This window comes from Rhodococcus sp. BE178, from assembly GCF_050433545.1.
Lineage (GTDB): Bacteria > Actinomycetota > Actinomycetes > Mycobacteriales > Mycobacteriaceae > Prescottella.
In genome coordinates this window covers 1-57,372 of record NZ_JBNPXA010000016.1, presented here as the reverse complement: position 1 = coordinate 57,372, position 57,372 = coordinate 1, and the positions used below count along the sequence as shown (strand labels likewise).

The 57,372-nt window shown below is 68.1% G+C and carries 53 protein-coding genes (1 of these 53 only partly in view); 34 read left to right on the top strand and 19 right to left on the bottom strand.

Annotated elements, in window-relative coordinates:
- Positions 1–286, bottom strand: the 5' portion of a protein-coding gene (locus J2X34_RS23355) for a 2'-5' RNA ligase family protein (protein WP_114722831.1). It extends 242 nt beyond the left edge of the window; 286 of the gene's 528 nt are visible here — the first part of the coding sequence; it begins with the start codon at positions 284–286; its stop codon lies beyond the left edge, outside the window.
- 19 nt (positions 287–305) lie between these two features.
- Here J2X34_RS23355 and J2X34_RS23350 point away from each other — a divergent pair, with 19 nt between their 5' ends.
- From J2X34_RS23350 to J2X34_RS23335, 4 genes are all read left to right on the top strand, one after another.
- A complete protein-coding gene (locus J2X34_RS23350) occupies positions 306–1,403 on the top strand; it encodes an isocitrate/isopropylmalate dehydrogenase family protein (protein ID WP_114722832.1) in 1,098 nt (365 codons plus the stop codon).
- A 165-nt stretch (positions 1,404–1,568) separates the two neighbouring features.
- A complete protein-coding gene (locus J2X34_RS23345) occupies positions 1,569–2,408 on the top strand; it encodes an ABC transporter substrate-binding protein (RefSeq protein ID WP_254623000.1) in 840 nt (279 codons plus the stop codon).
- A 20-nt stretch (positions 2,409–2,428) separates the two neighbouring features.
- A complete protein-coding gene (locus tag J2X34_RS23340) occupies positions 2,429–3,415 on the top strand; it encodes an amino acid ABC transporter permease (RefSeq protein WP_429519907.1) in 987 nt (328 codons plus the stop codon).
- 17 nt (positions 3,416–3,432) lie between these two features.
- Entirely contained in the window at positions 3,433–4,185 is a 753-nt protein-coding gene (locus J2X34_RS23335; RefSeq protein ID WP_174914748.1) for an amino acid ABC transporter ATP-binding protein, read from the top strand.
- 9 nt (positions 4,186–4,194) lie between these two features.
- Here the strand turns inward: J2X34_RS23335 and J2X34_RS23330 are convergent, their stop codons facing one another.
- The gene (locus J2X34_RS23330) at positions 4,195–5,043 is read right to left on the bottom strand and encodes a class I SAM-dependent methyltransferase (protein WP_429519906.1); all 849 of its coding nucleotides are present in this window, start codon (positions 5,041–5,043) and stop codon (positions 4,195–4,197) included.
- A 289-nt stretch (positions 5,044–5,332) separates the two neighbouring features.
- On the opposite strand from J2X34_RS23330, the gene rpsA reads away from it, so the two are divergent.
- Complete coding sequence (gene rpsA, locus J2X34_RS23325; protein ID WP_013416161.1) at positions 5,333–6,805, top strand: 30S ribosomal protein S1; 1,473 nt, start codon at positions 5,333–5,335, stop codon at positions 6,803–6,805.
- Positions 6,806–6,996: 191 nt separating this feature from the next.
- Here rpsA and J2X34_RS23320 read toward each other — a convergent pair whose 3' ends face one another.
- A complete protein-coding gene (locus J2X34_RS23320; protein ID WP_114722835.1) occupies positions 6,997–7,209 on the bottom strand; it encodes a hypothetical protein in 213 nt (70 codons plus the stop codon).
- A 129-nt stretch (positions 7,210–7,338) separates the two neighbouring features.
- On the opposite strand from J2X34_RS23320, the gene coaE reads away from it, so the two are divergent.
- Entirely contained in the window at positions 7,339–8,562 is a 1,224-nt protein-coding gene (gene coaE / locus J2X34_RS23315) for a dephospho-CoA kinase (RefSeq protein WP_429519937.1), read from the top strand.
- 13 nt (positions 8,563–8,575) lie between these two features.
- Here the strand turns inward: coaE and J2X34_RS23310 are convergent, their stop codons facing one another.
- A complete protein-coding gene (locus J2X34_RS23310; protein WP_258557995.1) occupies positions 8,576–9,082 on the bottom strand; it encodes a DUF402 domain-containing protein in 507 nt (168 codons plus the stop codon).
- A 191-nt stretch (positions 9,083–9,273) separates the two neighbouring features.
- Here J2X34_RS23310 and uvrB point away from each other — a divergent pair, with 191 nt between their 5' ends.
- From uvrB to J2X34_RS23295, 3 genes are all read left to right on the top strand, one after another.
- Positions 9,274–11,430: an excinuclease ABC subunit UvrB gene (uvrB, locus tag J2X34_RS23305; RefSeq protein WP_114722838.1), complete on the top strand. Its 2,157-nt coding sequence runs from the start codon at positions 9,274–9,276 to the stop codon at positions 11,428–11,430.
- 21 nt (positions 11,431–11,451) lie between these two features.
- A complete protein-coding gene (locus J2X34_RS23300) occupies positions 11,452–12,324 on the top strand; it encodes an SCO6745 family protein (protein ID WP_429519905.1) in 873 nt (290 codons plus the stop codon).
- A 200-nt stretch (positions 12,325–12,524) separates the two neighbouring features.
- On the top strand, positions 12,525–12,977 hold the full coding sequence (locus J2X34_RS23295) for a universal stress protein (RefSeq protein ID WP_114722840.1): 453 nt from the start codon (positions 12,525–12,527) through the stop codon (positions 12,975–12,977).
- Positions 12,978–12,987: 10 nt separating this feature from the next.
- On the opposite strand, the gene J2X34_RS23290 is transcribed toward J2X34_RS23295, so the two are convergent.
- Positions 12,988–13,416 (bottom strand): DUF732 domain-containing protein, encoded by a 429-nt coding sequence (locus J2X34_RS23290; RefSeq protein ID WP_147283541.1) that lies wholly within the window; start codon positions 13,414–13,416, stop codon positions 12,988–12,990.
- A 119-nt stretch (positions 13,417–13,535) separates the two neighbouring features.
- Positions 13,536–15,761 carry a HelD family protein gene (locus tag J2X34_RS23285; RefSeq protein WP_429519936.1) on the bottom strand — a complete coding sequence of 742 codons (2,226 nt, stop codon included), beginning with the start codon at positions 15,759–15,761 and terminating at the stop codon, positions 13,536–13,538.
- Positions 15,762–15,993: 232 nt separating this feature from the next.
- Here J2X34_RS23285 and J2X34_RS23280 point away from each other — a divergent pair, with 232 nt between their 5' ends.
- Both J2X34_RS23280 and J2X34_RS23275 read left to right on the top strand, forming a co-directional pair.
- Entirely contained in the window at positions 15,994–17,445 is a 1,452-nt protein-coding gene (locus tag J2X34_RS23280; RefSeq protein WP_429519904.1) for an NAD-dependent succinate-semialdehyde dehydrogenase, read from the top strand.
- Positions 17,442–17,600: a hypothetical protein gene (locus tag J2X34_RS23275; protein WP_181818837.1), complete on the top strand. Its 159-nt coding sequence runs from the start codon at positions 17,442–17,444 to the stop codon at positions 17,598–17,600. Before J2X34_RS23280 ends, J2X34_RS23275 begins: the two co-directional genes overlap by 4 nt.
- Positions 17,601–17,625: 25 nt before the next feature.
- Here the strand turns inward: J2X34_RS23275 and J2X34_RS23270 are convergent, their stop codons facing one another.
- The 3 genes from J2X34_RS23270 to otsB form a co-directional block, all read right to left on the bottom strand.
- Entirely contained in the window at positions 17,626–17,904 is a 279-nt protein-coding gene (locus J2X34_RS23270) for a DUF7218 family protein (protein WP_114722844.1), read from the bottom strand.
- Positions 17,905–17,952: 48 nt separating this feature from the next.
- Entirely contained in the window at positions 17,953–18,792 is an 840-nt protein-coding gene (locus J2X34_RS23265; protein ID WP_429519903.1) for a DoxX family protein, read from the bottom strand.
- A 133-nt stretch (positions 18,793–18,925) separates the two neighbouring features.
- Complete coding sequence (gene otsB / locus J2X34_RS23260; protein WP_429519902.1) at positions 18,926–22,621, bottom strand: trehalose-phosphatase; 3,696 nt, start codon at positions 22,619–22,621, stop codon at positions 18,926–18,928.
- Between the two features lie 258 nt (positions 22,622–22,879).
- Between otsB and J2X34_RS23255 the strand changes: the two genes are divergently transcribed.
- Entirely contained in the window at positions 22,880–23,752 is an 873-nt protein-coding gene (locus J2X34_RS23255) for an alpha/beta fold hydrolase (protein ID WP_114722847.1), read from the top strand.
- Between the two features lie 26 nt (positions 23,753–23,778).
- Here J2X34_RS23255 and J2X34_RS23250 read toward each other — a convergent pair whose 3' ends face one another.
- Entirely contained in the window at positions 23,779–24,471 is a 693-nt protein-coding gene (locus tag J2X34_RS23250; protein WP_114722848.1) for an MBL fold metallo-hydrolase, read from the bottom strand.
- Between the two features lie 157 nt (positions 24,472–24,628).
- Here J2X34_RS23250 and uvrA point away from each other — a divergent pair, with 157 nt between their 5' ends.
- Positions 24,629–27,586: an excinuclease ABC subunit UvrA gene (gene uvrA, locus J2X34_RS23245; protein WP_114722885.1), complete on the top strand. Its 2,958-nt coding sequence runs from the start codon at positions 24,629–24,631 to the stop codon at positions 27,584–27,586.
- Positions 27,587–27,690: 104 nt separating this feature from the next.
- On the opposite strand, the gene J2X34_RS23240 is transcribed toward uvrA, so the two are convergent.
- The 4 genes from J2X34_RS23240 to J2X34_RS23225 form a co-directional block, all read right to left on the bottom strand.
- Positions 27,691–27,831, bottom strand: a complete 141-nt coding sequence (locus J2X34_RS23240) for a hypothetical protein (RefSeq protein WP_181818838.1) — start codon at positions 27,829–27,831, stop codon at positions 27,691–27,693.
- A gap of 129 nt (positions 27,832–27,960) precedes the next feature.
- Positions 27,961–28,089 (bottom strand): hypothetical protein, encoded by a 129-nt coding sequence (locus tag J2X34_RS23235; RefSeq protein WP_258557993.1) that lies wholly within the window; start codon positions 28,087–28,089, stop codon positions 27,961–27,963.
- A 238-nt stretch (positions 28,090–28,327) separates the two neighbouring features.
- A complete protein-coding gene (locus J2X34_RS23230) occupies positions 28,328–28,750 on the bottom strand; it encodes a DUF1801 domain-containing protein (RefSeq protein WP_429519901.1) in 423 nt (140 codons plus the stop codon).
- Positions 28,751–28,818: 68 nt separating this feature from the next.
- On the bottom strand, positions 28,819–29,196 hold the full coding sequence (locus tag J2X34_RS23225) for a DUF1844 domain-containing protein (protein WP_114722886.1): 378 nt from the start codon (positions 29,194–29,196) through the stop codon (positions 28,819–28,821).
- 365 nt (positions 29,197–29,561) lie between these two features.
- On the opposite strand from J2X34_RS23225, the gene infC reads away from it, so the two are divergent.
- The 8 genes from infC to J2X34_RS23185 all read left to right on the top strand — a co-directional run bounded on the left by infC (position 29,562) and on the right by J2X34_RS23185 (position 36,885).
- On the top strand, positions 29,562–30,212 hold the full coding sequence (infC, locus tag J2X34_RS23220; RefSeq protein WP_174914743.1) for a translation initiation factor IF-3: 651 nt from the start codon (positions 29,562–29,564) through the stop codon (positions 30,210–30,212).
- Positions 30,213–30,266: 54 nt separating this feature from the next.
- Complete coding sequence (gene rpmI, locus J2X34_RS23215; protein WP_114722851.1) at positions 30,267–30,461, top strand: 50S ribosomal protein L35; 195 nt, start codon at positions 30,267–30,269, stop codon at positions 30,459–30,461.
- Positions 30,462–30,523: 62 nt separating this feature from the next.
- Entirely contained in the window at positions 30,524–30,913 is a 390-nt protein-coding gene (gene rplT, locus J2X34_RS23210) for a 50S ribosomal protein L20 (protein ID WP_174910529.1), read from the top strand.
- Positions 30,914–30,936: 23 nt separating this feature from the next.
- Positions 30,937–31,737: a TrmH family RNA methyltransferase gene (locus J2X34_RS23205; RefSeq protein WP_429519900.1), complete on the top strand. Its 801-nt coding sequence runs from the start codon at positions 30,937–30,939 to the stop codon at positions 31,735–31,737.
- 104 nt (positions 31,738–31,841) lie between these two features.
- Positions 31,842–32,912: a phenylalanine--tRNA ligase subunit alpha gene (gene pheS, locus J2X34_RS23200; RefSeq protein WP_114722854.1), complete on the top strand. Its 1,071-nt coding sequence runs from the start codon at positions 31,842–31,844 to the stop codon at positions 32,910–32,912.
- 98 nt (positions 32,913–33,010) lie between these two features.
- Positions 33,011–35,500 (top strand): phenylalanine--tRNA ligase subunit beta, encoded by a 2,490-nt coding sequence (gene pheT, locus J2X34_RS23195; RefSeq protein WP_429519899.1) that lies wholly within the window; start codon positions 33,011–33,013, stop codon positions 35,498–35,500.
- A gap of 67 nt (positions 35,501–35,567) precedes the next feature.
- On the top strand, positions 35,568–36,005 hold the full coding sequence (locus tag J2X34_RS23190) for a PspA/IM30 family protein (protein ID WP_114722856.1): 438 nt from the start codon (positions 35,568–35,570) through the stop codon (positions 36,003–36,005).
- Between the two features lie 214 nt (positions 36,006–36,219).
- Positions 36,220–36,885 carry a DUF6891 domain-containing protein gene (locus J2X34_RS23185; RefSeq protein WP_114722857.1) on the top strand — a complete coding sequence of 222 codons (666 nt, stop codon included), beginning with the start codon at positions 36,220–36,222 and terminating at the stop codon, positions 36,883–36,885.
- Between the two features lie 126 nt (positions 36,886–37,011).
- Here the strand turns inward: J2X34_RS23185 and J2X34_RS23180 are convergent, their stop codons facing one another.
- Together J2X34_RS23180 and J2X34_RS23175 are read right to left on the bottom strand one after the other, a co-directional pair.
- Entirely contained in the window at positions 37,012–37,269 is a 258-nt protein-coding gene (locus J2X34_RS23180) for a hypothetical protein (protein ID WP_114722858.1), read from the bottom strand.
- 110 nt (positions 37,270–37,379) lie between these two features.
- Positions 37,380–39,050 carry an acyl-CoA dehydrogenase family protein gene (locus J2X34_RS23175; RefSeq protein WP_114722859.1) on the bottom strand — a complete coding sequence of 557 codons (1,671 nt, stop codon included), beginning with the start codon at positions 39,048–39,050 and terminating at the stop codon, positions 37,380–37,382.
- A 136-nt stretch (positions 39,051–39,186) separates the two neighbouring features.
- Between J2X34_RS23175 and J2X34_RS23170 the strand changes: the two genes are divergently transcribed.
- The 11 genes from J2X34_RS23170 (at position 39,187) to J2X34_RS23120 (ending at position 52,804) form a co-directional block, all read left to right on the top strand.
- Positions 39,187–40,737, top strand: coding sequence for a class I adenylate-forming enzyme family protein (locus tag J2X34_RS23170; RefSeq protein WP_429519898.1), 1,551 nt, complete (start codon positions 39,187–39,189; stop codon positions 40,735–40,737).
- A 57-nt stretch (positions 40,738–40,794) separates the two neighbouring features.
- The gene (gene argC, locus J2X34_RS23165; protein WP_429519897.1) at positions 40,795–41,877 is read left to right on the top strand and encodes an N-acetyl-gamma-glutamyl-phosphate reductase; all 1,083 of its coding nucleotides are present in this window, start codon (positions 40,795–40,797) and stop codon (positions 41,875–41,877) included.
- Positions 41,874–43,112: a bifunctional glutamate N-acetyltransferase/amino-acid acetyltransferase ArgJ gene (argJ, locus tag J2X34_RS23160; RefSeq protein WP_429519896.1), complete on the top strand. Its 1,239-nt coding sequence runs from the start codon at positions 41,874–41,876 to the stop codon at positions 43,110–43,112. The genes argC and argJ overlap by 4 nt, the downstream gene beginning before the upstream one ends.
- Positions 43,109–44,056: an acetylglutamate kinase gene (gene argB / locus J2X34_RS23155; RefSeq protein ID WP_429519895.1), complete on the top strand. Its 948-nt coding sequence runs from the start codon at positions 43,109–43,111 to the stop codon at positions 44,054–44,056. Before argJ ends, argB begins: the two co-directional genes overlap by 4 nt.
- Positions 44,053–45,270, top strand: coding sequence for an acetylornithine transaminase (locus J2X34_RS23150; protein ID WP_114722864.1), 1,218 nt, complete (start codon positions 44,053–44,055; stop codon positions 45,268–45,270). The genes argB and J2X34_RS23150 overlap by 4 nt, the downstream gene beginning before the upstream one ends.
- A 3-nt stretch (positions 45,271–45,273) precedes the next feature.
- On the top strand, positions 45,274–46,215 hold the full coding sequence (gene argF, locus J2X34_RS23145; RefSeq protein ID WP_114722865.1) for an ornithine carbamoyltransferase: 942 nt from the start codon (positions 45,274–45,276) through the stop codon (positions 46,213–46,215).
- Entirely contained in the window at positions 46,212–46,730 is a 519-nt protein-coding gene (locus J2X34_RS23140) for an arginine repressor (protein WP_114722866.1), read from the top strand. Before argF ends, J2X34_RS23140 begins: the two co-directional genes overlap by 4 nt.
- A 48-nt stretch (positions 46,731–46,778) precedes the next feature.
- On the top strand, positions 46,779–47,978 hold the full coding sequence (locus J2X34_RS23135) for an argininosuccinate synthase (RefSeq protein ID WP_114722867.1): 1,200 nt from the start codon (positions 46,779–46,781) through the stop codon (positions 47,976–47,978).
- A gap of 3 nt (positions 47,979–47,981) precedes the next feature.
- Positions 47,982–49,427 carry an argininosuccinate lyase gene (argH, locus tag J2X34_RS23130; protein WP_429519894.1) on the top strand — a complete coding sequence of 482 codons (1,446 nt, stop codon included), beginning with the start codon at positions 47,982–47,984 and terminating at the stop codon, positions 49,425–49,427.
- 107 nt (positions 49,428–49,534) lie between these two features.
- Complete coding sequence (locus tag J2X34_RS23125) at positions 49,535–52,522, top strand: acyl-CoA synthetase (RefSeq protein WP_429519935.1); 2,988 nt, start codon at positions 49,535–49,537, stop codon at positions 52,520–52,522.
- 63 nt (positions 52,523–52,585) lie between these two features.
- On the top strand, positions 52,586–52,804 hold the full coding sequence (locus J2X34_RS23120; RefSeq protein WP_114722870.1) for a Trm112 family protein: 219 nt from the start codon (positions 52,586–52,588) through the stop codon (positions 52,802–52,804).
- On the opposite strand, the gene J2X34_RS23115 is transcribed toward J2X34_RS23120, so the two are convergent.
- The 3 genes from J2X34_RS23115 to J2X34_RS23105 are packed head-to-tail and all read right to left on the bottom strand — an operon-like array spanning position 52,801 to position 54,916.
- The gene (locus tag J2X34_RS23115) at positions 52,801–53,412 is read right to left on the bottom strand and encodes a TetR family transcriptional regulator (protein ID WP_429519893.1); all 612 of its coding nucleotides are present in this window, start codon (positions 53,410–53,412) and stop codon (positions 52,801–52,803) included. The two genes, J2X34_RS23120 and J2X34_RS23115, sit on opposite strands and share 4 nt — an antisense overlap.
- Positions 53,412–54,173, bottom strand: a complete 762-nt coding sequence (locus tag J2X34_RS23110; RefSeq protein ID WP_114722872.1) for an ABC transporter permease — start codon at positions 54,171–54,173, stop codon at positions 53,412–53,414. The genes J2X34_RS23115 and J2X34_RS23110 overlap by 1 nt, the downstream gene beginning before the upstream one ends.
- Positions 54,170–54,916, bottom strand: a complete 747-nt coding sequence (locus J2X34_RS23105) for an ABC transporter ATP-binding protein (protein WP_429519892.1) — start codon at positions 54,914–54,916, stop codon at positions 54,170–54,172. The genes J2X34_RS23110 and J2X34_RS23105 overlap by 4 nt, the downstream gene beginning before the upstream one ends.
- 115 nt (positions 54,917–55,031) lie before the next feature.
- Between J2X34_RS23105 and J2X34_RS23100 the strand changes: the two genes are divergently transcribed.
- Positions 55,032–55,676: a DNA-3-methyladenine glycosylase gene (locus tag J2X34_RS23100; RefSeq protein WP_429519891.1), complete on the top strand. Its 645-nt coding sequence runs from the start codon at positions 55,032–55,034 to the stop codon at positions 55,674–55,676.
- Positions 55,669–56,946, top strand: a complete 1,278-nt coding sequence (gene tyrS, locus J2X34_RS23095; protein ID WP_114722887.1) for a tyrosine--tRNA ligase — start codon at positions 55,669–55,671, stop codon at positions 56,944–56,946. The genes J2X34_RS23100 and tyrS overlap by 8 nt, the downstream gene beginning before the upstream one ends.
- Positions 56,947–57,372 lie beyond the last annotated feature (426 nt).

Genomic DNA, 57,372 nt, shown 5'->3' with positions numbered 1-57,372 from the left:
GCTCGGTGGTGGGCACCACCAGTCGGGCGAGGGTGAGCCGGCGCCCACCGAACACCACGACACCGCCCAGGCGCAGGGACAGCGGGGCCGACGGCAGCTCGCGAACCAGTGCGACCTCGACGTCGGGGGGAACATGGTGCGCGACGCCGAGCGTGACGTGCGGCCGATTGGATTCGGCGGTGATGCGGTCCTGGCTCGGCAGACGTGCCGACGACAGTCGACGCCATTCGGCTCGTACGGTCGCGTCGATATCCCGGTCGAGAAGCAACTCCACGGACTGGACCATCGTGAGTAATGATTGCCTGATGGGGAGCGCGAGTACAGGAGATTTGCCGAAACCGCGGATCGGTCTGTTGCAGGGCGACGGAATCGGACGCGAAATCGTGCCGGCCACCCGGGACGTCGTCGACGCTGCAGTGGCTGCGGTGGGGCTTGCCGAGGTGGAGTGGGTGCCGCTCCCGATCGGCCACGACGCGATCGCCACCCACGGGTCGCCGACACCCGAGAGCACCCTCGTCGCGCTCGCCGACCTCGATTCGTGGATCCTCGGCCCGCACGACAGCGCGTCGTATCCCGATCCGTTCCAGATGCAGTTGACCCCCGGCGGGATGATCCGCAAACGGTTCGACCTCTACGCGAACATCCGACCGTCGCGCGCACTGCCAGGTGTGCGAGCGGTGTCGCCACACATGGATCTCGTCATCGTCCGGGAGAACACCGAAGGCTTCTACGCCGACCGGAACATGTTCGCCGGCAGCGGCGAGTTCATGCCCACCCCGGACGTCGCGATGGCGGTCGCGGTGGTCACCCGGCAGGCGTGCGAACGGATCGCGCACGCCGCCTTCGATCTCGCGCGCCGCCGACGCAAGCGAGTCACGGTGGTACACAAGGCCAACGTGCTCTCGACCACCACCGGCCTGTTCCGGGACGTCTGCCGGGAGGTGGGCGAGCACTATCCGGACGTCCGGGTAGACGACGAGCACGTCGACGCGATGGCCGCGTATCTGGTGCGCTGCGGCGAGGAGTACGACGTCATCGTCACCGAGAACATGTTCGGGGACATCCTGTCGGACCTGGCCGCGGAGTTGGCGGGATCGCTCGGTACAGCGGCGTCGATCAACGCGTCCGGATCGAAGGCCATGGCGCAGGCCGCACACGGAGCCGCCCCGGACATCGCCGGCCGCAACCGTGCGAACCCGACCGCCTTGTTCCTGTCCGCGGCGATGCTCCTCGACTGGCTGGCATCCACCGGACACGACAAGGGCTTGTCCGCCGCGTCGGCGAGGATCCGCAACGCCGTCGAACGCACCGTGGAAGCGGGCGTGGCCACGGCGGATATGGGTGGGCTGGCGTCGACGAGTGAGTTCACGGAATCGGTGATCGCTCGGGTGATTCGGCGATGACCATGATCAACTTCCGCCCGGGGGTATCGAGCCAGTAGGGTTTCGGGGTCCAACGGCCGGAGATGGGAGGAATGACCGATGTTCGGACCAGTGGCTGCTGCCACCCGCGGTCGGCGAACTCGGTCGATCCGGTGGGTGATCGGTGCGCTGCTCGCGGTGGTCGCGATGACCGCCACGGGGTGCGTGACCAACAACGAGGGTCTGGTGCCCGTGGTGTCCGGGGTCGACATACAACGCGTGGAATCGATCGCAGACCAGTTGCCGTCGCCGATCGCGGCGTCCGGGCGCCTCGTCGTCGGCGTCAATGTGCCGTATGCACCCAACGAATTCAAGGACGAGGACGGACGCATCGTGGGTTTCGACGTCGACCTCATGAACGCCGTCGGCCAGGTGCTCGGGCTCACGGTCGACTACAAGCAGGCGGACTTCGACAAGATCATCCCAGCCGTGCAGGCCGGAACGTTCAACATCGGGATGTCGTCGTTCACGGACACACTGGAGCGCGAGCAGTCCGTCGACTTCGTCACCTACTACAGCGCGGGCGTCCAGTGGGCTCAGCGCCCCGGTGACGACATCGACCCGAACAATGCCTGCGGCCTGCGTGTCGGTGTGCAGACCACCACGATCGAGGACATCGAGGAGGTGCCGGCCAAGAGCGAGGCGTGTGTCGCCGCCGGCAAGCCCCCCCTCGAGAAGGTCAAGTACGACAGCCAGGACGACGTCGCCAACGCGCTGATCCTGGGCCGAGTCGACGCGCTGTCGGCCGACTCGCCGGTGACGGCGTACGCGATCAAGCGAAGCGACGGCCGGATCGTGCCGGCCGGCGAACTGTTCGATTCCGCTCCGTACGGCTGGGTGGTCGCGAAAGGCTCGCCCCTCGGCCCGGTCCTGCAGCAGGCGATGCAGTACCTCATCGACGGCGGTCAGTACGCGAAGATCGCGGACGCGTGGGGCGTCGGGGCCGGTCTGATCGAGACGTCGGTCGTCAACGGGGCCACCAGCTGATGGCGGAGAGACGAGGAGCGATGTCGGGCAACGAGAATCACATGTCGGCGAGGGGCGTGGGAGCCGAACCGGAACCGATCAAGTCTGTCGCGTTGCGCCACCCAGGCCGGTGGATCGCTGCGGTGGTCGTGCTGGGATTGTTCGGGTTGTTCGTATACGGCGCCGCCACCAACGCTGCCTTCGAATGGGATGTGTACGGCCAGTATCTGTTCGACAAGCGAATCAGCGCAGCCGCGTGGAAGACGATCCAGCTCACCGTGCTGGCGATGGCAATCGCGATTGGGCTCGGCGTGATCCTCGCGGTGATGCGGCTCTCGCCGAATCCCGTGCTGCGCACTGCAGCGTGGGTGTACCTGTGGATCTTCCGCGGCACCCCCGTCTACGTCCAACTGGTGTTCTGGGGACTCTTTCCGTCGATCTACAAGACGATCGATCTCGGCATTCCGTTCGTGCATCAGTTCGCCCACATCGACCTGCAGAACCTCAGCGCGGCGTTCCTCTTCGCAGTGATCGGCCTGGCACTCAACGAGGCCGCATATATGGCCGAGATCGTCCGCGCCGGAATCAGTTCGGTGAGTGAGGGTCAGACGGAAGCCTCGGTTGCACTGGGTATGACGTGGTCGCAGACGATGCGCCGCACGGTCCTCCCGCAGGCGATGCGGGTCATCATCCCGCCCACGGGCAACGAGTTGATCAGCATGCTCAAGACCACCTCGCTGGTCACGGCAATTCCCTACAGCCTCGAACTGTACGGACGGAGCCGGGACATCTCGGGCGCGAACTTCCACCCGATTCCGCTGCTCCTGGTGGCCGCGACGTGGTACCTCGCGATCACCAGCATTCTGATGATCGGCCAGTTCTATCTCGAGCGGTACTACTCGAAGGGTGCGTCCCGCACGCTCACCGCGCGGCAGTTGCAGGCTCTCGCCGACGCGCAGGGGCGCCCGGTGACGGTCACGCCGGACGCGGACACGCTGCCGGACACCCCGGGAGGCGAGCGTAAATGACATCGACGACCACCCCGATGGTGCAGGCCGACCGTGTCTGCAAGAACTTCGGCGCCCTGCAGGTGCTGCGCGGTGTCTCCCTCGAGATCGAACGCGGACAGGTCCTGTGTCTGATCGGCCCGTCCGGTTCCGGCAAGTCCACGTTCCTGCGCTGCATCAACCACCTCGAACGGGTCAACGCCGGCCGGCTGTACGTCGACGGCGAGCTGGTCGGGTACTCCGAACGCGGCGACAAACTGTACGAACTGAGCGCCCGTGCGGCCTCCCGCCAGCGCCGTGACATCGGGATGGTGTTCCAGCACTTCAACCTGTTTCCGCACCGCACCGCCCTCGAGAACATCATCGAGGCGCCCATGCAGGTGAAGAGGGTGCCTCGGGCCAAGGCGATCCAACGCGCTCGCGACCTGCTCGACCAGGTGGGGCTCGCGGAGAAGGCGGACGCGTACCCGGCGCAGCTGTCGGGCGGGCAGCAGCAGCGCGTCGCCATCGCGCGGGCGCTCGCGATGGACCCCAAGCTCATGCTGTTCGACGAGCCCACGTCGGCCCTCGATCCCGAACTCGTAGGTGAGGTGCTCGGGGTCATGAAGCAGCTCGCGAACGACGGCATGACGATGGTCGTCGTCACCCACGAGATGGGGTTCGCCCGCGAGGTCGCCGACCAGTTGGTGTTCATGGACGGCGGGGTGGTGGTCGAGGCGGGCGATCCGAGGCGGCTGCTGGCGAACCCGCAACAGGAACGGACCAAGGCGTTCCTGTCCAAGCTGCTGTGAGCGGGGCCCTCAGTTCGGTTTGCGGGTGACGAAGATCGCCGTGCCGGGGAACAGTTGGCCGCGCAGGGGGCTCCACTGGCCCCACTCCCGGTCGAGCCACTCGGGCCACTCGGGTTCGACGATGTCGCGTACCTCGAGTCCGGCGGCCACGGCCTCGCGGACCCGGTCGCCGATCGTGCGGTGATGCTCGACGTACGTGGGCACGCCCTCGTCGTCGACCTCCACATACGGTGTGCGATCGAAGTAGGGAAGCGCGGCGGTGAGCCCGCGCGGACCCGGATCGTCGGGGAAGATCCAGCGGATCGGGTGGTTCACCGCGAACACCCACAGACCGCCCGGACGCAACACCCGCGCCACCTCGGACATCACCCGCGCCGAGTCCGCGACGAACGGCACCGCACCGAACGCAGAGCACGCGATGTCGAAAGTGGCGTCACGGAACGGCAGGGACTCGGCGCCCGCCTGGATCAGCGGAACGGACGGGCCACCCTGTTCCATCGCGGCGACGCCGCGCGCGAGCATGCCCATCGAGATGTCGAGCCCGACGACGTCCGCGCCCTGGCCGGCCAGCCAACGCGAGCACGGCGCCGAGCCGCAGCCGACCTCGAGGATCCGCTTGCCGGCCACGTCGCCGAGCAGGTGCACATCGCCTTCGTGCAGGCCCTCCGGACACCACATGAACTCACCGGCAGCGGAGTCGACACCGAGGAACTCGCCGTGGGTGCGGTGGTAGTCGTCGGCGTCGGCGTCCCACCACGCGCGGCTCGCGCGTTCACTGTCCTCGGTGCCGATCCGGGTGCGGCTCACTCCGCTGGTACCGAGAGTGGAAATTGCGGCGGCATGGCGATCGTCGGACATGGGTATCAAGGGTAGAGACCGGCTCTCCGCGCCGAACCGCCAGGTGAATCGGCCGGGTGATGTGAGAGTTTGCCCAGCTAGCTCGAGGTCGCGTACCCTGTTGCTCGCGAGTGTCTTCGGCGCACGCCCGGCCGGTTGCAGGATTGACGGGACGGGTTGGCGCAGGAGCCTCGTGGGGGACTGGAAGTCGGGTCGATTTCGGCGCTCGCCGGAATCTACGGCATGCCGGTCCACCTGTCTGACAGAACACCATCAACCGACTATCAACCCGTCCGGAGCAACTCAACACATGCCCTCCAACACCGTGACCTCGCCGCAGGTAGCCGTCAACGACATCGGCTCCGCCGAGGACTTCCTCGCCGCCATCGACGCAACGATCAAGTACTTCAACGATGGCGACATCGTCGAAGGCACCATCGTCAAGGTCGACCGCGACGAGGTCCTGCTCGACATCGGTTACAAGACCGAAGGTGTCATCCCTTCCCGCGAGCTCTCCATCAAGCACGACGTCGACCCCAATGAGGTCGTCTCCGTGGGCGATGAGGTCGAAGCCCTGGTCCTCACCAAGGAGGACAAGGAAGGTCGACTGATCCTGTCGAAGAAGCGCGCTCAGTACGAGCGTGCCTGGGGCACCATCGAGGAGCTCAAGGAGAAGGACGAGGCCGTCAAGGGCACCGTCATCGAGGTCGTCAAGGGTGGCCTCATCCTCGACATCGGTCTCCGTGGCTTCCTGCCCGCGTCGCTCGTCGAGATGCGTCGTGTCCGCGATCTGCAGCCGTACGTCGGCAAGGAGATCGAGGCCAAGATCATCGAGCTCGACAAGAACCGCAACAACGTGGTCCTGTCGCGTCGCGCATGGCTCGAGCAGACCCAGTCCGAGGTCCGCAGCGAGTTCCTGCACCAGCTCCAGAAGGGCCAGGTCCGCAAGGGCGTCGTGTCCTCCATCGTCAACTTCGGTGCCTTCGTGGACCTGGGTGGCGTCGACGGCCTGGTTCACGTCTCCGAGCTGTCCTGGAAGCACATCGACCACCCGTCCGAGGTTGTCGAGGTCGGCAACGAGGTCACCGTCGAGGTTCTCGACGTCGACCTGGACCGCGAGCGCGTCTCCCTGTCGCTGAAGGCGACCCAGGAAGATCCGTGGCGTCAGTTCGCCCGCACCCACGCCATCGGCCAGATCGTGCCCGGCAAGGTCACCAAGCTGGTTCCGTTCGGCGCGTTCGTTCGCGTCGAGGAGGGCATCGAGGGCCTGGTGCACATCTCCGAGCTCGCCGAGCGCCACGTGGAGGTTCCGGACCAGGTTGTCGGCGTCGGCGACGATGCGCTCGTCAAGGTCATCGACATCGACCTGGAGCGTCGCCGCATCTCGCTGTCGCTGAAGCAGGCGAACGAGGATTACAACGCCGAGTTCGATCCGTCCAAGTACGGCATGGCCGACTCGTACGACGAGCAGGGCAACTACATCTTCCCCGAGGGCTTCGATCCCGAGACCAACGAATGGCTCGAGGGCTTCGACAAGCAGCGTGAGGAGTGGGAGTCCCGCTACGCCGAGGCTGAGCGTCGCCACAAGATGCACACCGCTCAGATGGAGAAGATGGCTGCCGACGAGGCTGCCGAGGCTGCTGCCGGCGCTTCCGGCACCAACTACTCCTCCGAGTCGGGCTCCGACGAGGGTGCTGCTGCGTCCACCGAGTCCGCTGGTGGCTCGCTGGCCAGCGATGCACAGCTCGCCGCGCTGCGCGAGAAGCTGTCGGGCAACGCCTGATGACAGCGGCCTGATCACTCAGGCTTGATCTACCGAAAGACCCCGGCCCCACAGGGCCGGGGTCTTTCGTGTATGCGGTGTTCCCGCGCTGGGTGCGTCCGGGCATACGACTGTGGCCCGATCCGAGTCGGATCGGGCCACAGTCTGTGTCGTACGCAGTGTGTCGTACGCGGTGTGTCGTACGCGGGCGGTCAGTTCGCCGCGGCAGGCACCCATCGGGTCGGCATGGTCGCCGTGCGCTTCCGGATCGAGGCGAAGCTGTGGCGGGCGGGCGTGAGCACACTGGTGAACCAGTTGCGGCGGTGTTCCGCGAGTGCAGTGGCCACCTCGGGGATGAGGATGGCGTGGACGCCGTTGTCCATGCCGAGACGGTGCCGACCGGGACGGGTGGGATTGCTGCGCATGAGCTTCTCCTACTCGGATCTCGAATCGGCTGGTCGGACGGCTGATTGAAGGCTATCCGACCAGGTCGTGGAACCACGACATTTGGCCGCTTGATGATCTTCGGCGTGTTTAGTGCGACACTGGTCGGCGTGTTGAGAGTGGGCCTCACCGGAGGCATCGGAGCCGGTAAATCGACCGTGTCGAAGGTCCTCGCGGAGTTGGGTGCGGTGATCGTCGACGCGGACCTGATCGCGCGGGAGGTCGTCGAACCGGGAACCCCGGGGCTCGCGGCCCTCGTCGACGCCTTCGGTGACGGCGTCCTGCATCCCGACGGCTCGCTGAACCGCCCGGCGTTGGCTGAGCGGGCGTTCGGCAGTGACGAGTCGCGACTGCTCTTGAACTCGATCCTGCATCCTCGTATCGGTACCCGCACCGCGGAACTCGTCGACGGCGCGCCCGCCGACGGCATCGTCGTGCAGGACATCCCGCTGCTCGTCGAGGGGCGGATGGGACCGGCGTTCAACCTGGTCGTCATCGTGTACGTCGACGAGGAGGAGCGGGTGCGGCGCCTCGTCGAGCTGCGAGGGATGCCCGAGGTCGACGCGCGGGCGCGGATCGCGGCGCAGGCGTCGGACGATCAGCGTCGTGCGGCCGCCGATGTCTGGCTCGACAACAGTGGCGCACCGGAACTGATCGAGGGACAGGCCCGTGCCCTGTACGCGGACAGGCTGGTGCCGTTCGAGGCGAACGTGCGCACGCGGACGGTGGTGGCGGTGCCGCCGATCGTGCGGCCGGCCGATCCGGAGTGGGCGGCGCAGGGCGAGCGCCTGGTCGCGCGACTGCGAGCGGTGTGCGGCGATCGTGCGGTGCGCATCGACCATGCGGGCTCCACCGCGGTCCCGGGTCTGGATGCGCGCGATCTGATCGACGTGCAGATCACCGTTCCCGATCTCGCCACCGCGGATGCGCTGGCCGAACCACTCGCTGCGGCCGGTTTTCCGCCCATCGTCGATGCGAACCGCGACGAGCCGAAGCCGGCGTACGGCGTCGGTGGCGAGGCCGACCCGGCGCTGTGGGACAAGCGCACCCACGGCGGCGCCGATCCCGGCAGGCCCGTGGAGATCAGCCTGCGCGTCGACGGCTGGCCGGGCCAGCGCTTCGCGCTCCTGCTGCGCGACTGGCTGCGCGCCGACGCCGCTGCTCGGGCCGAATTCCTCGAGGCCAAGAGGGTTGCGGTCCGCTGGGCCGCCGCCGACGCGCACACGGGCGAGGCCACCGTGACCTATGCCGCGGCGCTCGCGCCGTGGTTCGATCTCGGCTACCAGCGGGCCTGCGAGTGGGCCGAGCGCACCGGGTGGTCGCCCGCCGGCTGAACGCGGCCGCGTTTCACCGCCAGCTGACCGGCATCCCTTTCGATGCGAGCCACGCATCCGTGTCGTGCCCGTGGGCCGCGATCCCGTCGACCGCGCGCATGGCCTTCTGGACGGCGCGGTCGGCGGTGCCGGTCGAGATCAGCCCGTGCGCGGTGGCCGAGATCAATTCGTCGACGTCGAGGAGTTCGGTTTCCCGGCCGGTGCGGACGACGAGGTCCAGGTAGTGGTCCTCCGACTTCCACACGTCCGGGCCGGACGTGAAATCACCGATGTCGATGTAGCGGTCCTGATCACGCTGGTGATACGGGTGGAAATGGAAGATCGACGCTCTGATCCCCAGATCCGGAATCAGCCATGACTCCAGGTAGTGGAAGGTGGGGTGATCCGCCGTCCGCGCCATGTAGAGCCCCCAGGGCTCGAGTCGGTAGTGCTCGACGGGGCGGACGTATCCCTTGGGGTCGGTGTTGGTGCGCTCGGCGATGTTGAAGTGCTCGATCTTCGGGCGGTGTGCGGGAACCATGTCGAGCGCCGGTACGAACACGGGACCTGACGGTGCGGCGGGGGCGGCCGAGGTGGCTCGGGCCGTGCTCTGTTCGACGTTCTCCATACAGCAAGAAATTACAGGCAATCGGGTCGTCCGGCAGCGGCGATCGGTGGGGGAGCGCCGAGGCGTTATCAGAACTTGTCGGAAGCGGCGCATACCCTGGACGCATGGCGTTTGCATCCGAGCACCCCGTCGTCGCGCATTCCGAGTTTCGGCCGGTCAGCGAGATAGAACGATCCGACGCGCGGTTCGAGGTAGTCAGCGAGTACGAGCCGGCCGGTGACCAGCCGGAGGCCATCGCGGAACTCGAGCGCAGACTGCGCGCGGGGGAGAAGGATGTGGTGCTGCTCGGCGCCACAGGCACCGGCAAGTCGGCCACCACGGCGTGGTTGATCGAGAAGCTGCAGCGCCCCACCCTGCTGATGGCGCCCAACAAGACGCTAGCGGCGCAGCTCGCCAACGAACTGCGGGAAATGCTGCCCAACAACGCGGTCGAGTACTTCGTCTCGTACTACGACTACTACCAGCCCGAGGCGTACATCGCGCAGACGGACACCTACATCGAGAAGGACTCGTCCATCAACGACGACGTCGAACGACTGCGCCACTCCGCCACGTCCAGCCTGCTGTCCCGGCGCGACGTCGTGGTGGTGGCGTCGGTGTCGTGCATCTACGGCCTCGGCACCCCGCAGTCGTACCTCGATCGGTCGATCGAGCTCGAGGTCGGCGTCGAGGTCGACCGCGACGCCCTGCTGCGCCTGTTGGTCGATGTCCAGTACAACCGCAACGACATGGCGTTCACCCGCGGATCCTTCCGGGTGCGGGGCGATACCGTCGAGATCATCCCGTCCTACGAGGAACTGGCGGTGCGGATCGAGTTCTTCGGCGACGAGGTGGAGGCGCTCTACTACCTGCACCCACTCACCGGTGACGTCGTGCGGCAGGTCGACACCGTGCGCATCTTCCCGGCAACGCACTACGTGGCCGGTCCGGAGCGGATGGAGCATGCCGTCCAGAGCATCGAGGCCGAGCTCGAGGAGCGGCTCGCGGACCTGGAGAACCGCGGCAAGCTGCTCGAGGCGCAGCGGCTCCGGATGCGGACCCAGTACGACCTGGAGATGATCAAGCAGGTCGGATTCTGCTCCGGCATCGAGAACTACTCGCGGCACATCGACAACCGGCCCGCGGGCTCCGCGCCCGCGACACTGATCGACTACTTCCCGGAGGACTTCCTCCTCGTCATCGACGAGTCGCATGTGACGGTCCCGCAGATCGGCGCGATGTACGAGGGCGACATGTCCCGCAAGCGCAACCTGGTCGAGTTCGGCTTCCGCCTCCCGTCCGCCGTCGACAACCGGCCCCTCACCTGGGAGGAGTTTGCGGATCGGATCGGCCAGACGGTGTACTTGTCGGCCACCCCCGGACCGTACGAGCTGGGTCGAGCGGGCGGCGAATTCGTCGAACAGGTGATCCGGCCCACCGGCCTTGTTGATCCCGAGGTGGTCGTGAAGCCGACGAAGGGACAGATCGACGACCTCGTCCACGAGATCCGGGAACGCACCGAGCGGGACGAACGGGTGCTGGTCACGACGCTGACCAAGAAGATGGCCGAGGACCTGACCGACTATCTGCTCGAGCTCGGCATCCGGGTGCGGTACCTGCACTCGGACATCGACACGTTGCGGCGGGTCGAGTTGCTGCGGCAACTGCGGCTCGGAGAGTACGACGTCCTGGTCGGCATCAACCTCCTACGTGAGGGTCTCGATCTGCCCGAGGTCTCGCTCGTCGCAATCCTCGACGCCGACAAGGAAGGATTCCTGCGCAGCACCACGAGCCTCATCCAGACCATCGGCCGTGCCGCGCGCAACGTGTCCGGCCAGGTGCACATGTACGCGGACAAGATCACCGATTCGATGCAGCGGGCCATCGAGGAGACCGAACGCCGCCGCGAGAAGCAGGTCGCCTACAACCTCGAGAAGGGCGTCGACCCGCAGCCGCTCCGCAAGAAGATCGCGGACATCCTCGACCAGGTCTACGAGGAGGCCGAGGACACCGAGGTCGAGATCGGTGGTTCGGGCCGCAACGTCAGCCGTGGCCGACGCGCTCAGGGTGAGGCGGGCCGCGCGGTCAGCGCCGGGGTGTACGAGGGCCGAGACGTGAAGTCGATGCCGCGGGCCGAGCTGGCCGACCTGGTCAAGGAATTGACGGACCAGATGATGAATGCTGCGCGGGACCTGCAGTTCGAACTCGCGGGACGTCTGCGCGACGAGATTGCCGACCTCAAGAAGGAACTGCGGGGGATGGACGCGGCCGGCCTGAAATAACGCCCGCTAACGTTCTCGGTCATGGACGCACATGCCGCCGGACGCACCGCCCGCTCACTCGAACTGCTGCACTCGCTCGCCTACTTCGCCCCCGAGGTGGAGCAGGAACTCGTCGGAGTCGGGCTCGAATCCGGCCGAATGACCTACTTCGCGGGCCGCGCGGCACCGATGGGGGCGGTGGGTGCCGGAGTCGTGGCCGCGACCTTCTACAATTTCAACCCCGAACTCATCGGTGACGCCGTCCCCCGGGCCTGGACCCTCGCCGCCCCGGAGGAGATCACCGACGCGCGGTACCGCGGCGTCGATGCCGCCTACCGGAGGATCTTCGGAGAAGCGGTCACCGCATCCCCGGAGATGTCGGAGGCGGCCCAGCTGGCGGCCATTGCGGCGCAGGGGATCCCGGGCGTCGACGGGCGGCCCCTGTACGCGGGCTACGCGGCCCTCGAATGGCCGGACACGCCCCACCTTGTCCTGTGGCACGCACTGACGTTGCTACGCGAGTACCGCGGCGACGGCCACGTGGCGGCACTGCAGACCGCCGGACTCGGGGGCCTCGACGCGCTGATCACGCACACCGCCACCGGCATCGGATTCCAGAAGAAGTTCGCCCAGAACCGGCGCGGATGGTCGCAAGGCCAGTGGGACGCCGCCGCGTCGAGCCTGCGCGATCGCGAACTGCTCGACGAGCGTGGCGGATTGACGGAGGACGGGCGAGAACTACGTGAGGTGGTCGAGGACCTCACCGACGAACTGGCCTCGGCGCCGTGGACCCACCTGGGCGAGGACGGCGCGGCACGACTGGCCGAGCTCGCGGCGCCGTGGCGACGAACCGTCCGAGAGTCCGGGCTCTTCCCGGACACCCTGTTCGGTCCGCGCTACGGCGAGCCGCGCTGACCGGATGGCGCGTGCTCGACGGCGCCCGTGGTGAAATGAGTTCCAGGGGTGGATCGTCCACCGGGGGATGAAGCATGTTGTGCCGCAATTCCACCTGGTTCTGCGTCGATACGGCTAGTGTCAGCGCAGCGAACGGTGATCTCGGTCGAACAGGGCACTGCAGCCACCGTCCTCGATCAACTGCACACATGGAGGAATGAATGACCGCCTACCGGACCGTCGTCGTCGGAACCGATGGATCGGATTCGTCGTTTCGTGCTGTCGACAAGGCTGCGGCTCTCGCGGGCGCTGCCGATGCGGAGTTGGTGATCGCGTGCGCGTACTACCCGGCTGATCCGAAGGACACGGAGGCGGCGCAGGACACGTTGCGTGAGGACGCCTACCAGGTGACTGGATCGGCGCCCACCTACGAGATTCTGCGAACCGCGCGCGAGCGGGCCGTCGCGGCCGGCGCGAAGAAGATCGTCGAACGCGCGGTCGTCGGTGCGCCGGTCGATTCGTTGCTCGCGCTCGTCGACGAGGTCGAGGCAGACCTTCTCGTGGTCGGCAACCGCGGACTCAACACCATCACCGGTCGCCTGCTCGGATCGGTGCCGTCCGACGCCGCACGCAAGTCGACGTCGGACGTCCTGATCGTGCACACCGTGCGCTGATCAGCCGCGTTCAGCAGAAGTCGGTGCGAGCGGCGCTCAGCAGCAGTTGCGCGGCGCTCTCGCCGGTCAGCGCACCGCCGGAGAGGCTGGCGGCATAGTCGCTCACCGGGCGGAGCTGTTCGAGGACCACCGCGTCGGGTGTGCCGGCGGCCAGCTGCCGGCACACCCCCTCGCCGACGGCGAACAGCGTCGGATCCGGGACCACCGGCGGAAACCCGCCGGCGAGGACCGCTCGCGCATAGCGGGCCGTGCGGGCGTCGGAAGCGGTCGTCGCGGGTTCCGACGCCGGTGTAGTCGTGACCGTTTCCGTTGCCGCCGCTGCGCTGTCGGAGGCCGCCGGCGCCCCACACGCGGTGACCGAGGATACGATCCCGACGGCTCCGATCACACCTGCCGTCACCGAGCGCAGACCGCGTCGGAGCGAGGTCGGAGTGGACACGATTCTTCCCGTCTACTGGGCCGTCTGATGGGATCCGCCGTTGCATCGACGGCGCCGAGCGGCTCGGCGCCCTAGGCACCGTACCGCTTCGGTTCCGTCGGGGAGAGCCGGTTCGACGATCAGCTTCCGGAGATGACGATCGACGCGTCGAGGGGGCCCAGGACGGCCGGCAGAGGCCGTGCGTGCACGATGCCGAGTCGTTGCGTCGCACGCGTCAGTGCGACGTAGAGGTCGTTCAGTCCGCGCGGCGATTCGTCCAGCAGATCCTCGGGCTCGACGATGAGGACCGCGTCGAACTCGAGCCCCTTCGCGTCCTTGACCGTGAGGACGCTGACCGAATCCGACCGCAGGTCGGCGAGCTCCTCGACCAAGCGGTGTCCGGCGAGGACCGCCGTCAGTCCGGGTCCGGTCTCCTCGGCGACACGGCGTCGCACCGCATCGACGAGATCGGATTCGTCAACCTGTTCGGCCCACGGGGCGAACCCCGATTCGCGCACCGACCGCGGCACGGTCTGGCTCGGGTCGATCTCCTCGAGTACCCGGTGGGCCAGTTCCATGATCTCGGCGGGCGTGCGGTAGTTGACGGTGAGTTCGGTCAGTTTCCAGCGCTGCGCCACATAGGGGCCCAGGACGTCCTGCCACGACGAGCTGCCCGCCGGATCGCCGGTCTGTGCGGTGTCTCCGACGAGTGTCAACCACCGATTCGGGATGCGCCGCATGAGCATTCGCCACGCCATCTCCGACAATTCCTGCGCCTCGTCGATGATGACGTGTCCGTACGTCCAGGTCCGGTCGCCGGCGGCGCGCTCGGCCGTGGTCTGGTGATGGCCGCGATCCTGGCGTTCCGCGAGCTGGCTGGCGTCGATGAGGTCGTAGGCCATGAGGATCTCGGGGTCCAGATCATCCTCGAGGTCCTGCGGCGCGGAGCCGGTGAGGATGTCCAGCGCACCCTGTGCATCGGCGATCTGCGCCCGCCAGCGTCGCTGCGCGCGTTCGCGTTCCGCGGCGTCGTCGACACCGAGCAGTTCGGCCAGCTCGTCGAGAAGCGGAGCGTCCGCGTCGCTGAACTCGATGCTCTCGGTGCGGAGGAGGACCGCCCGCTCGTCGTCGGTGAGCTCGGGTGCCGCCGACGCCAACCGCTCGGGGGAGCGGAGCAGGTCCGTCAGCACCTGTTGCGGCGTCAGGTCGGGCCACAGTCCGTCGAGCGCCGACATGATCGACGGGTCCTCACGCATCTCGTCCCGCATGTCGGCGATGTCGTCGCGACTGAGCAGGTTGCCGCCGTCGACGATGTTGGCGCCGAGGGTGGCCGCGAGCTGATCGGCGAGTGCCTCGATGGCCGCGGACACGAAGATCGGACGCGCCAGGTTGTGCGGGCGCCTCGAGGACCGGGCCCGTCCGCGGGCGCGGGTGACGATCTTGCGGTCCAGCGTGATCGGGTAGGTGTCGAAGCGCAATTCGATCGGTGCCGTCGGAACCTCCTGGCGGTCGCGGACCGCCTTCTTCAGCACGTCGATCATCGCGAGCGAGCCCTTGAGCGCGCCCGCGTCGAGAGAATCCTCTCGGGTGGCCCGGACGCCGGGGTACAGGTCGCCGATCGTCGAGAGCAGTACGCCGGTTTCGCCGAGCGACGGCAGCACCTGGCTGATGTAGTCGAGGAACGTGGCGTTGGGACCGATGATGAGGACACCGGCCTTCTCGAGTTGCTGCCGATAGGTGTAGAGCAGGTACGCGGCCCGGTGCAGCGCCACCGCGGTCTTGCCGGTTCCCGGACCACCCTGAACCACGAGCACACTCTTGTGGGTCGACCGGATGATGGCGTCCTGCTCGCTCTGGATGGTCTCGACGATGTCGTGCATCTGGCCGGTCCGCGCGGCGTTGAGCGCGGACAACAGCGCGCTCTCGCCGGCGACACCACCGGCCCCCGCGCCGTCACCGTTCGCCTCGGCGGCGGCGAGGTCGAGGTACTCGTCGTTGATGGAGGTGACGGTCCGGCTGCGGCTGCGGATGTGTCGTCGCCGCGTCACCCCCTCGGGCGCCGCCGGAGTGGCGAGATAGAAGGGACGCGCGAGGGGAGCACGCCAGTCGAGCAGCAGGGTCTCGTAGTCGTCGGCCTCGTCGAGGATGCCGACGCGACCCACATACCGCGGCTCGTCGTCGACGTCGATGCGACCGAAACACAGACCGTTCTCGGCGGCGTCGTAGCGGGCGATGTCCTCGGTGTACATCTGGGTGAACGATTCGCGTTCGCTGCGAGCCTGCGGTGTCCCGCCGGTCTCGAGGAGAACCCGGCCGAGGCGGTTCGACGCGTATTCGCGGAGACCGTCGAGACGCTCGTAGAGCATCGTCACGTACCCCTGCTCGTGTTCGAGTTCGGGGTGCACACGGGCCTCGTCCGACAAGAGGTCTCCTAGGTTCGGGAACGGCAGAAAAGCGCCCAAGCAGTCTAGTGCGCCCGCTCGCCCGCCGCAGAATCCCAGGTGAGATCGGGCCGGTGTCGCGCCCGTCTGTGCTCGATGCTTAGCGGACCGTGTTCGGGGGTACTGCTGTCGTAGCTGTCGAACAGAAGGAGAGGCCATGACCTCGACCAGCACGCAGCACACCGGCACATCCGGGCCCGGTGCAGGGCCGTTCCACACCGTCGACCCGTATACCGGCCGGACGATTGCCGAGTACCCGTATCTGGCCGGTGAACAGGTGGACGCGGTCGTCGACCGGGCGGCCGACGCCTTCGACGGGTGGCGCGCGCTGCCGGTCGAACGACGAGCGCAGGTCCTGACCCGTGCCGCCGAGCTGATGCGCGAACGAAAGGACGAACTGGCCGGACTCGTCACCCGGGAGATGGGCAAACTGATCGAAGAAAGCCGTGCCGAGGTGGACATCGCGGCGGACATCGTCGACTACTACGCGCAGCGTGGTCCGGGCTTCCTCCGGTCGCGCAGCATCGACGTCGCGGACGGCACGGCGGAGGTGGTGAACGAGCCGATCGGGGTGCTCCTCGGAATCGAGCCCTGGAACTTTCCGCTCTACCAGGTCGCGCGGTTCGCGGCCCCCAATCTGCTCCTCGGCAACGTGGTGCTGCTCAAGCACGCCAGTTCGTGCGCGCAGACCGCTCACGAACTCGAGCGGTTGCTCTCCGACGCCGGTGCACCCGAGGGCGTCTACACCAACCTCTACCTGAACGTCTCGGACGTGGAACGTGTGATCGCGCACCCGGCGGTGCAGGGTGCTTCGCTCACTGGCAGCGAGGCTGCCGGGGCGTCGCTGGGGGAGATCGCCGGACGGCACCTCAAGAAGTGTGTCCTCGAACTCGGTGGCAGCGACCCGTTCGTCGTCCTCGACGCCGACGACCTCGGCGGCACCCTGGACGCCGCGGCGGCCGCCCGGATCCTCAACGCCGGTCAGAGCTGTGTCTCGGCGAAGCGGTTCATCGTCCCGGACGCGATCTGCGACGATTTCGTCGCCGGACTGGCCAGGCGTTTCGATGACCTCGTGGTCGGGGATCCGTCGGACCCGGGGACCACGCTGGCGCCGCTGTCGTCGGAGGACGCGGCACAGACACTGCTCGGGCAGATCGACGACGCCCTGGACAAGGGGGCCACCGTCGCGGCGGGTGGCGGCCGCCCCGAGAACCGTGGACCGGACGGACAGGGAGCCTTCGTCGAGGCGACGGTGCTCACAGATGTGACGCGCGGAATGCGTGCCTTCGAGGAGGAGTTGTTCGGTCCGGTCGCAGTGGTCTATCGCGTGGCCGACGAGGACGAGGCCGTCGAACTCGCCAACTCGACCCGATACGGGCTCGGTGGCGCCGTCTTCGGATCGGATCCTGATCGCGCCCGCGCGGTCGCGGACCGGATCGGCAGCGGCATGGTGTGGATCAACCGCCCCACTTCGACCGAACCGGAACTGCCGTTCGGCGGCGTCAAGAGTTCCGGATTCGGGCGGGAGTTGGGCGACCTCGGATTGTTCGAGTTCGCAAATCGGAAGCTGATCCGCACGGCGCCGGCGGAGAACGGCCCGCGCGGGTGACCGGCTCGGATCGGGAGGCCGTCGAACCCGCGGATGTGGCGCGGCTGGGCGAGCTCGCGCCGGGCGGTGAGACGGCGCCGCCGGCGTCGGCGCTCGTTCGTGTCACGTTGGACAAGGACCTGCGCGACGACCTTCTCGCCGCCCATCCGACGTGAGTTCGCTTCCCGCTACTTGCGGGCGTCAGTGGTTGCGGAGCTCGGAGATCAGTTCGGGCTTGTTCATCGACGAGTATCCGGTGATCCCGAGTTCCTTGGCACGCTCCCGCAACTCGTCGACGGTGCGGTCCTCGTAGTTCTCGGCCTTGCCACCCTTGTGGCCCACCGAGGACCTGCCCTCGTTCGCGGCGGCGTTGGAGATCCGCGCTGCCTTCTCCTTGGATTCGCCTTCGTCCCTGAGCTTTTCGTACAGCTCCTGGTCCTTCAGATGCGGGTCCGAATCGTTCGCGCGATTCGTGGGCATAGTCATCACCTCGCTTGACGGTGTGAGTTTCCGCGCCGGTGTGCTGGGTCAGTCCTGGAGTTCGGCGGCCTTCGCCCGCGCGGTGGCAAGTGCCCGCTCGGCCTGCTTCCGTGCCCGCCGGCTCAGAACCTCACCCTGCTCGCTGGCCGTCGCGGCCCACTCGGTGCCGCGCTCGCGGGCAAGCTGGGCGAGCTCGGTGCCGCGCTCCTTGGCCAACTCGGCGAGCACGGGCCCCCGTTCACGGGCGACCTCGGTGAGTTCGGTGCCACGCTCCCTGGCGAGGTGTGCAAGCACCGCGCCGCGCTGACGGGCGGCGTCGAGCAGTTCACCGCTGCGTTCGCCGGCCTGTTCTGCCGCGGTCCGGGCTCGGTCCGACACGACGGCCAGGGCGTGGTCGTCGCCGTTGGTCGAGACGGCGTCAGCGACCTTGGCCTGCGCCTTTCGGGCCGCCCGACGTCCGCGCCACCCGAGCGACGGTTTGCCCTCGGTGTCGACGGCCGCGATCAGGAGCCCACCGAGCATCGTCATGTTCTTGAAGAACTGCATGCGTTGCATCGCGCGCTGCTGCGGATCGTCGACGTTCCAGAAGTCGTGTCCGGCGAGCGTCGTCGGGACCAGTGTTCCGGCGAGGACGAGCGACGACGCCCGTGGCGCCTTGCCGAGCGCCAGCATCGCGCCGGCACCGATCTGGACCGCGGCGTTGATCTTCACGAGGGTTTCGGGGTCGGACGGGACCCGCTGGGTCACCGCGGCCGGCAACGTCTCGACACTCTTCTCCAGAAACGGGCCGGCGGCCTGCGCTTTCGGTGCCGGGCTTCGCAGGGAATCGATTCCACCGGCGATGAACACGGTGGACAGCAACGGGCGGGCAATTCGGCGAACGATCATGGACGGCCTCCCAACCTAGGTTCGACTTCCACCGTAGCCAGACTGCTCCCATCCGGCATGGAAAGTCGGCGGGCCGCCGGGCGGGTTCGGTTGTCGCCGAGCACCTGTTTACCGGGTTCTCCAGCGTGCGGGCTCAACTCAATGTGACAGTGGATCCTGGATGAAGTTCCGCCACCCGGCCGCGGCACTCGATCTCGATCGCAGGCTGGGTGCCGGCCCCAGCGCTGACCTGCACCCGTCGCCCACTGATTTGCACCAGCAGACGGTGCCCGCGGTAGAAGACGGGAAACTCCAGTGTGCCGAGGGATTCGGGCCAGAGCGGGGAGAACACGAGTCGATCACCGCGGGTCTCCAGCCCGGAGAAGCAGCGTTGGACCAGATCGACGCTGCCGGCCATCGCGGCGAGGTGGATACCCTCCGACGTAGTACCACCCTGGATGTCCGCGATATCCGATTTGAGTACTCGGTCGAAGAACTCCATTGCCTGGCTCCGATTCGCTCGAGCCAACACCCACGAGTGGACGACGCTGCTCAGCGTCGAGCCGTGCGTCGTGCGCGTCAGGTAGTAGTCGATGGTCCGGGGGATGTTCTCGCCGGGGAACTCGTATCCGAGTCCTTCGAGCAGCTCGCGTAGCTCGTCGGCGGACAGCAGGTAGAACAGCATGAGGACGTCGGCCTGCTTGGAAGCGCGATAGCAGTTGACGTCGTCGCCCTCCGCCTCGAGGATGCGGTCGAGGCGCTGGATGTCAGGGTAGCGCCGGCGGTAGCGTTCCCAATCCAGTTCGGCCAGCTGGCCGTACCCCTCGAACTGGCTGATGACTCCGTCGTGGAAGGGGACGAACATTCTGCGACTGATCTCCCTCCAACGGGCGATCTCCTGTGTGTGCAGTCCCAGGGCTTGCATCAGATCCGACCGGATCTGCAACGGGAGCAACTCGAGTGCCTCGATAGCTCGCAGAAGTACCCAGACCGACATGACGTTGGTGTACGCGTTGTTGTCCACACCGTCGAAGGGCGCCCCCGGGTAGCCGGAGTGGAACTCGTCGGGGCCGATGACGCCGCGGATCGTGTACCGGCCGCGTGCCCCGTCGTACGACGCGAGCCCGGCGTAGAAGCGGGCGATCTCCATCAGCATCTCGGCGCCGAAAGCGATGAGGAACTCCAGGTCGCCGGTGACTTGGTAGTACTGCCACACGTTGTAGGCAATGGCGATTCCGACGTGGTGCTGGCGTCGGCTCGGGTCTGGGATCCAGCGACCGGAGATCGGGTTGAGGTGTAGCTGCTGACTCTCCTCACGGCCGTCGCTGCCCGACTGCCACGGGAACATGGCGCCTGTTCGGCCTGCCTCGATCGCCGCCCTCCTTGCCTCCCTCAGACGCCGGTGGCGGTAGCGGAGCAGCGACCGGGTCAAAGTCGGTAGGCGCAGGTTGAGCACCGGAAAAACGAAAAGTTCATCCCAGAAGATGTGACCCCGGTACGCCTCTCCATGGAGCCCGCGCGCAGGCACGCCGGCGTCCAGGTCTGCAGTGTTGGGGGAGACTGTCTGCAGCATCTGGAGAAGGTGAAGCCGGACGATCCGCAGAGCGTGACCGTGGCCCTCGAGCTCGATACCCACGCTGTCCCACAGGTGCGCCCAGGCCATGACGTGGCCGTCGAGCACTGCGTCGAATCGGGGGAGACGGTCGAGCCAGCGGATGGCGGCGTCCCCCGGTTCGGACGTCGCATGATCGTGGCCGGTGAAGACCGTCACCATCTTCTCCAGCGTCACCGGCTCACCCGATGCGGTTTCGACGGCGATGTCGTGCCCGATTCGACCGTCGACGTCGAGGCGGCGCGACACGGACTCGACGCGCTCGTGATCGCGCCACACCGTGCTCCTGGCCGCCATCGCCACCGGTATCCGCGATTTATTGGTCTGCACCACCAACAGCACCGTGTCGTCCGAGACGGCGGTGGCGTGCATCGGTGTCAGGTGCTTGCCGTCGAGACGCCGATAGCGCTCGACGAGAGTGTTCTGGACTGCTCCGTCCAGAGCCGATCGGAATTCGATTCGGCCGGACCAGTTCTCGGGCACGATCGTCGTCTCGAGCGCACACGCGTGCGGGAAGTGCATGGCGACGAATCGCCGCTGGACGACGGACGTGACCCGGCCGGCCTCGTCCCGGAATCGGAACCTCCGGGTCAGAACCGCACGGCGCAGATCGAGGTACTGGCGAAACTCGAGCAGGTCGGACGTGTCGATGTCGAACCACTGCCCATCCTCGATCCGGAACGTCACGGGGAGCCAGTTCGGCAGGTTCACCATGCTCTCGTTCTCGATCAGGTTTCCCCCGATGTCGTCCCGCAGACGGTTGAAGACTCCCGCAGCGTAGGTGCCCGGATAGTGCACGACGCCGGCGGCGGTTTCGGGTGCACACCCTCGGGTCGCGAAGTATCCGTTGCCGACGGCGCACATGACCTCGCGCAGCTTCTCGGTGGATGGGTCGTAACCCTCGAAGAACACCGTCCACGGGTCTCCTGGTGGCGGCGTCGTCGATGGATCGCTGCCCAGCAGGTCCGCCAGTCGTTGCAGTAGTTCGCGTACCTCCTCCGGGCTGTCCACCGAGAACTGCGCCGCCGACCGCCGATCCCCGTGCTCGCCGTGGCGGACCACGATCCCGACCCCGGTATCGGCTACGGCGTCGAATGCGTCTTCGTCGGTGAGGTCGTCGCCGACGAACACCGGTAGCAGCTCCGTTGCGCCCTCGATGTGCTCGAGCACCCAGAGGAGGGCCTGCCCCTTGTCCCAGTCGACATCGGGCTGGAGCTCGGTCACCATGCGTCCGTTCGAGATTCGGAGGCGGCTTTCGCTGGCCGCGACCTCGTGTACCGCGGCGACGACCTCTTCTACCCGGTCGGACTCGACGTTTCGGTGGTGCACCGCCACACCGAAACGTTTGTGTTCCACAAGAATTCCGGGAACGGCACCGATGCGTTTCCGCAGAGCTTCGGCGACCCGCTCGAGGTCGGCGACAGCTGCCGAGGCCGCCTCGTTCCGGTAGTACTGTCCATCTGGTCCGGTGAGCTCGAACCCGTGGCTGCCCGCGTACCAGATTCCCGGCACACCGACCCGCGCCTGGATGTCGGACAGGTCGCGGCCGCTGATCACTGCAAGCGGGCAATAGCGTGCCAACCTGGTGAGTTCCGTCGTCATCCCCGCGACCGGGACAGCCGCCGCGGGATCATTCACGATGGGTGCCAGGGTGCCGTCGAAGTCGAGAAACACGGCTGGGCGCCGGGTCCGCAGGATGGCGGACGCCTGGTGCCGTGAGGTCAGAGCATTGGGGATCTCCGACATACGGCGGTCGTGGGTGCGGATGCCGATCTGGTCCGTCTCTGCCACCACCACATTCGCGCCGGCACGGTGCAACTCTGCAGAGCGGCTGTCGGGAGCCACTCCAATCACCAGTGCGAATCCAGCGCTGCGTGCGGCGCTGGCACTCGCCGCGGAGCCGACGATCACCGCGGCGCGGGCGGGAGGGCTGCCGAGTCGGCGGGCTGCCGCGGCCGGCGCGGGCGGCGTGGCCCCGCCGGTGGTCGCGGTGTCGGTCCCGACCGAGACCAGGTCGCCGAGCCCGCCGGAATCCAGGACCTGCGCCCAGCGGGGCCCGGACGAAACCACCGCAGTGCCGACTCCGATGGCTTGTAGCCCTCGGACAAGGGCAACGGTGGATTCGAGCGCTGTGGTCTGGTCCGTGCCGACAGCGGACTCACGCCGTGGCGGTGTGACGCCGTCGAAATCGACGATCACCGCGTCGATACGACGCGGGTCGATCTCGAAGCGCGTCATCGCCGACTGGGCTCTCGTGACGTGTCCATGGCCGTCTGCTCCCCGATCGCCGGCGCCCACTGTCGAGGGCGTCTCGTCGATGAACCAAACCTACGCCGTTCGCATCCGCCCGACGGTGTTCTTGCCGAACTTCGGATCGACCGGCAGCCGGTCCCCGAGCACCCGGGGCCCGACCGGTTTCGTGGCGGCCCTGGTCGTCGCGTCCGATCCGCTTGTAGGTTGGGATGCGTCGGCTGACCCAGCTACGGAAGGGCGACAATGCCGCACTACGAGTTCGAGTCCGTAGTTTTCCACAAGGACGTTCTCGCATACGTCGACCTCGGCGAGGGCCCGCCTGTGATCCTCGTACATGGACTGCTCGGCTCGCACAAGTCGTGGGGTCCGCAGATCGACATGCTCGCCGAGAAGTACCGTGTCGTTGCGCCTGACCTGTTCGGGCATGGCGACTCGGACAAGCCGCGCGGTGACTACTCGCTCAGCTCTCACGCCGCGACAGTGCGTGATCTCATGGAATACCTGAAGATCGCATCGGCGCCACTGGTGGGCCACTCGCTCGGCGGTGGAATCGTCATGCAGATGGCGTACCTCTTTCCCGAGCGGGTAGAGCGATTGTGCCTGGTGAGCAGCGGTGGACTCGGCCCCGAGGTGAGCACGTATCTCAAGGCGGCGACATTGCCGGGCAGTGAGTTGGTACTGCCGATTCTCGCGTCCGGCTGGGTGCGCCGAAACACCGAGTCCGCGCTCCGGCACTTGGGTCGCCTGGGTCTGCCCGTGCAGCCGAGCCCCAGTGCCGTCGAGACATGGCGCTCGCTGGGCACCGTTGCCGACAAGGCCACCCGGGAAGCGTTTCTGGCGTCCGTCCGTGCGGTCGTGGGTCCGCGCGGCCAAACCGTCAGCGCGAAGCAGCACTTTCCGCGGTTCGAAACTCTGCCTGCCATGCTCGTCTGGGGCGGCAAGGACACGATGATTCCAGCGCACCACACGGAGAATGTTCGACAGGAAGTGCCGAACAGCCGGATCGAGATCTTCCCCGACGCCGGTCACTTCCCGCATCTGGACGAGCCCGACCGGTTCTTCCGGGTCCTGGACGAGTTTCTGCGTGCGGGCACGCAAGACGGTACAGAGGGCTGACCGGCGCAGCGCCCACCTGCTCCTGGCTACCAGCCGCGTTCGCGCCACTCGTCGAGATGCGGGCGCTCGGCGCCGAGGGTGGAGTCCTTGCCGTGGCCGGGGTAGAAGACGGTGTCGTCGGGGAAACGGGCGAACAGCTTGGTCTCGACGTCGTCCATCAGCGACGTGAACCGCTCGGCGTCCGGGGTCTTGCCGACGCCGCCCGGGAACAGCGAGTCTCCGGTGAACAGGTGGACGCGGCCGCCGTCGTTCTTCTCGGTCAGGGCGAGCGTGATCCCACCCGGCGTGTGCCCGGCCAGATGGATCACCTCGAGCGTGAGATCGCCCACCGTCACGAGGTCGCCGTCGTTCAGCGCACGCGAGGGGGTGACGGAGAGGATCTCCGAGTCCAGCGGGTGCGCCGCGGTGGGAACACCAGTGCTGCCGGCGACCTCGGCGAGCGCGAACCAGTGGTCGTGGTGCTGGTGGGTCGTGACGATCAGCTCGAGCTGGGGCGCCTGCTGCGCGATGAGCGCGGCGATCCGCTCGGCGTCGTTCGCCGCGTCGATGAGCAGCGACTTTCCGGTCTCGGAACACGTGACGAGGTACGTGTTGTTGTCCATCGGGCCCACCGACATCTTGACGATCGTCGCGCCGGGCACGGTACGACGCTGGGCGCCCGAGGCCGCGGACAGGTCGCCGGTGTAGTCGTCGTCGATGATGATGCGCTGCTGCTCCATGATCGGGAGGCTACCGTCGAATCGGGGCGTTGCGGATCGCCGCCGCCGATCACCGGGAAATCTGCTGGTCGGGGAGTTTGTCGGTGCCCACGCCTACCATGGGCTGCGCCCGGACGAGTGTGTCCGCGCCAAGGTCGAAACCGAGAAGGGACTACGTGTGGCGGATCGCCTGATCGTGCAAGGTGCGCGTGAGCACAATCTGCGAGGGATCAATCTCGATCTGCCCCGGGACAGCCTCATCGTCTTCACGGGTCTGTCGGGCTCCGGCAAGTCCAGCCTCGCGTTCGACACGATCTTCGCCGAGGGGCAGCGACGCTACGTCGAATCGCTGTCCGCGTACGCGCGTCAGTTCCTCGGCCAGATGGACAAGCCCGACGTCGACTTCATCGAGGGCCTGTCGCCCGCGGTGTCGATCGATCAGAAGTCGACCAACCGCAACCCGCGGTCGACCGTCGGCACCATCACGGAGGTGTACGACTACCTGCGCCTGCTGTATGCGCGCGCGGGTTCCGCGCACTGCCCGGTCTGTGGCGAGCAGATTGCGCGGCAGACGCCGCAGCAGATCGTCGACCAAGTCCTCGAGATGGAGGAGGGTACCCGCTTCCAGGTGCTCGCACCGGTGGTCCGTACCCGTAAGGGCGAGTTCGTCGACCTGTTCGAGCAGCTCAACTCGCAGGGCTACTCGCGGGTGCGGGTCGATGGTGTGGTTCATCCCCTGACCGATCCTCCGAAGCTGAAGAAGCAGGAGAAGCACGACATCGAGGTGGTCGTCGACCGCCTGACCGTCAAGGCGAGCTCCAAGCAGCGGCTCACCGACTCAGTCGAGACGGCGCTGCGCCTGGCCGAGGGCATCGTCGTGCTCGACTTCGTCGATCGCGACGAGAATGCGTCCGATCGCGAACGGCGGTTCTCGGAGAAGCTCGCGTGCCCCAACGGCCACCCGCTGGCGATCGACGACCTCGAGCCGCGCTCGTTCTCCTTCAACTCGCCGTACGGCGCTTGCCCGGAGTGCACGGGACTCGGGATCCGCAAGGAGGTCGACCCCGACCTGGTGGTCCCGGATCCCGAGCTCTCGCTCGAGGACGGCGCCATCGCGCCGTGGTCGATGGGGCAGAGTGCCGAGTACTTCGGGCGTCTGCTGTCCGGGCTCGGCGACATCATGGGCTTCGACATGACCACGCCGTGGAACAAACTCCCGGCCAAGGCGCGCAAGGCGATCCTCGAGGGGAGCACCGAGCAGGTCCACGTCAAGTACAAGAACCGCTACGGCCGCACCCGCTCGTACTACGCCGAGTTCGAGGGCGTCATGCCGTTCCTGCACCGTCGGCTCGAACAGACCGAGTCGGAGCAGATGAAGGAGCGCTACGACGGCTACATGCGCGACATCCCGTGTCCCGCGTGCAACGGCGCCCGCCTGCGGCCGGAGATCCTCTCCGTCACGATCGCGTCAGCGACGTACGGCAAGAAGTCGATCGCGCAGGTCTGCGAGCTGTCGATCGCGGACTGCGCCGCCTTCCTGAACAGCCTCACCCTCGGTTCCCGCGAGGAGGCCATCGCCGGTCAGGTCCTCAAGGAGGTCCAGGCGCGGCTCGGATTCCTGCTCGACGTCGGACTCGAGTACCTGTCGCTGGCCCGCGCGGCCGGGACGTTGTCGGGCGGCGAGGCCCAGCGCATCCGGTTGGCGACGCAGATCGGTTCCGGCCTCGTCGGTGTCCTGTACGTGCTCGACGAGCCGTCCATCGGTCTGCACCAGCGCGACAACCGGCGACTCATCGAAACCCTGACGCGTCTCCGCGACCTCGGAAACACGCTCATCGTCGTCGAGCACGACGAGGACACCATCCGCACGTCCGACTGGGTCGTCGACATCGGACCGCTCGCGGGTGAGCACGGCGGCCGGGTGGTGCACAGCGGTACCTACAAGGAACTACTGACCAACCAGGAATCGCTCACCGGTGCGTACCTCTCCGGTCGCAGCACCATCGACGTGCCGGCCGTGCGTCGGGTCGTCGACCGTAAGCGTCAGGTCACCGTGGTCGGCGCTCGCGAGAACAATCTCAAGGGCATCGATGTGAGCTTCCCGCTGGGCGTGCTCACCTCGGTCACCGGCGTCTCTGGTTCGGGGAAGTCGACACTGGTCAACGACATTCTCGCGACCGTGATGGCCAACAAGCTCAACGGTGCCCGTCAGGTGCCCGGCCGGCACACCCGGATCAACGGGCTCGATCAGCTCGACAAGCTGGTGCAGGTCGACCAGTCGCCGATCGGTCGCACGCCGCGGTCCAACGCAGCCACGTACACCGGCGTGTTCGACAAGATCCGGACCCTGTTCGCCGCCACCACCGAGGCGAAGGTGCGTGGCTACCAGCCGGGCCGGTTCTCGTTCAACGTCAAGGGCGGTCGCTGCGAGGCGTGCTCGGGCGACGGCACCCTCAAGATCGAAATGAACTTCCTGCCCGACGTCTACGTTCCGTGCGAGGTGTGTCACGGCGCTCGGTACAACCGCGAGACGCTCGAGGTGCACTACAAGGGCAAGACCATCGCCGAGGTCCTCGACATGCCGATCGAGGAGGCCGCCGAATTCTTCGAACCGGTGACGTCCATCCACCGGTACCTGAAGACGCTCGTCGAGGTCGGCCTCGGGTATGTCCGGCTGGGGCAGCCCGCGCCCACCCTCTCCGGTGGCGAGGCGCAGCGGGTCAAGCTCGCCGCCGAACTGCAGAAGCGGTCGACGGGCCGCACGGTGTACGTGCTGGACGAACCGACCACCGGCCTGCACTTCGAGGACATTCGAAAGCTGCTCAAGGTCGTGGGTGGGCTCGTGGACAAGGGCAACACGGTGATCGTGATCGAGCACAACCTCGACGTGATCAAGACCTCCGACTGGATCGTCGACATGGGACCCGAAGGTGGTTCCGGTGGCGGGACGGTGGTCGCGGAGGGAACTCCGGAAGCTGTTGCGGCAGTACCGGAGAGTTACACCGGTCGGTTCCTGAAGGAAGTTCTGGAAACGCCGTCCGCGGCCGGCAACGGGGCGGCGGCGCCCAAGGCGGCCGCCCGCAAGGCTGGAGCGGCGCCCCGGAAGCGGGTGAAGAAGGCCGCCGCCGTCGGATAGAACGGCGCGACTCCGTCGCCGAGGAACCGTGGCGCGGTCTCGAGACACGAACGGCGGTGGGGACCGAGGTCCCCACCGCCGTCAAGCTGTCAGCCGACGCTCAATCAAGCGGGCTGCTGCTGGCCCGATCCGCCGGCCAGGGAGTCCAGCAGTGCAGCGATGTCGAACTGCCCGCCGCTGAGTGCACCGAGCAGGCCGCCGTATTTGCCCGACCATCTCCGCTGGAAGGAGGGTAAATCGGACATATGTCCAGATTTTGCAGTCGGGCCGGAATGGTCGACGCCGGCGCGGGAGCCTGTGGGGATCGTCCGGCGGCGAAACCGGAAACGGCGGCGGGGTCCGAGCTACCCCGCCGCCGCCGTGGAGTCGGGACCCTACTGGCCGCCGCCCTGCTGCTGTTCCGCGGATCCGCTGAGCAGGCCGCTCAGAAGAGCGGCGATGTCGATGTCTCCGTTGGTGATGGCGTTCATCAGGCCGCCGAGGATGGTGGAGATGGATCCCATGGGTAGTTCCTTCGGTTCTGCCCTCGAGGCTCGAGGGCCCGGTGGGGGAGGTGCGTGATCATGATCATGATCTTGATCACACGAGGTGGACGCTACCAATGTGACGGGCGTTACGGGTGTGATGTCCGCTGACCGATTCTTCGCGTTACACCGAATCGGTTCGGCGGCCCGCTGGAATTGAGCGTTTGACCAGTTCGCGCGGGCCGCACGTATGAAAGCGCCGCCCGGCGACGGGCTTTCAGTTCTCGTCGAGTTCGCGACCTGCAGTCACCGAACGTGCGATCAGGTTGACCAGGGTCGCTTTGTCGACTCGATCGAGGCGGGTCACGTACAGGCAGCCCTTGCCCAGCTTGTGAGGACCCAGGCCTGCCAGAGCGGCGGCCTCGGCGTCGAAGTCGAGGGTCAGGTACAGAGTCAGCGCAGAGGCGCGGGGGGAGAAGCCGATCAGGGGCGTCCGGCCCGACCGGCCGCTCGCATACCGGTAGGACCGCGTGCCGAAGCCCACGATGCTCGTGCCCCACATCGTCGCCGGCGCCCCGGTCGCCGACTCCATCAGAGACCGCAGCTCGAGTGCGTCGGCCCGCCGGGTCGGCTCCGCGACCTTTTCGAGGAACTCTGCGACGCTCGCGTCGGTTGCCTGGGTCTTGTTCGTTGCGGCCATGTGTGCAGGTTAGGGCGCGTGCCGTGTCGGCGACCGGGTGTCGGTGCCGGCCGGGGGCCGGCGGGTGCTCAGTAGACCGGTCCGGTGTACTTCTCGCCCGGGCCCTTGCCGGGCTCGTCGGGGTGCGCCGACGCCTCGCGGAAGGCGCGCTGGAGGGCCTGCAGGCCCTCGCGGATCGGGCCGGCGTGCGGGCCGAGGTACTCGACCGAGGCGGTGACCAGTCCGGCGAGTGCGGTGATCACGCGGCGTGCTTCGTCGAGGTCGAGGTGGGGGCTGTTGTCCGGGTCGGCGTCCGACAGGCCGAGCTTCTCGGCGGCCGAGCTCATCAGCATCACGGCGGCGCGGCTGATCACCTCGATCGCGGGAACCTCGGCGAGTTCGCGAACGTCGTCGAGATCGTCCTCGGCGTGCTGGACGGAATCGGCCGGATCGGGGTTCTGCGTCATGGTGAAGAGGATTCCATCCGCGTGCGGGGGCCGCCGCGACAGGGTGACGCGGGCGGGCGCGATTCGATCGGCGTCTCGATGGGTGCTACGCTGTTCGTCACGACCGCCCTCGGCCTCGGCCAGGGCAGCAAAGTGGAGTCCGACTCCCACCTCTGCGCGGCGCCGTCAGGTGCAGTTCAGTGGTCCGGTCGCCGCACGGATCAGTGCTGATCGTTCAGATCGGTTCCCGAGCGGCTCCTTCGATCTCACGAAGGGACGGCAGGCCCGAAATCTCGGGGCTGGTGTGTGACCGGTCGACATCGGGCCCCGCACGGCGACTCTGTCGCTGACGCGGGGCTTTCTTGTTGGGGTAGAGGGCGCACGGGCTGCGGCGCGGTCACCGGACTGCACCGCTCAACCTAGGAGGCCCCATCAGCACTGAGACCCGCATCAACGATCGCATCCGCGTTCCCGAGGTTCGCCTCATCGGACCCGGCGGTGAACAGGTTGGGATCGTGCGTGTTGAAGATGCGCTCCGCGTCGCCCTCGAGGCAGACCTCGACCTCGTCGAGGTGGCTCCCGATGCCCGTCCGCCGGTCTGCAAGATCATGGACTACGGCAAGTTCAAGTACGAGACGGCGCAGAAGGCGCGCGAATCGCGCAAGAACCAGCAGCAGACCGTCATCAAGGAGCAGAAGCTCCGCCCGAAGATCGACGATCACGATTACGAGACCAAGAAGCGGAACGTCATTCGCTTCCTCGAGGCCGGATCCAAGGTCAAGGTCACGATCATGTTCCGTGGTCGCGAGCAGTCTCGACCCGAGCTCGGGTTCCGTCTGCTGCAGCGTCTCGGCGCCGACGTCGCCGACCTCGGTTTCGTGGAGACCTCCGCGAAGCAGGACGGTCGAAACATGACGATGGTGCTGGCCCCGCACAAGGGTGCGAAGACGCGCGCGAAGGCACAGGAAGGCGCCCAGGCCGTTCCGCCGAAGCCGGCGACCGGTGACGGTGGCGCTGCTCCCGCGCCGAGCAGCTAGCCAGACCACTTCACGCAAGACCGAAGTACAGAGAACACAAGAACTGAGGACTCCATGCCCAAGTCGAAGACCCATAGCGGCACCGCGAAGCGATTCAAGGTGTCCGGTAGCGGAAAGATCCTGCGCCAGAAGGCCGGACGTCGCCACCTGCTCGAGCACAAGAGCTCCCGCGTGACCCGTCGCCTCGATGGCAAGGCCGTCGTCGCCGACAGCGATGCTCCTCGCATCAAGCGCCTGCTCGGCATCTGAGCTCTTCCCCTACTGACCACACGGGGCAGCACCAGCGCCCCGAAGATTGACAGGATTTTGCAGTGGCACGCGTAAAGAGGGCAGTCAACGCCCAGAAGAAGCGTCGTTCGATTCTCGAGGCCTCGAGCGGCTACCGCGGACAGCGTTCGCGCCTGTACCGCAAGGCCAAGGAGCAGCAGCTCCACTCGATGACCTACGCCTACCGTGACCGTCGCGCGCGCAAGGGCGACTTCCGGAAGCTGTGGATCGCACGTATCAACGCTGCGGCTCGCGCCAACGACATCACCTACAACCGCTTCATCCAGGGCCTGAAGGCTGCGGGTGTCGAGGTCGACCGCAAGATCCTCGCCGAGCTCGCCGTCTCCGACGCTGAGGCGTTCGCCGGCCTGGTCGCGGTCGCGAAGGCTGCTCTGCCGGCAGACGTCAACGCTCCGGCCGGAGAAGCGGCCTGAGTCAGCAGTTCCGGGATCGACCCGTGGATCCGTTCACCGAACGGACTCCACGGGTCGTTTCTGCTGTCAAGCTCCTGCGCGGCGCAGAGCGCAGGAAGGCGGGCCGGTTCCTCGCCGAGGGTGAGAACGCGGTCACCGAGGCGCTCGCGTCTGTGCCGGTGCACGAGCTCTTCTTCACCGAGAACGCGGCCGCGCGATACCCCGATCTGATCGAGAAGGCGCGCGTCGCGGGAGTCCGCAGCTCGCTCGTCACCGATCGTGCGATCCGTGCCCTGAGCGACACCGTCACCCCGCCGGGTGTCGTCGCGGTCTGCGACCTGCTGGACGTGCCGCTGGACGCCGCGCTGGGCTCCACGACACGCCTGCTGGCGGTGCCGGTGGCGATCGGTGAACCCGGCAACGCGGGCACCGTCATCCGGGTGGCCGACGCGGTGGGCGCCGACGCGGCGATCCTCGCCGGCGACAGCGTCGACCCGCACAACGGCAAGTGTGTGCGCTCCTCCGCCGGGAGTCTGTTCCACCTGCCGATCGTGCGCGAGCGGAACACCGACGTGGTGCTGGACACGCTGTCGGGCGCCGGCATCCAGATCCTCGCGACCGCCGCCGACGGTGAGGTCGACCTCGACGAGGCCGACGACCTGCTGGCCCGTCCCACGGCCTGGTTGTTCGGCAACGAGGCGCACGGACTCGATCCCGCGGTCGCGGCGCGGGCCGATCACCGTGTGCGGATCCCCATTCGCGGGCGCGCCGAGAGCCTCAACCTCGCGACGGCCGCCTCCATCTGCCTGTACGCCAGCGCGCGCGTCCAGCATCGGGACTCGTGACCGGTCTTCGAACTCGTTCGAATCGTCCTGGGGCAATCGCCTAGGATTCGAGTGTTGTGCTCGCGCGCGCTATATCCATCGATAGACAAGGAGTTGCACCGGTCGTGGCCAAGAATGAGGGCGTAGCCCCGCCGACTGTCGATGCGAACGCGCTCACCGAGGAGGCGCTCGCCGCCGCGGCGCTCGCGGCAGAGGAGGCCTTCGCGGCCGCCGCGGACCTCGATGCGCTCGCCAAGGCGAAGATCGAACACCTCGGTGACAAGGCGCCGATCGCGCTCGCGAAGCGTGGTCTGGGCGCGCTGCCCGGCAACGAGCGGGCGGACGCCGGCAAGCGCGTCAACGTCGCGCGTACCCGGGTCACGACCGCCTTCGATGCGCGCCGTGAGGTGTTGCTCGCCGAGCGCGATGCCGCCGTGCTGGTCGCGGAGGCCATCGACGTCACCCTGCCGTCGGATCGTCGTCCGGCGGGTGCGCGGCACCCGATCACCATCATCTCGGACCAGATCGCCGACGTGTTCGTCGCGATGGGCTGGGAGGTCGCCGAGGGTCCCGAGGTCGAGACCGAGCACTTCAACTTCGACGCGCTGAACTTCCTGCCCGATCATCCGGCGCGCACGATGCAGGACACTTTCCACATCGCTCCGCCGAACTCGCGCCAGGTGCTCCGTACGCACACCTCGCCGGTGCAGGTGCGCACGATGCTCCAGCGCGACGTGCCGATCTACGTCGTCTGCCCGGGCCGCACGTTCCGCACCGACGAACTCGACGCCACCCACACCCCGGTGTTCTCGCAGGTCGAGGGTCTCGCCGTGGACAAGGGCCTGACGATGGCGAACCTGCGCGGCACGCTGGACGCGTTCGCCCGCGCGCTGTTCGGCCCGGAGACTCGGACGCGTATGCGCCCCAACTACTTCCCGTTCACCGAGCCCTCCGCGGAGGTCGACGTGTGGTTCCCGAACAAGAAGGGCGGCGCCGGCTGGGTCGAGTGGGGCGGCTGCGGCATGGTGAACCCGAACGTGCTGCGCGCGTGCGGGATCGACCCTGACGAGTACTCCGGTTTCGCGTTCGGTATGGGTCTCGAGCGGACCCTGCAGTTCCGCAACGGCATCCCGGACATGCGGGACATCGTCGAGGGCGACGTGCGATTCACGCTGCCCTTCGGTGTGCAGGCATGAGGCGTGGGGCCTGCGGAATGCCCAGAGGACATGAGCGGCGTGGAGCATGCGGAATGCCCAGAGAACACAGACTTCACGAGCGAGAGAGCTGAGAAGACGTGCGAGTAGCGCAATCGTGGCTGACCGAGATCCTGCAGCGGGCGACCCCCGAGTGGCAGGTGAGCGCCGAGGAACTGGACGCCGGGTTCGTCCGCGTCGGTCTCGAAGTCGAGGAGGTCGACACCCTCGAGCCGGTATCCGGTCCGCTGGTGGTGGGTCGTGTCCTGGAGATCACCGAACTCACCGAGTTCAAGAAGCCGATCCGCTTCTGCAAGGTCGACGTCGGTGCCGACGCGCCGCAGGAGATCGTCTGCGGTGCACGCAACTTCGCCGAGGGCGACCTGGTCGTCGCGGCCCTGCCCGGCGCCGTGCTGCCCGGTGGCTTCGCGATCGCGTCTCGTAAGACGTACGGCCAGGTGTCCAACGGCATGATGTGCTCGGCGTCCGAGCTGGGCATCGGTAAGGACCACTCGGGGATCCTGGTCCTCGAGCCGGGCACCGCCGAGCCGGGTACCGACGCCAACGAGCTGCTCGGTCTCGACGACACGATCATCGAGCTCAACATCACCCCGGACCGCGGCTACTGCTTCTCGGTCCGCGGTCTGACCCGTGAGCTCGCGTGCGGGTTCAACCTCGAGTTCGCCGACCCGGCCGTCGTCCCTGCGCTGCCCGCCGAGGGCGGCGAGGCGTGGCCGATCGAGCTGCAGCCCGAGTCGAAGGCCACCCGGTTCACGGCGCGCCGGATCACCGGCATCGACCCCAAGGCCGTCAGCCCGTGGTGGCTGCAACGGCGACTGCTGCTGTCGGGCGTGCGTCCGATCTCCCCGGCCGTCGACGTCACCAACTACGTCCTGCTCGAGCTCGGCCAGCCGCTGCACGCGTTCGATGCCACGAAGGTCGACGGCGGTCTCGTCGTCCGCCGTGCCGAAGCGGGGGAGAAGCTGACCACCCTCGACGGTGTGGAGCGCACCCTCGACGCCGAGGACGTCGTCATCGCCGACAACTCCGGCGCGATCTCGCTCGCCGGTGTCATGGGTGGTGCGAGCACCGAGGTCCACGACGGCACCACCGACATCCTGCTGGAGTCGGCGACGTGGGATCCGCTGGCGGTGTTCAAGACCGCGCGCCGTCACAAGCTGACGAGCGAGGCCAGCAAGCGCTACGAGCGGATCGTCGACCCAGAGGTGGCACTGCCGGCACTCGATCGCGCGGCCGCGCTCCTCGTGGAGATCGCGGGAGGCACCATCGAGCCCGTCCTCAGCGATGTCGGCGGCGTGACCCCGGCGGGTCGGATCCGCATGGACATCGATCTGCCGGACCGCGTCGCGGGCGTGACCTACCCGAACGGCACCGCCGCACGTCGTCTGACGCAGATCGGCTGCACCGTCGAGGTCGGCGTCAGCGAGACCGGACACGGCCAGTTGGTCGTGACCCCGCCGTCGTGGCGTCCCGACGTGGCACAGCCCGCCGACCTGGTGGAGGAGGTGCTGCGCCTCGAGGGTCTCGAGCAGATTCCGTCGGTGCTGCCGCAGGCACCCGCGGGCCGGGGACTGACCCCGCAGCAGCGTCGTCGCCGCGCCGTCGGACGCACCCTGGCGGCGTCCGGGTACGTGGAGATCCTGCCGCCGGTGTTCCTGCCGCACGCGGTGTTCGACACATGGGGACTCGACGCCGACGACCCGCGTCGCAACACCTCCAAGGTGCTCAACCCGCTCGAGTCGGATCGCCCCGAACTGGCCACCACGCTGCTGCCCGGCATGCTGGAGGTCTTGGCGCGCAACACCTCTCGCGGCCAGCGCGACCTGGCGCTGTACGGCATCGCGCAGGTCGTCGAGCCGGGTCCGGACACCAAGCCGGTCGAGGCGCTCCCGGTGGACCGTCGTCCCACCGACGAGCAGATCGCCGAACTGCTGAAGTCGCTGCCGGCGCAGCCGCTGCATGTGGCCGTCGTCCTGGCGGGTCAGCGGGAGCCGTCCGGTCCCTGGGGCACAGGTCGCGCCGCCGACGCGTCGGACGCGTTCGCCGCGGTCCGCACGATCGCCGACGCCGCCGGCGTCACGGTGGAACTGCGTGCCGCGCAATACCTGCCGTGGCATCCGGGTCGCTGCGCCGAGGTGCTGTTCGACGGCGCCGTCGTCGGCCATGCCGGTGAGCTGCATCCGGCGGTGCTCGAGCGTGCAGGTCTCCCGGCGCGGACGTGCGCGGTCGAGGTCGATCTTGACGCCCTGCCGATCGCCGAGGTGCTGCCGTCGCCGCGGGTGTCGCCGTTCCCGGCCGTCCTGCAGGACGTCGCGGTGGTCGTCGACAAGTCGGTGCCGGCCGCGGACGTCGAGGCCGCGCTCCGCTCGGGTGGCGGCGAGCTGCTCGAGGACATTCGCCTGTTCGACGTGTTCGAGGGCGAGCAGGTGGGCGAGGGCCGCAAGTCGCTGGCGTTCGCGCTGCGCTTCCGTGGCGCCGATCGCACGCTTACCGAGGACGAGGCCAGCGCGGCACGTGACGCAGCCGTCGCTGCCGCTGCGGATTCGGTGGGAGCCGTGCTCCGCGGCTGATATCGGAGATCGACCGACGAGGGGCTCCTCTCGGTAGCCTGGAAAGTGCTATCGGGAGGAGCCCCTCATGGTCGATATGGACGAGACACTCGCGCACCTGCGTGGCCTCGACGACGTCCAGTTGCTGGCCGTCGTGCTCGCGGCGACGACGGCTCGCCCCGGACTGGCACCGGTGCACGCGGCCGCCGCCGCGCTCTCCGCGGGCGGCGGCTACACGCCCGACATCCCGCCGGACCCGTCCCGGCCCACCGCTCCACCGGAGGTTCCGCCCCCGATGACGATGGGCACCGCCGCGACTCCGTCGCCCGATTACACGGACGGCGGCGTCCCGACGTTCGATCGTGTCCGCGACAGGATCGAGGACCGCTTCGGGACCGCGCTGGGCTCGGAGGACCTCGAGCGGGACAGCCAGGTCGGCCGCGACCTCGACGAGCAGTGGCAGGCGCGGGAGAAGGCCGCCCACGACCGGCTCGACGAGATCCGCCGGTCCATGAAGAACGAGTAGCCGAAGGCCGGGTCGTGGTCGACGGGCGGCCGACGCCGCGAAGCCGATCGTCGACCTCGATGTCGTTGCGCCTGGCGTCAACTGGATCGCGTCGGTGGCGGTCAGCTCAGTCGGCGCGTGTCGCGGCCTGCGTACCGATCTGTCGGTCGACGGAGCTACCATCGTCGCTGCCTGGTGATTCGCCCGGTTCCGCTCGTTGTATGGAGGTGGCGCTGTGAGCGCGTTGTCGAATCCGAACGCGATCCCGCCCTACGCCGTCCTTCCCGACCTGCCCCTCGACGAGGACGGCCGTGCCGAGGTGACCCGGCAGATCTGGGATCAGCTGATCTCCGGCCGAGGTGACGCTGACGATTTCATCGACTTCTACGGCGACGACTACGACCTCACCGAGGAGCAGCTCGGGGCGGCGTTCGCCGCGCTCCGCACCGCCCGGCTGCGCCAGCAGACGGAGATCGGCGCGTACACCTCCCGCACGATCGCCGCGTTCGAGGAGCTCAATGCAAACGGTGTGGTCGCCCGCGCGGACTTCTCCTGCTGCGGCAGCTGCGCGTCCGGCGAGATCTGGGGCGAGCGCGACGACAGCCGCCACTGGACGGGTTACGTGTACTTCCACCAGCAGGACACCGACCGTCTCGTCGAGGCCGGGGAGACCTACATCGGTTACGGCGCGTTTCCGCCCGAGAACTTCGATGAGGCCGCCTACGACACGCTCAGCGAAGACGCGAAGGAAGACCTCTACGCGGCCGAGGTGACGCGCCTGCTCGAAGACGTGGTGTTCCCCGTCCTGCGGCGGCACGGCATCGAGCCGGAATGGAATCGGGACCTGGGCACGCGGGTGCTGCTCGAGAACGCCGACTGGTACGCCCCGATCGAGGCGTAGCGCGATCTACTGGTCGTCCCGAAGGAGCCGGCGGGTCCGGCTTCCCCATCGGCGGCGACCCGGGTGCGAACGTGAATGAGGGTTGCCGGCGTGCTGGACCGCCCGGTTCGGTGCGCCGTGAACGAGCTACTGCGGACGGATGATCGGGACCGGTGAGTCGTGGCTGACCAGTGCGACTGCGACCTTGTGCTCGGCGGCGAGGTCGCGGAACATCTGCGTGGCGCGCTCGGACTGTGACCAGCCGAAGCAGGCGTAGATGATTGCCCTTCCGATGCTGTAGTCGGTGAGACGTCCCTCGAGGCTCGTGTCTGCGCCGAGTTGCTCGTCGTTGGGTGCGCCGGGGCCGTTGAGCGGCGGGAAACCTCGTCGAACCAGGCGCTTCACGACTCGACCGGTGGCTCTCGAGTGCGTTCGACGTCTGGCTCACCGGTGCCGCCGCCCCAGCCGCGGTAATTCCGGGCTGGGGCTGCGGGGCGTGACCGGGGTGGGCGGGGTCAGTGGCGCTCGAGGATCGCCGCGAAATCGGTTCCCGCGGGGAGGGTTCCGTACTCGAGATCGCGATCGGCGCCTAGGCGGGCGGTGATGAAGGCCTCCGCGACGGCGGTGGGGGCCTCACGCAGCAGCAGCGAACCCTGGAGACCGAGAGCCATGGCCGCCGCGACCGGGCGTGCCCGGAACTGGGCGGTGGCGGGGTCGAGGGTCGCGAGTTCGGCGAGCATCGCGCGGACTCGATCGAGGTGCGCATCGAACACCGACGAGGCGCCGCGTGCGAGGTTCAGTTCGGCGTCGAAGGCCTGCACCGACTCCGGTTCGCGGGTCATCGCGCGCAGCACGTCGAGCGCGATGACGTTGCCCGATCCCTCCCACACCGCCATCACCGGCTGCTCCCGGAACCGGCGCGCCAGGGGGAACGCCTCGGTGTAACCGTTACCACCCAAGCACTCGAGGGACTCGTACGCGTGGTGCGGTCCCCGCTTGCAGATCCAGTACTTGCTGACCGCGGTCGCCAGCCGGCGGAATGCCTTCTCCGACTCGGATGCATCGTCGTCGTGGGCGCGGGCCAGGCGCAGCGCGGTCGCCGTCGCGGCCTCGGACTCGAGTGCCAGATCGGCGGCCACCGCCGTCATCGCCGGCTGATCGACGAGCGTCGCACCGAACGCGGACCGGTGCCGGACGTGCCACAGCGCCTCGGCCACCGATTGCCGCATGCCCGCGGTCGACCCGTAGACGCAGTCGAGCCGGGTGCGGGAGACCATCTCGATGATCGTGCGCACGCCGCGGCCGGGTTCGCCGACGAGGTGACCGATCGTGTTGTCGAGTTCGATCTCCGACGATGCGTTCGACTTGTTGCCGAGCTTGTCCTTGAGCCGTTGGATGCGGAACACGTTGCGGGTGCCGTCCTCGAGGACTCGCGGCACCAGGAAGCACGACAGCCCCTCGGGTGCGTTGGCGAGGACGAGGAACGCGTCGGACATCGGTGCGGAACAGAACCACTTGTGTCCGGTGAGCAGGTAGGTGCGATCGGCGAGGGGCTGTGCGGTCGTCGTGTTGGCGCGGACATCGGAGCCGCCCTGCTTCTCGGTCATCGCCATGCCGAACAGCACGCCGGGCTTGTCGCCGGGCGCCGCGAGGGCGCCGTCGTAGCCGCGCGAGTACAGGCGGGGCAGCCAGCGCTGGGCGAGTTCCGGTTCGAGCATCAGCGACGGCACCGCCGAGTGCGTCATCGAGATCGGGCACGCGTGTCCGGGCTCGACCTGCGCGAAGAGCATGAACGTGGCGGCGCGGGCGACGTTCGCCCCGGCGCGCGGCTCCGCCCATGCGGCGGTGTGCGCACCGTGCTCGACGGCCGCCGAGATCACCCGGTGGTACGCGGGGTGGTACTCGACCTCGTCGATGCGGTGGCCCCAGCGGTCGTGCGAGTGCAGACGCGGAATCTCGGTGTTGGCGAGCTCGGCGGCGTGCTGGAACTCGGCGGTGCCGACGAGTGCGCCCACCTCCGACAGGTGCTCCGCGGACCAGCCGGCGTCGTAGCGTGCGATGCCCTCGACGAGTGCCTTGTTGGCGGTGAACTCGTTGACGTCGATCCGCGGTGGTGCCTGGTTGAACACCTCGTGCGTGCGATGTCCACCGGGCGCAGTGTTCGTGGAGTCCTGTGTTGTCGTCATTTCCTAGACCCTTCCGCCAAGCTATGAATCGTGATTCAATTCTTTCTGGTGACTGTAGAACGGATTTGCGTGACGGGCAACGGTCGCGCCGGACGCACGTCCGGTCGCTACCCGTCGAAGAGTTGAGGAGAACCCGGTGCATCTGAACGTGCTGCTCGAGAGTGTCCGCAGAAAGTTCCCCGAGAAGGAAGCGCTCGTCTACGGATCGCGCCGCATCACCTACCGGGAACTCGAATCCGCGTCCCGGCGGGCGGCCGAGGTGTTCCGCCGCGAGGGCGTCCGGCCCGGCGATCGGGTCGCGGTCATGACGTACAACTCGCCGGGCTTCGTGATTGCCGCATTCGGTGTCTGGCGCGCCGGTGGTGTGTTGGTCCCCGTCAACCACAAGCTCACCGCACCCGAGGTCGAGTACACGATCGGCCACAGCGGTGCGCGCGTCGGCGTCGTCTCGGCGGACCTCGTCGACGCGGCCCGCGGTGGAGCGCCGCAGACCCGGTGGTTGCTGACGGAGATGACAACGCACGGTGGTGCCGGCGGGGATGCGGCGGACGACTTCGATGCCGCTGTCGATGCGGCACCGGAATGGGAGGGTGTCGATGGGGGCGAGGGTAGTGAGGACGCCGTCGCGCAGATCCTGTACACCTCCGGTACAACCAGCGCGCCCAAGGGGTGCGTCCACACCCACCGGTCGATTGCCTCGGTGCCGCCGCTGATCGTCGCGACCGTCGGCCTCGAGCGCGACGACCGCTTCCTGCTCGCCATGCCGATCTGGCACGCATCGCCGCTGAACAACTGGATGCTGACGACGCTGTTCCTCGGCGGAACCGTGGTGCTGCTGCGCGAATACCACCCGATCCAGTTCCTCGAGACCGTGCAACGCGAGCGGATCACCGCGTTCTTCGGCGCGCCCATCGCCTACCTCGCCCCGGTGCAGATCGCGAAGGCTCAGGGTCTCGATCTTTCGTCGTACGACCTGAGTTCGGTCCGGCGCTGGCTCTACGGCGGCGCGCCGATCGGTGCCGAGACCGCGCAGCTCCTCGCCCGCGTCTACGGCTCGGAGGACTTCTATCAGGTGTACGGGATGAGCGAGATGGGGCCGGTCGGCACCGCGCTCTACCCGCACGAGCAGATCGAGAAGGCGGGGTCGATCGGCCGTGGCGGGATGCCCGGCGTGGACCTGCGGGTGGTCCGCGCCGACGGCACGGACGCCGGGCCGGGGGAGACCGGTGAGATCTGGCTCAGCGCCGACACCCGGATGCGCGGCTACCTCGACAACGACGCCGCGACCGAGGACGTGTTCGACGGGCGCTGGTACCGCAGCGGCGACGTCGCGCGGATCGACGCCGACGGGTACCTGTTCATCGTCGACCGACTCAAGGACGTCGTCATCACCGGCGGTGAGAACGTCTACTCGCAGGAGGTGGAGGAGGCGATCCGGCCGCACGACGACATCCTCGACGTCGCGGTGATCGGCCGGCCGCACCCGGAGTGGGGCGAGACGGTGGTCGCCGTCGTCGTGCCGGTCGAGGGGAGGACACTGGAACTCGAGGATCTGCGCGCGTACCTGTCGGACAAGCTCGCCCGCTACAAGATGCCGCGGGAGCTGGTGCTCGTCGATACGTTGCCGCGGAACCCGTCGGGCAAACTGACCAAGCACGTGCTGCGCGACGCCGTGTTTCCCCAGTGATTCGTGTGTCGAAAACCCACTATGAATGAGTTTGCATGATGGTGCATAATCATCCGTATGGGTACATCTGGAGACGCTGGAGCTTCGGAGACCGGTAACCGGTCTCCGATCAAGGTCGCGATTGCGGGCGCGAGCGGGTACGCGGGTGGCGAGATCCTGCGCCTGCTGCTCGGTCATCCTGCCTATCGCGACGGTTCGCTCGTGATCGGTGCGCTGACCGCGGGCAGCAACGCGGGCACGACCCTCGGGTCGCACCACCCGCACCTGCTGCCGCTCGCGGATCGCGTCCTGGGGCCGACCGACATCGAGACCCTGTCCGGTCACGATGTCGTCTTCCTCGGCTTGCCGCACGGCAACTCGGCCGAGATCGCGCGGCAGCTCCCCGAGTCGACCGTGATCATCGACTGCGGTGCCGACTTCCGGCTCACCGACGCCGAGGCGTGGGAGAAGTACTACGGCAGCCCGCATGCCGGCACTTGGCCGTACGGGCTGCCCGAGCTGCCGGGCGGCCGGGACAAGCTCGTCGGTGCCACCCGCATCGCGGTGCCCGGCTGCTACCCGACCGCGTCGTCGCTCGCGCTCGCCCCGGCCGTCGCAGCCGGTGTCGTCGAGCCGCGGGTCAACATCGTCGCGGTCAGCGGAACCTCCGGCGCGGGCAAGGCGCCCAAGGCCGACCTCCTCGGCTCCGAGGTCATGGGCTCGGTCCGGGCGTACGGCGTCGGCGGCGCGCACCGGCACACCCCGGAGATCAAGGAGAACCTGTCGGCGGCCGCCGGCGCGGACGTCACCGTCTCCTTCACGCCGGTCCTCGCGCCGATGCCGCGTGGCATCCTCGCTACCTGCACCGCGCCCACCACGTCCTCCGTCGACGAGATCCGTGCCGTCTACGAGAAGGCGTACCGGGACGAGCCGTTCGTCCACGTGCTCCCCGAGGGGCAGCTGCCGCAGACCGGGGCCGTCGTCGGCTCCAACGCCGTGCAGATCGCGGTCACCGTAGACGCGGACGCCGGAGTCCTCGTCGTCATCGCGGCGATCGACAACCTCACCAAGGGCACCGCCGGCGGTGCCGTCCAATCCATGAACCTGGCCCTGGGCCTGCCCGAGACCGATGGTCTCTCGACCGTGGGAGTTGCTCCGTGACAACCGAATCCGACTTCGCCGACGCCATCGAGATCGCCGGGGGCCGGCTGATCCGCACGCAGGGCGTCACCGCGCCGGCGGGCTTCCGCGCAGCCGGCATCAAGGCCGGGATCAAGGTCAGCGGTCGCTCCGACCTCGCACTGGTCTTCAACGAGGGACCCGAGCTGGCTGCCGCGGGCGTATTCACCGCTAACAAGGTCAAGGCCGCGCCCGTGCTGTGGTCGCAGCAGGTCCTCACCACCGGCCGGCTGCGGGCCGTGGTCCTCAACTCCGGCGGCGCCAACGCGTGCACCGGAGCCCCCGGATTCCAGGACGCCCACAAGACCGCCGAGCACGTGGCCGCATCGCTCAGCGACTGGGGCACCGAGACCGGCGCGATCGAGGTCGCAGTGTGCTCCACCGGTCTGATCGGTGACCGGCTGCCGATGGACAAGATCCTCTCGGGCGTCACCGAGATCGTGCACGAACTGGCCGGCGGTATCTCCGGCGGCACCGACGCCGCGCACGCCATCATGACCACCGACACCGTCCCCAAGCAGGCGGCACTGCACCACGCCGACAAGTGGAACGTCGGCGGCATGGCCAAGGGGGCCGGCATGCTCGCGCCGTCGCTCGCGACGATGCTGTCGGTCATCACCACCGACGCCGTCGCGACCGCCGAGCAGCTCGACGAGGCGCTGCGGTTCGCGACGCGGATGTCGTTCGACCGACTCGACGTCGACGGCGCGACCTCCACCAACGACACCGTGCTGCTGCTCTCGTCGGGCGCCAGCTCAGTCGCCCCGTCGCAGGACGAGCTCAACGCCGCCGTGCTCGCGGTGTGCGACAGCCTCGCCGACCAGATGATGGCCGACGCAGAGGGCGTCACCAAGCGGGTGCGGGTCACCGTCAGCGGCGCCGCCTCCGAGCAGGAGGCCCTCGTCGCTGCGCGCACCGTGGCCCGCGACAGCCTCGTCAAGACCGCACTGTTCGGCTCCGACCCCAACTGGGGTCGTGTCCTGGCCGCGGTCGGCATCGCGCCGATCACGCTCGACCCGGACCGGATCTCGGTGTCGTTCAACGGCAATCCCGTGTGCATCGACGGTGTCGGCGCCCCCGGCGCCCGCGAGGTGGACCTGTCCGGCATGGACATCGACCTGAACATCGAACTGGGCGTCGGCGAGCACAGCGTCACCATCCGCACCACCGACCTGTCGCACGCGTACGTCGAAGAGAATTCGGCGTACTCGTCATGAGTACCGACACCGACAGTGGCACCGCCGCCAGCATCGAGAACCTCACGTCGAGCCAGAAGGCGTTCGTCCTGGCCGAGGCGCTGCCGTGGCTGCAGCGCTTCCACGACAAGATCGTCGTGATCAAGTACGGCGGCAACGCCATGATCGACGACGAGCTCAAGAGCGCATTCGCCGCGGACATGGCGTTCCTGCGGACCATCGGGATCCACCCGGTCGTGGTGCACGGCGGCGGCCCTCAGATCAACGCGATGCTCAAGCGGCTCGGCATGGAGGGTGAGTTCCGGGGCGGTTTCCGGGTCACCACCCCCGAGGTCATGGACGTCGTGCGGATGGTGCTGTTCGGTCAGGTCGGCCGCGAGTTGGTCGGCCTGATCAACGCGCACGGCCCATTCGCCGTCGGCATCTCCGGCGAGGACGCGCGGCTGCTGACCGCGACCCGGCGCACCGTGCAGGTCGACGGCGAGGCCACCGACATCGGCCTCGTCGGCGACGTCACCACGGTCAACCCCGACGCGGTGCTCGACCTCATCGCCGCCGGGCGCATCCCCGTGGTCTCCACGATCGCGCCCGACGAGGACGGCGTGGTGCACAACATCAACGCCGACACCGCGGCCGCGGCCATCGCCGAGGCGATCGGCGCCGAGAAGCTGGTCGTCCTCACCGACGTCGAGGGGCTCTACACCGATTGGCCCGACCGCAGCTCGCTCGCCTCCGAGATCGACACGGCCGCACTGCGTCAGCTGCTGCCGAGCCTCGACTCCGGCATGGTCCCCAAGATGGAGGCCTGCCTGCGCGCCGTCGAGGGTGGCGTGCCCACCGCGCACGTCATCGACGGCCGCGTCGAGCACTCGGTTCTGCTCGAACTCTTCACCGGCGAGGGCATCGGCACCATGGTGACCCACGCTCCCGCACCCAACTCTGTTACCCCGGAAGGACGGAAATGACTGCCACAACGGATCTGCAGCAGCGCTGGTCCGGCGCGCTGATGAACACCTACGGCGTGCCGCGGGTGGCGCTGGTCCGCGGTGAGGGCGCGGTCGTGACCGACGCCGACGGGAAGCAGTACCTGGATCTGCTCGCCGGCATCGCCGTCAACATCCTCGGCCACGCGCATCCGGCGATCGTCGAGGCCGTCACGACCCAGCTGTCCACTCTCGGACACGTGTCGAACCTGTACGCCAGCGAGCCGGCCGTCGCGCTGGCCGAGCACCTGCTCGAGCACCTGGGTGCGGGCGAGACCGCCGGCACCGTGACGGGGCGGGTGTTCCTGTGCAACTCGGGAACCGAGGCCAACGAGGCCGCCTTCAAGCTGGCCCGGGCGACCGGACGTCGCAAGATCATCGCCGCCGAGAAGGCGTTCCACGGCCGGACGATGGGTGCCCTCGCGCTCACCGGCCAGCCCGACAAGCGGGCGCCGTTCGAGCCGATGCCCCCCGGCGTCGAGCACGTGCCCTACGGCGACCTCGAGGCGCTCGACCGGGCGGTCGACGAGGACACCGCGGCGGTGTTCCTCGAGCCGATCATGGGTGAGGGCGGCGTCGTGGTCCCGCCGGAGGGCTACCTCGCGGGTGCCCGGAAGATCACCGCCGAGCGCGGCGCACTGCTGATCCTCGACGAGGTGCAGACCGGCATCGGCCGGACCGGCTGGTTCTACGCGCACCAGGCCGCGGGCATCGTGCCCGATGTCATGACGCTCGCCAAGGGTCTCGGCGGTGGCATGCCGATCGGTGCGTGCATCGCGACCGGCGCGGCGGCCGAACTCTTCGGTCCGGGCAAGCACGGCACCACGTTCGGCGGCAACCCGGTGTGCGCGTCGGCCGCGCTCGCCGTGTTGCGGACGATCGCGTCCGAAGACCTGCTGTCGCATGCCGACAACATCGGCAAGGTGCTCTCCACCGGCATCGAGGGACTCGGGCACCCGCTCGTCGATCACGTGCGCGGATCCGGGCTGCTGCTGGGCGTCGTTCTCACCGACGACGTGGCCCCCGCGGTCGAGACCGCGGCCCGCGACGCCGGGTACCTCGTGAACGCGGCGCAGCCGGGCGTGCTCCGGTTGGCACCCCCGTTGATCCTCACCGAGGAGCAAGCGGAAGGATTCGTCGCGGCGCTGCCGGGAATTCTCGATGCGGCTGCGGCGGAACCGGCAGGAGGCAAGTAGTACATGACGATTCGACACTTCTTGAGGGACGACGACCTGACCCCGGCCGAGCAGGCCGAGGTGCTGTCGCTCGCCCGTGAGCTCAAGGCGAATCCGTTCTCGCGACGGCCGCTCGAGGGCCCGCGCGGCGTCGGTGTCATCTTCGACAAGAACTCGACCCGCACCCGTTTCTCGTTCGAGATGGGCATCGCGCAGCTCGGCGGGCACGCGGTCGTCGTCGACGGCAGCAAGACCCAGCTCGGCCGCGACGAGACGCTGCAGGACACCGGACGCGTGCTGTCTCGGTTCGTCGACGCCGTCGTGTGGCGCACGTTCGGCCAGGAGCGGCTCGAGCAGATGGCCGAGGGTGCGACGGTTCCGATCGTCAACGCGCTGTCGGATCAGTTCCATCCGTGCCAGGTACTCGCGGACCTGCAGACCATCGCCGAACGCAAGGGTGAACTGGCGGGTCTGCGGCTCACGTACCTCGGCGACGGCGCCAACAACATGGCGCACTCACTGCTGCTCGGTGGCGTCACCGCAGGCGTGCACGTGACGATCGCCGCGCCGCTCGGGTTCGCACCCGACCCGGCGGTCGTCGAGGCCGCCCGCGTGCGGGCCGAGCAGACCGGCGCAATGGTCACGCTCACCGACGATCCGCAGGCCGCGGTGGCCGGCGCCGACGTGCTGGTGACGGACACCTGGACGTCGATGGGTCAGGAGGAGGACGGTCTCGACCGCATCGGACCGTTCCGGCCGTTCCAGATCAACGCCGACCTGCTCGCGAAGGCGGCACCGGACGCCGTCGTGCTGCACTGCCTGCCCGCACACCGCGGCGAGGAGATCACCGACGAGGTCCTCGACGGGCCGCAGTCGGCTGCGTGGGACGAGGCCGAGAACCGGCTGCATGCGCAGAAGGCACTGCTCGTCTGGCTGCTCGAACACCGGTCCGGGGCCCGGCCGTGACCACCGCCCCGGGGCCCCATCCGGCGCAGCCTGCCGCCGCCGTCGCGCACACGCGCGCCGGCCGGCAGGCGCGGATCACCGCGCTGGTCGCAGAGCGGCACATCCGCAGCCAGGCCGAACTCGCGGCGCTGCTCGGCGCGGAGGGGATCGAGGTCTCCAACGCGACCCTGTCGCGCGATCTCGAGGAACTCGGCGCGGTGAAGCTGCGGGCCGCCGACGGTGGCGCCGGGGTGTACGTCGTGCCGGAGGACGGCTCGCCCGTGCGGGGTGTCTCCGGGGGTACCGACCGGTTGTCCCGACTGCTGGGGGAACTGCTGGTCTCGACCGATGCCAGCGGAAACCTCGCCGTCCTGCGGACCCCGCCGGGGGCCGCGCACTACCTGGCCAGCGCGCTCGACCGGGCCTCGCTGCCCGACGTCGTCGGCACCATCGCGGGCGACGACACGATCCTCGTCGTGGCCCGCGAACCGCTCACCGGGGCGGAGCTTGCCGCGGCGATCGAGCGCCTGGCCTGACCACTAGACTCTGCATGAACAATTCGATTTCTAAGGAGCACACACACCATGGCTGATCGCGTCGTACTCGCCTACTCGGGCGGGCTGGACACCTCCGTGGCCATCAGCTGGATCGGCAAGGAGACCGGCAAGGAGGTCGTTGCCGTCGCCATCGATCTCGGCCAGGGCGGCGAGGACATGGAGGTCGTGCGTCAGCGTGCCCTCGACTGCGGTGCCGTCGAGTCGGTCGTGGTGGATGCGCGCGACGAGTTCGCGGACGAGTACTGCCTGCCGACCATCCAGGCCAACGCTCTCTACATGGACCGCTACCCGCTGGTCTCGGCCATCAGCCGTCCGCTGATCGTCAAGCACATCGTCGAGGCTGCTCGCGCGCACGGCGGCACCGTTGTGTCGCACGGGTGCACCGGCAAGGGCAACGACCAGGTCCGCTTCGAGGTCGGCTTCGGCGCCCTCGCGCCCGACCTCGAGGTCATCGCACCGGTCCGCGACTACGCGTGGACCCGCGAGAAGGCGATCGCCTTCGCCGAGGAGAACAACATCCCGATCAACGTCACCAAGCGTTCGCCGTTCTCGATCGACCAGAACGTGTGGGGCCGCGCGGTGGAGACGGGCTTCCTCGAGGATCTGTGGAACGCGCCGACCAAGGACGTCTACGACTACACGCAGGACCCCACGCTCAACTGGAACAGCCCCGACGAGCTGATCATCAGCTTCGAGGCGGGTAAGCCGGTCGCGATCGACGGCAAGCCGGTCACGGTGCTCGAGGCCATCCAGGAGCTCAACAAGCGCGCGGGTGCGCAGGGCGTCGGCCGCCTCGACGTCGTCGAGGACCGTCTCGTCGGCATCAAGAGCCGCGAGATCTACGAGGCCCCGGGCGCGATGGTGCTCATCACCGCGCACCAGGAGCTCGAGCACCTCACCCTCGAGCGTGAGCTGGGCCGCTACAAGCGTCAGATGGAGCAGCGCTGGAGCGAGCTGGTCTACGACGGCCTGTGGTTCTCGCCGCTCAAGGACGCGCTGGATTCCTTCGTCGCGAAGACCCAGGAGCGGGTCACCGGCGACATCCGCCTGTTCCTGCACGGTGGCGCGATCACCGTCAACGGCCGCCGCAGCCCGGAGTCGCTGTACGACTTCAACCTGGCCACCTACGACGAGGGCGACTCGTTCGACCAGTCGTACGCGAAGGGCTTCGTCAACATCCACGGCCTGTCCTCCAAGGTCGCCGCGAAGCGCGACCTGGGTCTCTAGTCGATGACCGCCCACGACGCCGGAGGCGCTCAGAGCCACGGCACCAACGAGGGCGCCCTGTGGGGCGGCCGGTTCCAGTCGGGACCGGCCGCCGCCATGGCGGCCCTGAGCAAGTCGACACACTTCGACTGGGTCCTGGCCCCGTACGACGTGCGGGCGTCCCAGGCGCACGCGAAGGTGCTGCACAAGGCCGGTCTCCTGAGCGAGGCCGACCTGGCGACCATGCTCGACGGCCTCACCCGGCTCGGCGACGACGTCGCCTCCGGTGCGTTCGGGCCGGCCGAGTCCGACGAGGACGTGCACGGCGCACTCGAGCGGGGCCTGATCGAGCGGGTCGGGCCCGAGGTCGGTGGCCGGCTGCGGGCCGGCCGTTCCCGTAACGACCAGGTGGCCACCCTGTTCCGGATGTGGCTGCGGGACGCGGCCCGGCGGGTCGCCGACGGCGTCCTCGACGTCGTCGACGCACTCGCAACCCAGGCCGCGGCGCACCCCGATGTCGTGATGCCGGGCAAGACGCACCTGCAGGCGGCGCAGCCCGTGCTGCTGGCGCATCATCTGCTCGCGCACACGCATCCGCTGCTGCGCGACGTCGCGCGTCTGCGGGACTTCGACAAGCGGGCCGCGGTGTCGCCGTACGGTTCCGGCGCCCTGGCGGGCTCGTCGCTGGGGCTCGACCCCGACGCGATCGCCGCCGAGCTGAAGTTCGACTCGGCCGCCGAGAACTCGATCGACGCGACGTCGTCGCGTGACTTCGCGGCCGAGGCGGCGTTCGTCTTCGCGATGATCGCGGTGGACCTGTCTCGGATGGCCGAAGAGGTCATCATCTGGAGCACGCCGGAATTCGGCTACATCACGCTCGCGGACGCGTGGTCGACGGGATCGTCGATCATGCCGCAGAAGAAGAACCCGGACGTCTCCGAGCTCACGCGTGGCAAGGCAGGACGCCTGATCGGCAACGTGACCGGTCTGCTGGCCACGCTCAAGGCACAGCCGCTCGCGTACAACCGCGATCTGCAGGAAGACAAGGAGCCGGTCTTCGACTCGGTCGCACAGCTCGAGCTGCTGCTGCCCGCGATCACCGGTCTGGTCTCCACCCTCGAGTTCCACACCGATCGGATGGCGGAGCTGGCTCCAGCAGGGTTCACGCTCGCCACCGACATCGCGGAATGGATGGTCCGCCAGGGCGTTCCGTTCCGGGTTGCGCACGAGGCCGCGGGCGCATGCGTCCGCGTCGCGGAGGCGCGCGGCGTGGGGCTCGACGAGCTCACCGACGACGAGCTTGCGGGTGTCGATCCGGCGCTCACCCCGGCGGTGCGCGAGGTGCTCACGGTCCACGGATCCATCGCGTCGCGTAGCGCGCGCGGCGGGACCGCGGGGGTGCGGGTTGCCGAACAACTGGGCGGCGTGCGTCGTTCGGCGGACGCGTTGCGGGAGTGGACGCGCGCCTAGTCGAGATGAGAGATCGACTCGGTGTAACCCCAGTCCCATATACGCAGTAATGTGGAAGCTCATCGAACATGATGTGATGCAAGTCACGATGGGTTGCTGGGGGAGTGCTGGTGAGTCTGAGCTCCGACTACGTGGTGGGTTCGCTTCGGCGAGCCGTCGCCACGGCACAGAACGGCCTCGAGGTGGTTCGCCTCGGCGGTCTGGAAACCGGTGCCACACCGTCGCCGTTCCAGATCGTCGAGCGCGCCCCGATGTATCGACTGCGCCGATACTTCCCGGACGCCGCTCCGGATCAGGCCGGGCCGCCGATCGTGCTCGTGCCGCCGATGATGATGTCGGCGGACGTGTACGACGTCACCCGTGACCAGGGCGCCGTCGGGATCCTGCACGAGATGGGCATCGATCCGTGGGTCGTCGACTTCGGCTCCCCGGACACCGAGGAGGGCGGCTGGGACCGCACACTCGCGGATCACATTGTCGCGATCAGCGAGATCATCGACCTGGTCCACGAGCACACCGGTCGTGACGTCCACCTGTCGGGCTATTCGCAGGGTGGCATGTTCTGCTACCAGGCCGCGGCCTTCCGGCGGTGCCGGAACATCGCCAGCCTGATCACTTTCGGTGCGCCCGTCGACACGCTGGCCGCGCTGCCGTTCAACATCCCCGAGGGCATCGCGACCAAGGCTGCCGACGTGCTCGCCGACCACGTGTTCAACCGTTTGTCGATCGCCGGGTGGATGGCGCGCACCGGCTTCCAGTTGCTCGATCCGGTGAAGACCGCGAAATCCCGACTCGACTTCCTGCGGCAGTTGCACGACCGCGAAGCGCTGCTGCCGCGCGAGCAGCAGCGCCGCTTCCTGGCGCAGGACGGCTGGGTGGCGTGGTCCGGCCCCGCGGTCGCCGAACTGCTCAAGCAGTTCATCGTCCACAACCGGATGATGACCGGTGGGTTCGTCATCAAGGACACCCCGGTGAGCCTCGCCGAGATCACGTGTCCGGTTCTTGCGTTCGTCGGTGAAGTCGACGACATCGGCCAACCGCTCGCCGTGCGCGGGATCAAGCGGGCAGCGCCCCGGGCCGAGGCGTTCGAATCGACGTTGCGCGCAGGGCACTTCGGCCTCGTCGTCGGCTCCGCCGCGGCAGCCCGGACGTGGCCGACCACCGGACAGTGGGTTCGATGGCGTGAGGGCACCGGGCCGCGCCCGGACACCGTCGACGCGATGATCCACGACGAGCCGTCCGGCACCGACAGCGGTGTGAGCATCGCCAACCGGCTGGCCCATACCGTCGCGTCGATCGCCGAGGTCGGTGTGGGCGTCGGCAAGGGAATCGCGGATCTCGCCACCGACACCGTGCGTGGTACTCGCGAGCTCTCCGTCGAGGCTGCTCGTGCGTTGCCGAGACTTGCTCGGCTCGGTCAGCTGCAGCCGCACTCGCGGATCTCACTGGGGCTGTTGCTCGCCGAGCAGGGACGCAAGGCGGCGAACGGGGAGTTCTTCCTGTTCGACGATCGAGTGCACACCAACGCCGCCGTCAACACGCGCATCGACAACGTGGTCCGTGGTCTCATCCATGCCGGTATCCGGCCGGCCAACCATGTCGGTGTCCTGATGGAGACCCGCCCCAGCGCGCTGGTCGCGATCGCGGCGCTGTCGCGGCTCGGTGCCGTCGCAGCGCTGTTGCCGCCGGGCGGGGATCTCGACGAAGCGGTGCGACTGGGTGGGGTCGATCGCATCCTCGTCGACCCGGACCACCTCGAAGACGCGGTGGCGACCGGCAAGAAGGTCCTCGTGCTCGGCGGCGGCGAATTCCGCGGGCTCGACGTCGAGCTGGGGCCGGACGTGGTGGACCTGGAGCAGGTCGACCCGGATGCGGTGACACTGCCCGGCTGGTATCGCCCGGATCCCGGGCTGGCACGGGAACTGGCGTTCGTGATCTTCAGTGGGTCGCGCGGCAGCCTCGAGGCCAAGTTCATCACGAACTACCGCTGGGCGCTCTCGGCGTTCGGTACGGCGTCCGCGGCCTCGCTCAGTCGCGGCGACACGGTGTACTGCCTTGCGCCGCTGCATCATTCGTCGGGGCTGATGGCCACCCTCGGCGGCGCGGTCGCGGGCGGTTCGCGGATCGCGCTGTCGCGCGGGCTGGATCCGGAGCGCTTCGCGGAGGAGATCCACCGGTACGGGGTCACGGTCGTCAGCTACACGTGGACGATGCTGCGTGAGATTCTCGATGCCAAGCTGCTGCCGCTCGAGCACGGGCATCCCGTGCGCCTGTTCATCGGCTCGGGCATGCCGCCCGGGCTGTGGCGCCGAACCACCGAGCGGTTCGCCCCAGCGCAGGTGCTCGAGTTCTATGCGTCCACCGAGGGTGACGTGGTTCTGGTCAATGTCTCCGGCGCGAAGGTCGGTTCCAAGGGGCGCCCGCTCCCCGGCAGCGCCGAGGTTCGACTGGGCGCGTACGACCCGATCGAGGGGCGTCTGCTCGAGGACGCGCAGGGATTCGTCCGTGAGTGCGAGGACGAGGAAGTAGGCCTGCTTCTCGGTCGGCCGGGCGCACGCGCGGAGGCGGTTCCCGGCGTGATGCGGGGCGTCTTCGCTGCCGGCGACGCCTGGGTGCCCACCGAGAACCTCTTCCGGCGGGACGCGGACGGAGACTACTGGCTGGTCGACCACAAGCGCACCGTGGTCGCCGCAGCGCGCGGACCGGTCTTCACGCAGCCGATCGTCGATGCCCTCGGGGAGATGCCGCAGGTCGAGTTGGCGGTCGCGTATCCAGTGCCCGCGGGGGAGTCCCACGTGGCGGTCGCGGCGATCACCGTCCACGAGGGACGCGTCCCCAGCGCGGCGGAGATCGGTGCCGCACTCGGGCAGTTGCCGATCGAGCAGTGCCCCGACATCGTGCACGTCGTCGACCGCATCCCGCTCGGCGCCTCGTACCGCCCTCGGGCGTCCGAGTTGCAGGCAGCGGGCCTCCCGAAGCCGAGCGTGCGCGCGTGGTACCTCGAGGTGGACACCGGCCGGTACAAGCGCCTCACCAAGGCGACGGCGGCGACGTTCGGGGACCCGTCGGCGAAGCCGGGTGGGGTGCCCGCGTGAGCACTCCCGCGGAGACTTGTAGCCTGGACCGGCCGAGATCCCGGACGGCCCGAGAGGACTGAAGTGGTTATTGATCCCACCCTGCTCAGCATTCTGGCGTGCCCGCAGGACAAGGGGCCGTTGCTGTTGGTCGGTGACGAGTTGCTCTACAACCCGCGCCTGCACCGGGCCTACCCGATCGAGAACGGGATCCCCGTGCTGCTGGTCGACGAGGCACGTGATGTCACCGACGCCGAGCACGACGACTTCGTCGCGCGCGGCGTCGCCTCCCGCACCGACTAGACCGGTTCCAGCGGTCCGGTGAAATAGCGCTGCAGTGTCGGCGCGATCAGCTGGACGGTCTGCTCCGTGGACAGGGTCCGCAGGGCTTCGATCCTCAACAGGTGGCGGGTGACGAACAGACCCGTCATCTGCGAGGCGACGAGTGCGACGCGCAGGTCCCCGGTTCCGGTCGGGGAGTCCACCCTCGCGGCGATGCCCTTCAGCGCGACCTCGAGGAGGAAGCTGCGGACGAGGTTCTCCTCGCCGCCCGTCAGTGCGGACCGCACCGCGGCGACCACCGCGGGCTGGTGCGTGGAGTCCCAGACCCCGATCACTGTCCGCGCGAGCGTCTCGCCCAGTGCGTCCACCGGGGCCGCCTCGAGCGCGCCGAGGATCGTCGCGGGGTCGATGGGTAGCTCGATCGCGTCGACCAGCAGGCGCTGCTTTGTGCCGAAGTAGTGGTGGACGAGTGCCGAGTCGACGCCGGACTCCGACGCGATCGAGCGAATGGTCGTGTGGTCGAACCCTTTGCTCGCGAACTGGTTTCGAGCGACCTGCAGGATCCGGTCGCGGGTCCCCGAGCGCCCGGGACGCCTCCCGGAACGGGTCGGCGAGGACGACTCCGCCATCACGGTGTCCGCCGACGCAGTGTCGCGGCCCCGAGACTCAGCGCGACCACCACGAACGCCACCACGATCCCGAGGTCACGCCACATCAACGTGGTCGTGCCGGGATTGGTGGCCACCTGCTGCAGGGCCTCCACCGCGTAGCTCAGCGGCAGCACGTTGCTGATCCACTCCAGCCACTGCGGCAGCTGACCCCGCGGAACCAGCAGCCCGCACAGCAGGAGTTGCGGGATCACGATGACCGGCATGAACTGCACGGCCTGGAACTCGGTGCGGGCGAACGCGCTGCACAGCAGGCCCAGCGCGACCCCGAGTACGGCGTTGACCACCGCGATGAGCAGGACCCAGATCACGCTGCCTTCGGTGGTCAGGTTCAGAAATCCGAAGGCGACCGCACAGGCGAGGCCGGCCTGCGCCGCCGCGGCGATCGAGAAGGCGGTGCCGTAGCCGGCGAGCAGGTCGAGCTTCGACAGGGGCGTGGTCAGCAGGCGCTCGAGGGTGCCGGAACTGCGTTCGCGCTGCATCGCGATCGACGTCACCAGGAACATCACGATGAACGGGATGATGCCGAGCATCGTGATCGCGATCCGGTCGAACAGCGGAGTCTGGCCGGGCGGGGTCGGGACGTTCTGATAGAGGAAGTACAGGAGCACCATCAGCAACGACGGCACCACCAGGATCATCGCGACGGTCCGGTGGTCCACGCGGAGCTGACGCAGGATGCGCGTCGTACTCGCGGTGTAGATACGGGGCGTGATGATCATGGCTGGACTCCGACCTGGTGTTCCCGGATGAGCGAGAGGAACGCCTCCTCGAGGTTTGCCTTGCCGGTACGGCGCCGGAGTTCGTCCGGTGGCACGTGCGCGAGCAGCCGGCCGTCCCGCAGCAGCAGGAGGTTCTCGCAGTGGTCGGCCTCGTCCATGACGTGGCTCGACACGAGCAGTGTCGTGCCCGCAGCGGCAAGCGAGGCGAAGTGTTCCCATAGTTCGGCGCGCAGGACGGGGTCGAGCCCGACGGTGGGCTCGTCCAGCACCAGCAGTTCCGGCTGGGCGACCAGTGCGCACGCCAGTGACACTCGGCCGAGCTGCCCGCCCGACAGGTCGCCCGCTCGGTGGTGGGTGTGGGTCGTCAGGCCGACGGCCTCGATAGTGTCGGCGACCGCGTCGTTGCCGCGGCCGTACAACGAGGCGAAGTACCGCACGTTGTCCCTGATCGTCAGATCCAGGTAGACGCTCGGCGCCTGGGTCACGTAGCCGATCCGACGCCGCAGAGCCGCCGCGCCCGCCGGGCGGCCCAGCAGGGTGACCGTGCCGGACTCCACGATCTGGGTGCCGACGATGCACCGCATCAGAGTGGTCTTGCCGCACCCCGACGGACCGAGCAGCCCCGTGACCGTTCCGCGGGGGATCGCCAGGGTTACGTCCCTCAGTGCGGGGGCGCCACCGCGTCGGACATTGAGCTCGTGGATCTCTATCGCCGCGGAGGGCGAAGCGGAGGTTCCGGTCATGTCGACCTCGATTCATCGAGCGATGAACTCACCGTTCGGTGAATTATTCGCCCGCGCGGGGACGCCCGTCAACGCTCCGGACGCCACCGCGCGACGTCGGTGCACAATCGTCACCGTGACCACTCCTGGACGCGACGTCCTCCGCGACGCCGACCACCCGATCGAGGCGGCCCGGGCCCTTCTCGGCGCGACGCTGACCGTCGGCGCGGTGCGGGCGCGGATAGTCGAGGTGGAGGCGTATGGAGGCGACTTACAGGGCCCATGGCCGGATCCGGCGTCGCACTCCTTCCGGGGACGGACACCGCGGAACGCGGTGATGTTCGGTGACGCAGGCCATCTGTACGTCTACCGCAGCTACGGAATGCACTACTGCGCGAACGTCTCGTACGGACCGGACGGCGTCGCCGGTGGCGTGCTGCTGCGCGCTGCAGAGATCATCGACGGCCACGAGCTGGTCGCCTCACGCCGTCCGGGGATCAGTCGTCACTCCGACGCCGCCCGCGGACCGGGCAACCTCGGTTCGGCACTCGGCCTGACCCTCGACGACAACGGGGTCGACCTGTTCGGGACCCACCCGGACACGCGCCTGGGGCTGGGGGAGCCGACGCCCTACCGGAGCGGCCCACGGGTCGGGATCGCCGTTGCCGCAGACCGGCCGTGGCGGCTGTGGATCCCGGGCTCGGCCGCCGTTTCCGCGTACCGCCGCAGCCCGCGCGCACCTGCGGTCACCGAGCGATGGGATGATCGGGTGCGTGACTGAGAACATCCTTGACGAACTGACCTGGCGGGGCCTCATCGCCCAGTCGACCGATCTGGACGCGCTGCGTCGTGAGACCGAGGCCGGTCCAGTCACGTTGTATGCCGGTTTCGATCCGACCGGGCCGAGCTTGCACGCAGGCCACCTGGTCCCGCTGCTCGCCCTCAAGCGCTTCCAGCGCGCAGGTCACCGGCCGATCGTCCTGGCCGGTGGCGCCACCGGCATGATCGGTGACCCCCGCGATGTCGGCGAGCGCACCATGAACTCGGCCGACACGGTCGCCGAATGGGCCGATCGCATCCGCTCGCAGCTCGAGCGCTTCGTCGACTTCGACGATTCACCGACCGGCGCGGTCATCGAGAACAACGCCAACTGGACGTCCAAGCTGACGGCAATCGATTTCCTGCGCGACATCGGTAAGCACTTCTCCGTGAACGTCATGCTTGCGCGGGACACCGTCAAGCGGCGTCTCGAGTCCGACGGCATGTCCTACACCGAGTTCAGCTACATGTTGCTGCAGGCGAACGACTTCGTGCACCTGCGCCGCAACTACGGTTGCGCGTTGCAGGTCGGCGGCTCCGACCAGTGGGGCAACATCATCGCCGGGGTCGACCTCAACCGGAAGCTCGACGGTGCCTCGGTCCACGCGATGACGGTCCCGCTCGTGACGTCTGCGGACGGCAAGAAGTTCGGCAAGTCGACCGGTGGCGGCAGCCTGTGGCTCGATCCCGAGATGACCAGCCCGTACGCCTGGTACCAGTACTTCGTGAACACCGGTGACGCGGATGTCATGCGTTACCTGCGCTGGTTTACGTTCCTGACGCAGGAGGAGCTCGCGGAGCTCGAGACCGCGACGGCGGAGCGCCCGCAGGCTCGTGAGGCGCAGCGCCGGCTCGCTGCCGAGATGACGACGCTCGTCCACGGACAGGCAAATACGGACGCGGTTGAGCTCGCGAGCAAGGCGTTGTTCGGCCGCGCCGAGCTGACGGACCTCGACGAGTCGACGCTCGCGGCTGCGCTGAAGGAGGCGTCGATCGCAGAGGTTCGAGCAGGTGAGCCGGACACGATCATCGATCTCCTGGTAGCGAGCGGGCTGTGCGAGAGCAAGGGCGCTGCGCGCCGAGCTGTCAAGGAAGGCGGCGCCTACGTGAACAACCAGCGAGTCGAGGCCGACGACTGGGCGCCGAGCGCGACGGATCTGCTGCACGGAAAGTGGCTCGTGATCCGACGGGGACGGAAGAACTTCGGTGGCATCAAGGTGCTCGCCGGCTGACGTGTCCGGCGTCACGAAGATCAAGTTGTGCCCGAACGGGGCGGGGTTCGCCCCGCCCCGTTCGGTCTACCTGCGGCTTTCCGATCCAGAGTGGCCGGGCAAGCCCTGTGACCAGGCAATTTGGCGTTCCGGTGCAAAGCCCCGTAACTTATTCCAGGTCAGAGCGACACGGACACCGACCCGCCGCCGAGCTTCGCAGCTCAGCGAGGGAAAACGAGGTTGTACGGAGAGCGCCTGAAAATCCGAGTGTGAAACATCCTGTAGGATGGTGGAGCGCGTTCGGGTGGCCGACAAAGTAGCGGATTTGCGTCCGAGACTTGCTTCGGTTAGACTGGAACAGTTGCCCCGAAACGAGGAGCCTGAGGGTTTCGAGTGGTGGTGTGCGCGTGTTCTTTGAGAACTCAACAGTGTGTCGATGAATGTCAG

What these genes read in the sequence shown, in the direction of transcription:
- J2X34_RS23350 (WP_114722832.1), top strand. Translation starts at nt 306, where the DNA reads ATGGGGAGCGCGAGTACAGGAGATTTGCCGAAACCGCGGATCGGTCTG.
- J2X34_RS23345 (WP_254623000.1), top strand. Translation starts at nt 1,569, where the DNA reads ATGACCGCCACGGGGTGCGTGACCAACAACGAGGGTCTGGTGCCCGTG.
- J2X34_RS23340 (WP_429519907.1), top strand. Translation starts at nt 2,429, where the DNA reads ATGTCGGGCAACGAGAATCACATGTCGGCGAGGGGCGTGGGAGCCGAA.
- J2X34_RS23335 (WP_174914748.1), top strand. Translation starts at nt 3,433, where the DNA reads ATGGTGCAGGCCGACCGTGTCTGCAAGAACTTCGGCGCCCTGCAGGTG.
- J2X34_RS23330 (WP_429519906.1), bottom strand. Translation starts at nt 5,043, where the DNA reads ATGTCCGACGATCGCCATGCCGCCGCAATTTCCACTCTCGGTACCAGC.
- rpsA (WP_013416161.1), top strand. Translation starts at nt 5,333, where the DNA reads ATGCCCTCCAACACCGTGACCTCGCCGCAGGTAGCCGTCAACGACATC.
- J2X34_RS23320 (WP_114722835.1), bottom strand. Translation starts at nt 7,209, where the DNA reads ATGCGCAGCAATCCCACCCGTCCCGGTCGGCACCGTCTCGGCATGGAC.
- J2X34_RS23310 (WP_258557995.1), bottom strand. Translation starts at nt 9,082, where the DNA reads ATGGTTCCCGCACACCGCCCGAAGATCGAGCACTTCAACATCGCCGAG.
- uvrB (WP_114722838.1), top strand. Translation starts at nt 9,274, where the DNA reads ATGGCGTTTGCATCCGAGCACCCCGTCGTCGCGCATTCCGAGTTTCGG.
- J2X34_RS23300 (WP_429519905.1), top strand. Translation starts at nt 11,452, where the DNA reads ATGGACGCACATGCCGCCGGACGCACCGCCCGCTCACTCGAACTGCTG.
- J2X34_RS23295 (WP_114722840.1), top strand. Translation starts at nt 12,525, where the DNA reads ATGACCGCCTACCGGACCGTCGTCGTCGGAACCGATGGATCGGATTCG.
- J2X34_RS23285 (WP_429519936.1), bottom strand. Translation starts at nt 15,761, where the DNA reads ATGCTCTACGAGCGTCTCGACGGTCTCCGCGAATACGCGTCGAACCGC.
- J2X34_RS23280 (WP_429519904.1), top strand. Translation starts at nt 15,994, where the DNA reads ATGACCTCGACCAGCACGCAGCACACCGGCACATCCGGGCCCGGTGCA.
- J2X34_RS23270 (WP_114722844.1), bottom strand. Translation starts at nt 17,904, where the DNA reads ATGCCCACGAATCGCGCGAACGATTCGGACCCGCATCTGAAGGACCAG.
- J2X34_RS23265 (WP_429519903.1), bottom strand. Translation starts at nt 18,792, where the DNA reads ATGATCGTTCGCCGAATTGCCCGCCCGTTGCTGTCCACCGTGTTCATC.
- otsB (WP_429519902.1), bottom strand. Translation starts at nt 22,621, where the DNA reads ATGACGCGCTTCGAGATCGACCCGCGTCGTATCGACGCGGTGATCGTC.
- J2X34_RS23255 (WP_114722847.1), top strand. Translation starts at nt 22,880, where the DNA reads ATGCCGCACTACGAGTTCGAGTCCGTAGTTTTCCACAAGGACGTTCTC.
- J2X34_RS23250 (WP_114722848.1), bottom strand. Translation starts at nt 24,471, where the DNA reads ATGGAGCAGCAGCGCATCATCATCGACGACGACTACACCGGCGACCTG.
- J2X34_RS23240 (WP_181818838.1), bottom strand. Translation starts at nt 27,831, where the DNA reads ATGTCCGATTTACCCTCCTTCCAGCGGAGATGGTCGGGCAAATACGGC.
- J2X34_RS23235 (WP_258557993.1), bottom strand. Translation starts at nt 28,089, where the DNA reads ATGGGATCCATCTCCACCATCCTCGGCGGCCTGATGAACGCCATCACC.
- J2X34_RS23230 (WP_429519901.1), bottom strand. Translation starts at nt 28,750, where the DNA reads ATGGCCGCAACGAACAAGACCCAGGCAACCGACGCGAGCGTCGCAGAG.
- J2X34_RS23225 (WP_114722886.1), bottom strand. Translation starts at nt 29,196, where the DNA reads ATGACGCAGAACCCCGATCCGGCCGATTCCGTCCAGCACGCCGAGGAC.
- rpmI (WP_114722851.1), top strand. Translation starts at nt 30,267, where the DNA reads ATGCCCAAGTCGAAGACCCATAGCGGCACCGCGAAGCGATTCAAGGTG.
- J2X34_RS23190 (WP_114722856.1), top strand. Translation starts at nt 35,568, where the DNA reads ATGGTCGATATGGACGAGACACTCGCGCACCTGCGTGGCCTCGACGAC.
- J2X34_RS23175 (WP_114722859.1), bottom strand. Translation starts at nt 39,050, where the DNA reads ATGACGACAACACAGGACTCCACGAACACTGCGCCCGGTGGACATCGC.
- argC (WP_429519897.1), top strand. Translation starts at nt 40,795, where the DNA reads ATGGGTACATCTGGAGACGCTGGAGCTTCGGAGACCGGTAACCGGTCT.
- argB (WP_429519895.1), top strand. Translation starts at nt 43,109, where the DNA reads ATGAGTACCGACACCGACAGTGGCACCGCCGCCAGCATCGAGAACCTC.
- J2X34_RS23150 (WP_114722864.1), top strand. Translation starts at nt 44,053, where the DNA reads ATGACTGCCACAACGGATCTGCAGCAGCGCTGGTCCGGCGCGCTGATG.
- argF (WP_114722865.1), top strand. Translation starts at nt 45,274, where the DNA reads ATGACGATTCGACACTTCTTGAGGGACGACGACCTGACCCCGGCCGAG.
- J2X34_RS23135 (WP_114722867.1), top strand. Translation starts at nt 46,779, where the DNA reads ATGGCTGATCGCGTCGTACTCGCCTACTCGGGCGGGCTGGACACCTCC.
- argH (WP_429519894.1), top strand. Translation starts at nt 47,982, where the DNA reads ATGACCGCCCACGACGCCGGAGGCGCTCAGAGCCACGGCACCAACGAG.
- J2X34_RS23115 (WP_429519893.1), bottom strand. Translation starts at nt 53,412, where the DNA reads ATGGCGGAGTCGTCCTCGCCGACCCGTTCCGGGAGGCGTCCCGGGCGC.
- J2X34_RS23110 (WP_114722872.1), bottom strand. Translation starts at nt 54,173, where the DNA reads ATGATCATCACGCCCCGTATCTACACCGCGAGTACGACGCGCATCCTG.
- J2X34_RS23105 (WP_429519892.1), bottom strand. Translation starts at nt 54,916, where the DNA reads ATGACCGGAACCTCCGCTTCGCCCTCCGCGGCGATAGAGATCCACGAG.